We start from the raw sequence: 55,977 nt of genomic DNA on the forward strand, positions 1-55,977 counted from the left end.
AAGTCCTTCTCCACCGTCTCCTGCTTGGTGCCGACGACGAACTCCGTGGCCGCGCCGCCAATCTGCAGGCTGCGCAGTCCGCCCGTCGCCTCGTTCATCGCGAGCGCGACGTTGACCACGTAGCCCCCGCCAATCGTCATCGCGCGCGCGGCGCCCACGTTCATCGTGGAGGCCAGGCTCGTGTCGACGCGCTCGGTGCCCGCGACGGTGATGGTCTGGTTGCCCTCCACCGCCTCGCTGTGGCTGCCCTGGGTGGCGGACGTGCGGTTCTGCTGGACGAGCAGCGTCTGGTTGCCCTCGACGATGCCCACGTCGTCCTTGGTGACGGAGAGGAACTGGTTGCCGTCGATGGTGCGCTTGCGGTCCTTCTTCACGAGCAGGGCCTCGTAGGCGCGCACCTCCTGCTCCTTGTCGTTCTCCGTGACGAGCTTCTGGTCCTTCTGCGCGTGGTGGAAGACCTCCTCGGAGCCCTTGGCGTCCTCGAAGCGCAGCTCGTTGAAGCCCTGGCTGCCCTTGCTGGACGCGCTCTTGTTGGTGCTCTTGGTCTTCTCGTCCGGGAGCGCGTAGGGCGTGGGGTTGTTGCCGTTGTAGACGGCGCCCGCGACGAGGGGGCGATCCGGATCTCCCTCCAGGAAGCGCACCACCACCTCCTGCCCGATGCGCGGCGTGAAGCTCGCGCCCCAGGCGGGACCGCCCCAGGCCTGGCTGGTGCGCATCCAGCACGAGGCCCGGTCATCGCCCTGGGCCTCGCGGTCCCAGTGGAACTGGACCTTGATGCGGCCGTGCGTGTCCGTGTGGATCTCCTCGCCGCCGGGGCCCACCACCGTGGCCGTCTGGAGGCCAGGGATGCGCGCCAGCGGCGTGAGGCGCCGCGGCCGGAAGGGGACGTTCTCCGGGAGGAGCTGGAGCTGGTTGCGGTAGATGCCACCGAGCGCCTCGGCGCTGCCCGACCGCTCCTGCTGCTCGCCGTGGTGCAGCACCTGCGTGACGAGGTAGCGGCCCGCGTGCGTGCCGCCGCTCTCGTCCACCTCCAGCAGGTGGCCCGCGGTGGCGCGCGGACACACGCCCTCGGCGTCGAGCGTCAGCGCCGACTGCGCGGCCTCCTGCGCGCGCACCCGCGCCGTGGCCTTGCCGGTGCCGGGCGCGACGTAGCCGCCGGGATAGTCATACAGCTCCAGGGCCGGGACGCCCTCGGCCTGGGTGGCCTTGCCGGACACGTCCAGCGCGGGCTTCTCGAAGTCGAAGTCCTTGAGGTGCACCGCGCCGGGGCGCAGGCGGTGGATGCGAGAGAGCTGGACGAGGTGCTCGCCGGACTCCACGCGCCGGTCGTTGGGGCGCACCGGGAGGGTGGCGCCCGCCGCGGGCTCGGGATGCGCGCTGGGCGTGTCGCCGAGCACGAGCGTGTGTCCATCCGCGGTGTGCTCGAAGAAGTAGAAGATGCCCTCCCACTCCATCAGCCGGCTGATGAAGGCGAAGTCGGATTCGCGATACTGCGTGCAGTACTCGCGCGCCGCGTAGCTGCCCTGGAGCGCGACGCGCGTCTCCACCTTGGCGGCGTCCAGCACGGCCTTGAGGATGTCCGGCACGGACTTGTTCTGGAAGATGCGGCTGCGGCTCACCTGCGTCAGTCGCCAGAGCGTGGGCACCACGCGCGCGCGATAGCGCCACCGCCCTCCGCGCTGGCCCAGCGCCTCCACCGAGGACACCATCCCGTGCACGTGGCGCGGAGTTCCGTGAGGCTGCTCCACCGTCAGCAGGGCCGCCGCGCCCGGCATGGCGGACGCGTCCAGCGGGCCCTCGGCCCACGGCGCGAAGTCGACCGTGAAGTCGTAGAGCCGGCTCAGGCCCTCCTGGCCCGCCAGTCGATGGACCACCAGCTTTTCGGCTTCATGAGGCCCCACCCGCAGCGAGAACGCGGGTGAATTCTGCGTGGCGGCCATGAGGCTCCCCCTGTCGTGACACCTGCGACCGGCCACGCATGCTACCAGGAGTGAAACCTTCCAATACACAGCCACCGGCGCTTTTCCCGTGCGCACCAGGGGCCCGCAAATGAAAAGCCCCCCGGCCGAATGGGCCGGAGGGCGGGGGACAACCCGGGAGGGGGGCCGGGGATCAGGCGCTGGGCGCCGTCTCCGCGGGCTTGGCCTCGGTCTCCGGGGGCGCGTCGGTGGGGGCGGAGGCCTGGGCGGCCTGGGCCTCGGACTCGGCGCGCACGCGGGAGGTCTCCTCGGTGCGCTGGTCGCTGGCGGCCATCTCCTCGGGCGTCAGCTCCGTGCGCTCGGCGAGCATGCCCGTCTTCTTCTCCAGGTCACGGATGGCCCGGCGAATCAGGTCACGCTCCAGCAGCGTCCGGTTCAGGCGCTTCTCCAGCGCCTTGTACTTGTCCTTCATCAGGTCCAGCTCGCCCTTGGTGGCGGCGTAGATGCGCTGCTGGGTGTCCGCGCGACCCTTGACGCGGCGCACTTCCTTCTCCAACTCCACGGCCCGGCTGCGGTCCTTGTTGGCCGCGGTCTCCAGGCGCTCCATCTTCTCGCGGTCCGCGTCGTTCAGCTCGCGGAAGCGGCGCACGGGCTCGGCGGCGGGCGCCGGGGTCGGCTGCGGCGCGGCGGCGGGGGCCTCGGTGGCCTCCGGAGCGGGCGCGGCGGCGACGGGCTGCGCCGGGGCGGGCGTGGCGGCGGGCTGCGCCGGGGCATTGTCACGGCGACGGCCACCGCGGGACTCCGTCTCGGAGCGCAGGCGGGCGTTCTCGGACAGGGCGTGGGCCAGCTCCTCGCGGGTGCGCTCGAGCTGCTGGCTCGCGCTGCGCTCGACCTCGGCGCGGGCCTTCACCAGGTCCTCGCTGCCCTTCTCACCCTCGCGCTGCTCGAAGAGCTTGCGCTTGCTCTGCTTGAGCTGCTCCTTGACCTCCTGGAGCTGGGCCCGCTGTTCGTCCAGTTCCTTCTGCTTGCGCTGGAGCTCCGACTCCGCCTTGGCGCGCGCCTTGGATTCAGTCTCCAGCTCGCCACGGACAGTGGGGGACGACACGGACGCCGGGCCTGTGCCCGCCGAGCCGCGATCGCCGAAGAGCAGGATGCCGAGCGTCACGGCAAACCCGATCGATACGAGGATGAGTGCAACCAGCACGAGAATAACCTCCGGAATGCAAAAAGCGGGGCAGCCTAACGCCCGAACGCGGCCCGTCAAGGGGCCGATGCCGGACGCCCGCCCTGGGGGCTCTCTATGCCTTGGAGGAGGGGGGCCTGCACACCCGAAACTGGCCTCTGCTGTCCTGGCGGCGGGCGACCGGGCCCGTGCTCGCCCGCCTCGGTCCCCGGGAGGGCCTGGGGCGCGCATGTTGGACGGGGGACGGTGGGCGAGGCCCGCGTGCGTGTCGCGGTGCGGCAGGTGTCAGTGCCTCGCGAGGGCCTTTCCTTCGTGAGCGAGGAGCCGCGACACTGGCGGGCCCCACCGTGCATGCCACCCAAGGAGGGCCTGCGGCCATGGCGCACCTGGACCTGATTCCGAAGCGGGACGTGTCGAGCTTCCGCAAGCTGGCGATCGGCACCTGGAAGACGGCGTATGACCCGACCGTCTACGGCACGCTCACCGTGCGCATGGACAAGGCCATGGCCTACATCGAGGCCTTCCGCCAGCGCACGGGCATCCGGCTGACGGTGACGCACCTGGTGACGAAGGCGATGGCCGAGGCGCTGCACCGCTGCCCGGACGCCAACGCCATCCTGCGCTTCAACCGCATCTACCTGCGCAAGCAGGTGACGCTCTCCACGCTGGTGGTGCAGACGGACGACGGCGACGGGAAGGTGGACCTCACCTCGGCGCGCATCGAGGACGCGGACAAGAAGAGCCTGCGGGAGATCGCCGCGGACCTGGAGGAGGCCGTGCGCCGGGTGCGCGAGCGGCGCGACGCGGCGCTGGAGCGGGGCAAGAGCACGGTGCAGCGCATCCCGTACCTGTTCCTCAACGCCTTCACGTGGCTCTTGTCCTTCTTCATGTACACGCTGAACCTGGACCTGCGCCGGTTGGGGATGCCCAAGGACGCGTTCGGCTCGGCCATCATCACCAACGTGGGCTCGCTGGGCTTGGACACCGCCTACGTGCCGCTCGCGCCGTACACGCGCGTGCCCATCTTCATCGCGCCGGGCGCGGTGAAGGAGGTGCCGGTGGTGGAGGACGGCCGCGTGGTGCCGGGCAAGGTGATGAACATCAACGCCACGTTCGACCACCGCTTCATCGACGGGTTCCACGCGGGCGTGCTCGCCAACACGATGCGCGAGATGCTGGAGAACCCGTTCGAGCGCTTCGATGCGCTTCCCGAGCCGAGCCGCGAGCCCGTCGCTCCCGGGCTCGCGGGCTGAAGGCCCGTCAGTACGCGTACTCCCAACCGCCGCGCTCGCGCGTCCCGCCTCGGCGCGCGCCCATCTCCCGCAGGCGCCGCACGCGCTCGGGGATGGGCGGGTGCGTGGAGAACAGCGACATCACCCCGCCGTGGTGCAGCGGGTTGACGATGAAGAGGTGGGACGTGGCGGGCGCGCGGTCGTAGGGCATGGCCTCGGCGCCGCGCTCCAGCTTGAGCAGCGCGCTGGCCAGCGCGTCGGGGTCTCCCGTCAGCTCCGCGCCCGTGGCGTCCGCGCCGTACTCGCGCGAGCGACTCACCGCGAGCTGCAGCAGCGTGGCCGCCAGGGGCGCCACGAGGAGCAGGCCCAGGTTGGACAGCGTGCTCGCGAGCCCGCCTTCCCGCTCATCGCCGCGGCTGAGCATGCTGCCGCCGAACCAGAACAGCATCTGCGCCGCGTAGCTGATGATGCCCGCGAGCGTCGCCGCCACCGTGCCGATGAGCGTGTCGCGGTTGCGCACGTGGCCCAGCTCGTGCGCGAGCACGCCCTCCAGCTCGCGCTGGTCCAGGATGTCGAGGATGCCCGCCGTCACCGCCACCGCCGCGTGGCTCGGGTTGCGTCCGGTGGCGAACGCGTTGGGCTGCGCGGTGGGCAACAGATAGACCTTGGGCTTGGGCATGCCCGCGCGCGCCGCCAGCCGCTCCACCAGCTGGTGCAGCCAGGGCGCCTGCTCATAGGGAATGGGCTGCGCGCCGTGGATGGCCAGGGCGATGCGGTCGCTGAACCAGTACGAGCCGAAGTTCATCACCACCGCGAACAGGCCCGCCATCATCAGGCCCTGCGCGCCGCCCAGCCGCTGACCGATGAGCAGCACGAGCGCCGTGAGGCCGGCCAGCAACACCGTCGTCTTGAGCGCGTTGCCCACGCGGTGCCAGCCGCCTCCCTTCAGCGGCGGACCGTCCACGCGCCGAGCCGCCTGCTCCGTGCTCCCGTTCGCCATGGCTCTCTCCGTGCCTTTCGCCTCCCGAGGGAGGGCTTTCGGAGAACGTAAACAGGGGCAGGGGAGCGTCAATGCGAGCGGGTGCGCGCGGCCCTGGGTCTCCCGCGGCTCACGGGCGGGTCATCAGAGGTAGAAACGGTCGACGACGCCCGCGGTGCGCTGGAGGATGGCGCTCCAGCCCAGCCAGACATCCACGCCCGAGGCCTGGGCCTGCGGCTCGGAGCCCAGCGCGCCGAGCGAGCCCGTGCACCCCGCGACGGTGCCCAGCCCGGACTCGCGCACGTGCTCCAGCAGCGCGCGCACCGTGGGCATCTGACGCGCCTCGAAGCGGTCGGAGATGTCCTCTCGGCCGGCGAAGTCCGGCTCGTCCAGGCGATCCTGGAGGAAGCGCTCCAGGGCCCACCAGAACAGGTACACCTCCACGCGGCGGCCCATGGCCACCGCCGCGGCGGCGATGGACAGGCCCTGGTGGACGCGGTCGTAGTCCCCGCTATGCAGGAAGACGATGACCTTGGGTGTGGGCACGCTCACGGGGTCCGCTCATACCGTTCGCGGGCGTGCTCCGTCCATTCATGGCCACCGGCCGACCACCCGGGCCCTTTGGCTTGCACCCCGCCCCCCCCGCTTGCTAGGAAACCCACGCCCATTCGGGCACTTACGCGACACTTCCAGGCCCCAACCGGGCGGCGGGCTCAAGCGAGATGGGCGAGGACACGACGGCCAGGCGCAAGGATTCCCACCTCGACCTTTGCGCTACCGGTGAAGTCGAGCCCCGCGAGAACCGCACCCTTTTGGAGGATGTCCGGCTCGTTCACTGCGCCATGCCGGAGCTGGCGGTGGACGAGGTGGACCTGTCGGCGAGCTTCCTGGGCAAGCGCCTGCGCTACCCGCTGCTCGTGACGGGCATGACGGGCGGCACCGAGCGCGCGGGCGCCGTGAACCGGGACCTGGCGCTCCTGGCCGAGCGCAACGGGCTGGCGTTCGGCGTGGGCAGCCAGCGGGCCATGGCGGAGGACACGGCGCGCGCGGCCTCGTATCAAGTGCGCGACGTGGCGCCCACCGTGGCGCTGGTGGGCAACATCGGGCTGTACCAGGCGGTGGGGCTGGGCGTGGACGGCGTGCGTCGGCTGGCGGACGCCATTGGCGCGGACGGCATGGCGCTGCACCTCAACGCGGGCCAGGAACTCACCCAGCCCGAGGGGGATCGCGACTTTCGCGGCGGCTACCCGGTGGTCGAGGGGCTGGTGCGCGCGTTCGGCAATCGGCTGCTCGTGAAGGAGACCGGGTGCGGCATCGGCCCGGAGGTCGCGCGGCGGCTCGCGGAGCTGGGCGTGCGGAACATCGACGTGTCGGGACTGGGTGGCACGTCGTGGGTGCGGGTGGAGCAGCTTCGCGCGCGGGGCGTGCAGGCCCAGGTGGGCGCCGAGTTCAGCGGCTGGGGCATCCCCACCGCGGCGGCGATCGCCACCGTGCGCCGCGCCGTGGGCCCGGACGTCTGCCTGGTGGGAAGCGGCGGGCTGCGCACCGGGCTGGATGTGGCCAAGGCCATCGCGCTGGGCGCGGACCTGGGTGGGCTGGCGCTGCCGCTGTTCCGGGCGCAACAGGCGGGTGGACTCGAGGGCGCCGAGGAGGCGCTCCAGGTCATCCTCGCCGGGCTCCGGCAGGCGCTCGTCCTGACGGGCAGCAGAAGCTGCGCTGAACTGCGGCAGCGACCCCGGGTGATTTTCGGAGAGTTGAAGGATTGGATGGCGGCGCTGTAGAGGGGTGCCGTGACGCAGTGGGAAGGAAGACAATGTCTGACACCGTGACGTCCCGGCTCTCCGGGTTCCACAAGCTGCCGCTGGAGGAGCGCCATGCGCAGCTCGCCCGGATGTTCCGGCTCACGCCCGAGGACTTGGCGCAGTTGCGAGGTGTCGAGGGGCTCGACCTGGGGCTGGCCAACCAGATGATCGAGAACGCGGTGGGGACCTTCTCCCTGCCGTTGGGCCTGGGCCTGAACCTCTCCGTCAACGGGCGCGACTACCTGGTGCCCATGGCGGTGGAGGAGCCGTCCGTCGTCGCCGCCGTGTCGTTCGCCGCGAAGATCGTCCGCGAGTCCGGTGGCTTCACCGGCGAGGCCGACGACTCGATGATGATCGGCCAGGTGCAGCTGACGCGGTACGGGGATCCGAACGAGGCGACCGAGAAGATCCTCGCCGTCAAGGAGCAGATCCTCGCGCTGGCCAACAGCTTCCACCCGAGCATGGTGGCGCGCGGCGGTGGAGCCCGGGATGTGGAGGTCCGCCTGCTGCCGGCGCCCGAGGGCCCGCGCGGCGAGCCGCTGCTCATCGTCCACCTGATCATCGACACGCAGGAGGCGATGGGGGCCAACCTCATCAACACGATGGCCGAGGGCGTGGCACCGCTCATCGAGCAGGTGACGGGCGGCAAGGTGTACCTGCGCATCCTGTCCAACCTGGCGGACCGCCGACTGGCGCGCGCCACGTGCCGCATCCCCGTGCCCATGCTGGCGGACTTCGAGATGCCGGGCGAACTCATCGCCGAGGGCATCGCGCAGGCCAGCCGCTTCGCGCAGGCGGATCCGTACCGCGCGGCCACGCACAACAAGGGCGTGATGAACGGCATCGACTCGGTGGCCATCGCCACGGGGCAGGACTGGCGCGCCATCGAGGCCGGGGCGCATGCCTTCGCGTGCCGGGATGGTCAGTACCGTCCACTGTCCTCCTGGTACCTGGAGGAGGGGCACCTGGTGGGCCGCATCGAGCTGCCCATGGCGCTGGGCACGGTGGGCGGGCCCATCAAGGTCCACCCGGGCGTGCAGGTGGCGCTGAAGCTCTTGCGCGCCAACAGCGTGCGCGAGCTGTCCATGGTGTTCGCCGCGGTGGGGCTGGCGCAGAACTTCGCGGCGCTCCGGGCCCTGGGCTCGGTGGGCATCCAGAAGGGCCACATGGCCCTGCACGCGCGCTGCGTGGCGGTGACGGCGGGCGCGCGCGGGGACTGGGTGGAGAAGATTGCCAACCTGCTGGTGAAGGCCGGGCACGTGAAGGTGGAGAAGGCGCGGGAGATCCTCGCGAGCCTTCCCGCCGACGAGGCGCGGGCCGCCACCGGAACCACTGGCTGACCTGGGCGCGCCCATGGCTCCTGCACCGACTCCCTTCGTCACCTTCGGCGCTGGCAAGGTCATCCTGCTGGGCGAGCACAGCGTGGTGTACGGCCACGCGGCCCTGGCGGGACCGCTCTCTCAAGGGGTGACGGCGCGCGGCGTGCCCGCGCGCAAGTGTCAGCTCTCGCTCCCGGCGGAGCTGTCCCGGCCGCAGCGCAAGCTGCTCACCCAGGCCTTCGCCCGCGCGGCGAAGCTGGTGGGTGAGCCGCCCGTGAAGGTGACGCTGGAGCCCAAGCTGCCCTTGTCCATGGGGCTGGGCAGCTCGGCGGCGCTGGCGGTGGCCACGTCGCGGCTGCTGCTCCAGGCGGCGGCCCTTCCCGCGAAGCCCAAGGACGTGGCGCGCGTGGCGTGGGAGATGGAGCAGGAGTTCCACGGCACGCCCTCGGGCGTGGACCACACCACCAGCGCGGAGGAGCAGCTCATCCTCTATCGCCGCGTGCTGGACGCGAGCCCCGCGACGGGCCGCGCTCGCGTGGTGAAGAGCCCTCGGGCGCTGAAGGTGCTGGTGGCGCTCGCCGGCGAGCGCAGCCCCACGAAGGTGACGGTGGGGGCGCTGCGCGAGCGGCAGAAGCGTTGGCCGGAGCGCTACAAGCGGCTCTTCACGGAGATTGGCCGACTGGCCGCCGAGGCCGCGCGCTCGGTGGAGGCCGGTGACCTGGAGGCGCTGGGGGACGCGATGAACGTCAACCACGGTCTCCTGGCGGCCCTGGGGCTGTCCTCCCCCTCATTGGAGGACATGGTGTACCGCCTGCGCGCGCTGGGAGCGCTGGGCGCCAAGCTCACCGGGGCCGGCGGCGACGGGGGCGCTGTCATCGGCCTCTTCCTCGAACCTGAACCCGTGGTGGAGACACTCACCCGCGCGGGCGTGCGCTGCTTTGCCAGCCAGCTCGCGGGGCCGCGGGCGTTGTGAGAGTCCTTGCATGAAAGCGACTGCGCTGGCGCATCCGAACATCGCCCTCGTGAAGTACTGGGGGAAGCGCGATGACGCCCTCATCCTTCCGCACCAGTCCAGCCTGTCCCTGACGCTCGCGCCCATGTCGGTGACGACGACGGTGGAGTTCGGCGTGGCGGCGGAGCAGGTGGAGATCAACGGCCACGTGTCCAAGGGCAGCGAGCGCGATCGCGTGCTGCGCCTGTTGGACGCGCTGCGCGCCGAGGGACGCCAGGAGCTGGGCCCGGCCCGCGTGGTGTCTCGGGGCGACTTCCCCATGGCGGCGGGCCTTGCCAGCAGCGCGGCGGGGTTCGCGGCGCTCGCGGTGGCGGCGCGCGCGGCGGCGGAGCTGCCCGCGGATCCGAAGTCCGCCAGCGTGCTGTCGCGGCTGGGCAGCGGCTCGGCGTGCCGCAGCGTGCAGGGCGGCTTCTGCGAGTGGCAGCGGGGCGAGCGCGCGGATGGCGCGGACAGCTACGCGGTGCAGCGCTTCGACGCGGGCCACTGGCCGGAGCTGCGCATGGTGGTGGCCATCCTCGACCGCGGCGAGAAAGAGGTGAAGTCGCGGGACGGGATGAAGCACACGGTGGACACCAGCCCGTACTACCCCGCGTGGGTGAAGGACGCGGAGGCCGAGGTGCCGCGCGCGCGAGACATCATCGCGCGTCGCGACCTGGAGGCGCTGGGTGACCTCTGTGAGCGCAACGCGTGGCGCATGCACGCGACGTCCTTCGCGGCGGATCCACCGCTCAGCTACATGAGCGCGGCGACGCTCGGGCTGATCCAACACCTGCGCGAGCACCGCAAGAAGGGCATCCCGGTGTGGTTCACGCTGGACGCGGGGCCCAACCCGGTGCTGCTCACGGACGCGGCGCACGAGGTGGCGGCCGAGGCCCTGGCTCGCGCGTGCGGTGCGCTGGACGTGGTGCGGTGCGTGCCGGGCGGCGACGCGGTGCTGCGCACGGAGCACCTCTTCTGATGGACCGGGCCCTCTCCGCGCCCGGCAAGCTGTTCGTCTCGGGCGAGTACGCGGTGCTGTGGGGCGGCGTGGCGCGAGTGGCCGCCGTGGCGCCGCGCACGCACGCGTACGTGCGCCGCCGAGCCGATGCGCGGGTCCACGTGTGCCTGGAAGAGGGCACGCTCGCTGGGAGCACCACGCCCCTGGGCGTTCGCTGGGAGCGTGAGGTGCCCGCGGGCTTCTCCTTCGTGGCGCGCACCCTGGACGAGGCGCTGCGAGCGCACGGCCGCGCCAGCGTGGGGTTCGACCTCGCGATCGCGCCCGGAGCGCTCGGACCCAATGGCCACAAGCTGGGCATGGGCGGCAGCGCGTGCGCGACGGTGCTGGCGGCAGAGGCCTCGCGCTTCGTGCTGGAGGCGCGCTTCGATGCGCTGAAGCTCGCGCTGGTGGCGCACGCGCTGGGGCAGGGCGGCAAGGGCAGCGGCGGCGACGTGGCGGCGAGCTACTCCGGTGGCCTGTTGCGCTACCGCCGCTATGACGTGGCGCCGCTCGCGGAGGCGAGCAACACGGGCCGCTTCCTCGCCGCGCTCGCGGAGTCCGCGCCGGTGGATGCGTGGCGGCTGCCCGCGCCGCGCGTCGCCATGGCCTACGCCTTCACGGGCGAGAGCGCCTCCACCAAGGTCCTCATCTCGCAAGTGGAGGCCCGGCTGAGCGAGGCGGGCCGGAGCGACTTCGTGGCGCGCTCGGACGCGCTGGGCCTGGAAGTGGAAGCTGGACTGAGCGGCGGAGACTTCCGCGCCTTCACCGAGGCGGTGAAGGCTCAGCACGCGCTGCTGCTGGAGCTGGGCCCGCTGGAGACCGAGGGCATGCGCCGCGTGCTCGCGCTGGCTGGCGCCTATGGCTGCGCGGGCAAGATGTCCGGCGCGGGCGGGGGAGATGGCTGCATCCTCTTCGCGCCGGATGTCGCGGCCCGGGATGCGCTGCGCGAGGGCCTGGAGTCGCGCGGCTTCCTCACCCTGCCGCTGGACGTGGAGCCCGGCGTGCGTGGCGAGGCCGTGACGGATGCCCGGCTGCGCGGCTGGCTGGACGCGCGCGCCTGAGCGCTCAGAACATGTGCCCGAAGGTGATGTAGAAGCGCTGGCGTCCCGTCTCGGTGGAGCGCGCGTAGTCCAGGCGGACCACCGCCGCGCGCCGGGACAGGCGCACGCCGCCGCCGATGCCCGGGTGCCACTCGTGCCACGGGCCATTGGGCACGCCGGGGTGCCACACGCGGCCCAGGTCCAGGAACAGCACCACGCCCAGCTTCATGGGCTGCCCGAGGATGGACAGCTGCGTGGCCTGGTAGCGCAGCTCCGAGTTGCTGAAGGCCTTCACGTTGCCGGCGAAGCGGTTGCGCTCGATGCCGCGCACGCTGTTCATCCCGCCGATGCCCTCGGACACGTTCACGCCGCCCGTCATCGTCCACTCGAAGAAGGGCACCTCGCCGAACAGCATGTCCAGGGTGAGCCGCTGCGCGAACAAGAGCCTCGGTGACAGCTTCAGGTAGCGGCGCTCGCTGAGGGTGATGCCCGCATACTGGTAGCGGCTGAAGGTGGCGAGTCCCGACACGCGCAGCGACAGCTCCTCCACGCCGCCCGTCGTTGGATCCGACTCGTCGTCGCGCGTGTCCCAGAGCGCGCCGGCCAGGAGCTGTCCGTTGGGGCCGCCCTCGATGCCGATGGGCTTCTCCTGCGCCAGCACCGAGACGGCATACGGAGACACCTGCGTGTAGCGCCACCCGTAGCCCACGTAGGACTGGAGCGGGTGATTGGGGCCGAAGGGCCGTCCGCGCAGGCGCACCCAGAAGCCCGGGGAGCCCTTGTCGTAGTTGTAGCGCTCGTCATCCATGTCGCCCCGGAAGTCCGGGGCGGAGCGGTTGCCCGCGCCGAAGAAGGGACTGCGGTTCTCCCGTCGGTACTCCAGCCGCGCTTCCAACCGCAGCGGGCCAATGAGCTGCGGACCGTCGTAGCGCAGGTAGTGGTTCTGCGCGCCGTTGCTGGTGAAGAACACCTGGGCGCCGATGGCGTGCGCGTAGGGCGTCTTGCCGGGCGCGTACAGGTACATGCCGCCCACGCCGCCGTAGCCGAGGCCCTGGTCCGAGTTGAAGCTCACCAGTGGCAGCGCGATGGCGTCCATCGCGGGCGTCTTCTTCGCAGGCGTCAGCCCAGGCGCGGGCCGTCCCGCGGTGGCCGCGCCCAACGTGACGAGCAGGAGAACTGCGGGAACGAGCATCGAGACCCCGGTGAGCCCCACGAGGGGGCGGATCATTCCAGCCCGGGACGGAAGCTCTGCCCGCTCGCCCTCCAAGAGAGCTGCGCGGCCCCAGAAGTTCCCGTCCCCCCGGATGCCCATTTTCGCTGCCGGGGGAGGGGAGGCGTCAACCTCGTGCGCACCGCAAGCAACGTGAACAGCCCGCAAACTCAGGAATGGGCCCAGTCCTTGGTGTCCAGAATCGGGGCGAAGATTCCGCCGGTGGCGGCGCCGCGGTCCAGGAACGTGCTGCTGGTGCACTTGGACGGCGTACCCAAGGCCCTCCTGGACGAGGCGATTGTCGCCGGGAGGATGCCGTTCGTCGGGCGACTGGTTCGCTCGGGGGCATTTCACCTGGACGACGCTTTCTGGGGCGCTCCCACCTCCACGCCATTCTTCCAGGCGGGGCTGCTCTATGGCCTCCAGCACCCCAACCTGCCGGGCTACAGCTGGTTCGATCGTGAGCTGGGCCGCAAGGTTCAGATGAACACGCCCTCGGACGCGCTGGCGGTGGACGTGCGCCTGCGCGGCCTGGGGCGCACGAGCCTCCTCGACGGGGGCGGCCACACCTACTTCTCCCTCTTCCAGGCGGGCGCCGCCAACCGCCTCTGCATGAGCACGCTGGGCAGCTACAAGCTGATGGCGCGCTCGTTCTCGGCGGAGATGGAGGGGCTTCTGCCGGCGCGCACGCGCAGCGCCTGGGACTTCCTGCGCTCGTTCGGCATGGAGTCCTGGCTGGCCGCGCGCGAGGTGCTCACCTGGTCCGCCGCGCTGCGGGACTGGCGACACGAGGCGTCCTTCCTCCTGAGTCGCATCCTCTTGCAGCGGCTCGGGTGGAGCTTCGCGTTCACCAAGTCCCTGGTGGACCTGGTGCGCGGCGTGCCGTTCATCTACCTCGTGTACGGCAACTACGACGAGGTGGCCCATCGCCGCGGGCCGCGCTCGGCGCTGGCGCTGGAGGAGCTGTACCGGGTGGACCACGCGCTGGCGCGGCTGTACGCGGTGGCTCGCGCCGCGCCCACGCCCTACGACGTGGTGCTCGTCTCGGACCACGGGCACGTGGAGAGCCTGCCGCTGGAGCAGCGACAGGGGCGCCGCCTGGAGTCCGTGCTGCTGGAGGGGCCGCCCGAGACGCTCTCGGCGGACGTGGTGCGTGGGCTCCTGGATGGGCGCGCGCCCTTGCCCCCGGTGCTCCCGGCGCGAGAGCCCTTCACGCCCGTGGTCATCGAGGCGGGCAACTTCGCCCACGTCTACCTCTCGGGCGAGCCCGAGCCGCTGGAGGCGCGCGAGCTGCTCGCCCGGTACGGTGACGTGCTCGCGAGGGCCACGCGCAACCGGGACATCGGCATGGTGGCGGTGCGGCGCGGCACCCAGGCGGTGGTGATTGTGGGCGATGGCGTCTATGGCCCCGACGAGTTGGACCGCGCGCCGCTGGACAGCGAGTTCAGTCGCCGGGCCGTGGCGGACTTCCTGCTGGGGCTGCCGCGCATGGCCACGGCGGGGGACCTGGTGCTGTTCGGTCAGCCCGTGGGGCGGGGCGCCACGGTGGGCTTCGCCTGGGAGTTCGGCTCGCACGGAGGACTGACGCGCACGGAGGCCAACAGCCTGGTGTGCTGGCCCGCGGAGGCGCGGCTCGACCTGGGCGGGTTGGGGCACTGCTCCCGCCTTCATGAGCGGCTGGCCGAGGCCTACCTGGATCCGGCCCCGAGGCGCGTGGTGCTGTGACCGTGGTGGCCTCGCGCCCTGAGGGAGGCCGCGCGCTCGTCAAGGCCCTGGCCGCGGTGCTGGGCGCGGCGTTCTCCGTCGCGCTCATCTCCACCGCCTTCTTCCGGTGGAACCTGCGCGGCGGTCCGCTGCTCACCCCGCGCTTCCCGCTGGGCGACTTCGTGCGGAGCCTCCCCCATCACCTCGTGTGGTGGGTGCCCTTCCTGCTCTTGCAGGCGGCGCTCATCCCCCTGCGCGCGGTGCAGTGGCAGGCCACGCTGCGCCGGCGCATCCCGTTCCGCGAGCGCTACCACCTGGTGGCCATTGGCGCCTTCGTCCACAACGCGCTGCCGGGGAAGCTGGGGGAGGTGACGCGCGCCTTCCTCCTGTCCCGCACGGAGCGGGTGCCCTTCGTGCGCTGCCTGGGCACGGTGGTGGTCTGCAAGCTGCTGGAGTTCGCCTGCCTCATGCTGCTGGTGGCGCTCTCGTTCCTGGGGCCCTTCGCGCCGACCCTGGCGCGCTTCCGCACCGAGCTGCGCGTGGCGCTGTCGCTGTGCATCGGGCTCGTGGCGCTGGTGGTGCTGCTCGCCCACTGGGCCGCGCCGCTGGGGAACTGGCTGCACCGCCGTCACAGCCTGCCGCGCGTGGACAGCTTCCTGACCCACGTGGGCGAGGGCCTCGGCACCGCGCGCTCGTTCCGAGGGCTGGCCAAGGTGTTCCTCTTCTCCATTCCCCCGGTGCTCGCCTCGGCGACGGCCTACAGCCTCGCGCTCCATGGCATCGGCGTGCGCGGCGGGCTGTTCGCCGGAGCCGTGGTGCTGGGCGCCATCTCGCTGGGACAGGCCGTGCCCGGAGTTCCCGCGGGCCTGGGCATCTACTACTTCGTCACGAGCTGGGCGGCGCGCGAGCTGGGGGCCTCGCCCGAGTCCGCGGCGGCGTTCTCCGCGCTCACGCACCTGGGCACCGTGTTCAGCCAGGTGGCCGTGGGCACCGTCTCCGTCGTCGTGCGGAAGCTGCGCATCCAGGATCTGCGCAAGGGCGGGAAGCTGGCCAGCGAGGCCGCGCATCACGTGGCCCACGAGGCGGTGGAGCCGGCGTCACCCTGAGCCCAGAAAAACAAAAAGCCCCCGGTCTTTCGACCGGGGGCTTCTTCATGCCCAGGAGAGGACTCGAACCTCCATGCCCTTGCAGGCGCTAGACCCTGAATCTAGTGTGTCTACCAATTCCACCACCTGGGCGGGTGGGGCGCTGCGATGGGCAGGACATATAGGGAACCTGCCCCGCTCCGTCAAGCACTACGTTGCGCCGTCACTTCTTCAGCGGCCAACGCCCTTCGGCCTCGAGCCGATGACGAATGGCGGGGTTCTCATCCATGAAGGCGGACAGGGACTCCTCGGTGATCTCCACCAGCAGGTCCTCGTTGCCGATCTCCGACTGGCAGCTCAACCGGGAGTACGGGCGGACGTCGAACCCCATGTCCAGCCGGTCGGCTTCCTGATCCGTCTGCTCGCTCAGGGAGTCGAGCCCCTTGCGGATCCACACGTGGCAGGTTGAGCACGCGCAGACCCCGCCGCAGCTGTGGCCCACCTGGGCCTCGCCCTTCTCGGCGGCGTCCAGCAGCGTGGTGCCGGGGGGGACGTCCACGCTCAGCTCGGCCAGCGGACTCTTGAAGGTCACCTTGGGCACGGTCAGTACTCCTCCACCGAGTGGCCAGCCACCACCTGCGTGATGGCGCGGTTCATCACCCGCTCGATGAACGGGCGGGAGGCCTCGTCGAGCACATGGATGGCGTCCTTGATGGCCAGGTACTCCGAGCCTCCCGCCGACTGGCGCAGCTTCTCCAGCGCCGCGTCGATGGTGGCGCGCTCGGCCGCGTCCAGCAGGGTGGGGTTCTCGCGAAGCTGGCGCTCGGCCTCGGCCAGGACGCGCTCGGCGTCCACGCGCTGCTCGCGCAACTGGCGGGCCTGGATGTCGTCCTCGGCCGAGTCGATGGAGTCGAGCAGCATCTGCTCGATCTCCTCCTCGGAGAGGCCGTGGCTGGGCTGCACGGTGATGGACTGGGCCGTGCCGGTGCTCTGCTCCTTGGCGGTGACGGACAGGATGCCGTTGACGTCCACGGAGAAGCGCACTTCCACCCGGGCCAGACCCGCGGCCTGCGGCGGGATGCCGGACAGCGTGAAGCGCGCGAGGCTGCGGTTGTCCTCCACCAGCTCGCGCTCGCCCTGGAGCACGTGCACGTCCAGGCCGGTCTGCCCGTCCTTGAACGTGGTGAACACCTGCGCCGCCGCGGTGGGGATGGTGGTGTTGCGGGGGATGAGCTTCTCCACCAGCCCGCCCATCGTCTCCAGCCCCAGCGACAGGGGGATGACGTCGAGCAGCAAGAGCTCGTCCTGGCGGTCGACGTTGGTGAGCAGGTCCGCCTGCACCGCGGCGCCCAGCGCGACCACCTGATCCGGATCGATGTCGCCCAGCGGCTCGCGGCCGAACAGCTCCGCCACGAAGCGGCGCACGGCCGGCACGCGAGTGGATCCACCCACCAGGATGACGCCGTCCAGCTCTCCGGCCGCCACGCCCGCGTCCTTCATCGCGCGCCGGCACACCACGCCCGTCTTCTGCACGAGCGGGAGGATCCACTGCTCGAAGTCCGCGCGCTTCACCGCGTGCTCACGGCCGCCCACGGTGAGCGTCACCTCGGCCGCGTCGGTGAGGGCCTCCTTCGCCTTGCGCGCGGCGGCGAGCGCCTCGGCCACCAGGCTCGCGTCGGGCGCGGTGGCGCCCAGGGCCTCCAGCATGCGCGCCGCGATGGCGCGGTCGAAGTCATCGCCCCCCAGCGCCGAGTCGCCGCCGGTGGACTTCACCTCGAAGATGCCGTCCACCAGCTTGAGGATGGAGATGTCGAAGGTGCCGCCGCCCAGGTCGTAGACGGCGAAGGTGCCCTGGCTGCCCCGGTCCAACCCGTAGGCGAGCGCGGCGGCGGTGGGCTCGTTGATGAGCCGCAGCACCTCCAGGCCCGCGAGCCGGCCCGCGTCCTTGGTGGCCTGGCGCTGGGCGTCGTCGAAGTACGCGGGCACGGTGATGACGGCCTGCTCCACCTTGCCGGAGAAGTGGGCCTCGGCCCGGCGCTTGAGGGCGCGCAGGATTTCGCCTGACACCTCGATGGGCGTCACGGGCTGGCCGCCGGCCACCTCGAAGCGCACCACCTTGCCGCCGGGGACGAAGCGGGCGTGGCCCAGCTTGCGCGTCTCGGCGTCATCCGGGCTGCGGCCCATGAAGCGCTTCACGGAGACGATGGTGTCCGTGGGGGCCTGCGCCGCGAGCTCCCGCGCGCGAGCGCCCACCACCACGCCGCCATCCTTCGCGTAGCTCACCACCGAGGGGAGCAGCAGCGACGCGTTCTCGTCCACCGGCACGCACTGAGGCTTGCCATGGACGACGGACGCCACCAGCGAGTTGGTGGTGCCCAGGTCGATGCCCACCGCGTACCCCTTGGGCTTGAGCGGGTCGTGGATCTGCAGGTAGCCGTTCTTGCTCACGCGAGCACCTCCTCCTCGAACGCGTCGACCTGCTCGAGGAAGCGCGTGAAGTAGCGCAAGCGCCCCAGGGCATGCGACGCCTTTCTCACCTGAGCGGCGTCTCCGCTCCCTTCCAGGGCACGCAGGGCCTCGGCCGCCTCCGTGAGCGCTGCCTTCCGGCGCGCCTCCACGTCGGCGGCCATGCCGCGCGCCTGCGCCACGTTCCGAGCCGCCATGGCGTCGTCCAGGGCCTCGCGCAGGGTCATGACCTCTTCCAGGAACTCCAGGGGCATGTCCTTCTGGGCGCCGGCGTCCTCCCGGTCCAGGTCCACCCCGTGCAGCTTCAGCAGGTAGAAGGCGCGGCGCACCGGGTCCTTCAGCGTCTTGAAGGCCTCGTTGAGGGCGGTGGTGCGCTCGGCCGCCTCCAGGCGCTCGCGAGCGCTGGCGTTCGTCTGGCGGTCCGGGTGGAGCTGGAGCGACAGCTCCCGGTACTGCTTCTCCAGCGCCGGCACGTCCACGTCATAGGCGCGGGGCAGCCCGAACACGTCGAAGTGGGTCCTCACGATGGAAGTCGTCCTCGTCGGGGGAAACAAAAATGGGCCCGGCATCGGGGGCCGGGCCCAGCCGCCTTCTCCCCCAAAGGGGAGGGGCGTGGCGGTGAAGGGGCGCGTCAGACGGAGAAGCTCTCTCCGCAGCCGCACGCGGCCTTCACGTTGGGGTTGTTCAGCTTGAAGCCGGACGCCATCAGCGTCTGCTCGAACACCAGCTCGGTGCCGATGAGGTACAGGTAGCTCTTCGGATCCACGAAGACGCGCACGCCGTCCCGCTCGAAGACCTTGTCGCGCTCCTTGGCCTTCTCCGCCCACTCCATGGCGTAGGCCAGGCCCGAGCAGCCGCCGCCTCGCACGGCCAGCCGCAGGCCCGCTTCAGGCGTCTGGCGTTGCTCCAGCAGCTCCTTCAAGCGCTGCACGGCGCTGTCCGCCAGGGTGATGCCGCGCGGCGCCTTCACCGGCGGGGCCGGGGTGGGCGTCTGCTGAGGGCTGATTGCCTGCTCGCTCATGGTGTCCTCGCTTCCGGCGCTCGCGCCTTAGGGCTGCTGGCGCGTGGCGCGCTTCTTCTTGAAGTCCTCGATGGCTGCCTTGATGGCGTCCTCGGCCAGCACGGAGCAGTGGATCTTCACGGGCGGCAGCGCCAGCTCGCGGGCCACGTCCTTGTTGGAGATGGTCATCGCCTGGTCCACCGTCTTGCCCTTCACCCACTCAGTGACGAGCGAGCTGGACGCGATGGCCGACCCGCAGCCGAACGTCTTGAACCGGGCGTCCTCGATGACGCCCTCGTCGGTGATCTTCAGCTGCAGCCGCATCACGTCGCCGCAGGCCGGCGCGCCCACCAGGCCCGTGCCCACGTTCGGATCGTTCTTGTCGAGCGTGCCGACGTTGCGCGGGTTCTCGTAGTGCTCGATGACCTTGTCGCTGTAAGCCATTGCTGCTCCTTCAACTGCCGCTGGGACGGATGCGGACCGGGAGAAAACGACTCGCGGCCTGGGGGGCGGGGGCTCCCATATCCGCCCGGGCCGCCGTTGAGAAGGGGGGCGCTAGTGCGCCGTCCACTCGATGCTCTTGAGGTCGATGCCTTCCTTCGCCATCTCGTAAAGGGGGCTCATCTCGCGCAGCTTGCGCACCTTGTCCACCATGAGTCGGATGACGTAGTCGACCTCCTCCTCGGTGTTGAAGCGGCCGAGCCCGAACCGGATGGAGCTGTGGGCCATGTCCTCTTCCACGCCCACCGCGCGCAGCACGTAGGACGGCTCCAGCGACGCGGACGTGCACGCCGAGCCAGACGACACCGCCACATCCTTGATGGCCATCATCAGCGCCTCGCCCTCCACGTAGGAGAACGAGATGTTGAGGTTGCCCGGCAGGCGGTGCTCCAGCGAACCGTTCACCACCGTCATGTCCAACTGCTCCATGATGCCGGTGCGCAGGCGCTCGCGCAGGCGCGTGAGGCGCTGGGCCTCGGACACAAGCTCCGTGCGAGCCAGCTCCGCCGCCGCGCCGAAGCCCACGATGGCCGCCACGTTGAGCGTGCCGCTGCGCATGCCGCGCTCATGTCCGCCGCCGTCCACCAGCGGCGCCAGGCGCACGCGGGGCTTGCGGCGCACGTACAGCGCGCCCACGCCCTTGGGGCCGTACATCTTGTGCGAGGTGATGGAGGCGAGGTCCACGCGCATGGCCTCCACGTCGAAGGGCACCTTGCCAATGCCCTGCACCGCGTCGCAGTGGAAGAGCACGCCCTTCTCGCGGCACAGCTTGCCAATCTCGGCGATGGGCTGCAGGACGCCAATCTCGTTGTTGGCGAGCATGATGGAGACGAGCACCGTGCGCGGGGTCATCGCCGCGGCCAGCTTCTCCAGGCTCACGCGTCCGTCGGCCTCCACGTCCAGGTACGTCACGCGCGCGCCACCCGTGGGCAGCTCCGCCCACTTGCGGTAGGTGGGGTCGTTCTCGATGTCGTGGCGCGACGCCAGCTCGGCCAGCTCCTCGGGCTGCACGTCGCGGTCGGCCAGCTGCGACAGCCGCAGGAGCTTCAGCTCGTCCAGCCGCTCCTGACGCACGCGCTCCAGGCGCTTGCAGGTGTCCAGGACGGCCTTGTGCTCGGTCTTCAGGGTGATGATGTGGTCGCCCTTGGACTTGTAGAACTCGATGACGCCCTTGATGGCCAGGTTGTCCGACTCGGTGGCGCCCGAGGTGAAGACAATCTCCTTGTCCGAGGCGCCGATGAGCTCCGCCACCTGCTTGCGGGCCTTCTCCACCGCCGCCTCCGCCTTCCAGCCAAAGGCGTGGTTGCGGCTGGCCGCGTTGCCGAAGTCCTCGCGCAGGTACGGCATCATGGTTTCCAGCACCCGCGGATCCAGCGGCGTGGTGGCGTGGTTGTCCATGTAGATGGGCAGCTTCAGCATGGGTTCCTCGAGAAGAGACGTGGGAGGGGAACACCCTCCGCTCCCCGGCGACGCGGTGAATCCGCGCGCAGCGGCAGGGCCTACAACGGACCACATGAATGTGGACCGGACTGGTCAAATATAAAAGGGGGTGCCCTCGGGTCAAGCGAACATGAGGACGGCTTCACAGCGCGCGGCACGGTTGCTCGGTGCGCGCCGCCGCGCCGGGGTGGGGCGCCCGGGTGCGCCATCTTGGACCAGCGACGCGCCGGAATGGAGCGCTTGGGGGGATGCGACAGGTGGGGCTCCCGAGGGGCGGGCCCCTGGCCGGGCGCCTGCATTGGGCCGTGCGTGGAGGGAGCACGCATGAGCGCCAACGTGAAGCAGCAGTCGAGGAGCACGGGTTCCGACGGCGATGGGATGGGGCGGCCCCAGCTGGCCCGGGTGGAGGGAGGGGGACTCTCCGAGCGGCCCCGCTACACGGACGGGTGGCGCGCCGGGAAGCCCGCGGAGGATCCGGACAAGGTGAAGCGCTGGGGGCTCGTGACGGCGCGGCCCAGCGAGTTCCTCATCCACATGCGCCGCGGCCGGGTGCGCGAGGTGAGTGGCCAGGGCGCCAGCTGCTTCAAGTGGCCGGGGGACTCGGTGGCCATCGTGCCCACCAGCATCCAGCGGCTCCAGTTCACCGCGGATCAGGTGACGAGCGAGAAGGTGGGCGTGCAGGTGACGGGCCTGGCGGTGTACCGCATCGCGGATCCGCTGGTGGCCTTCCGGATGCTCAACTTCTCCTACCCGGAGCGCGCGCAGGAGAAGCTCGCGGAGCTGCTGCGCGAGATGTTCGTGGGCGCCGCGCGACGGCTGGTGGCGAACCTCACGGTGGAGGAGTGCCTGTCGCGGCGAAAGGAGGGCATCGCCGCGGAGCTGGTGCGCGAGATTGCTCCGGTGCTGTCGGGGCACGGCCGGGTGGAGGACCGGACGGACACCGGCTGGGGCGTGCTGCTGGACACCATCGAGATCCAGGACGTGCGCGTCCTGTCCTCCACCGTCTTCGAGAACATGCAGGCGCGCTACCGCCGCGAGCAGGAGCGACAGGCGCGCGAGGCGGAGCTGGCCAAAGAGCGCTTCGTCCGGCGCGAGGAGACCGAGGCCGAGCGCCAGTGGAACCTCCAGCGGCTCGCGGCGCAGGACGAGGTGCGCCAGCGCAAGCAGGCCACGGAGGAGCAGGCCAAGCTGGAGCAACTCGCGGTGGAGGCGCGCGTCGCGGAGGCGAAGCTGGCGCAGGACCGCAAGGCGCAGCAGGAGCAGACAGAGGTCGAGCGCGAGCTGGCCATCGCGAAGCTCGCCGCGCAGGACGAGGTGCGTCAGCGCAAGCAGGCCGCCGACGAGAAGGCGAAGCTGGAGCTGCTCGCCGCCGAGGCGCGCATGGTCGAGGCCAAGGTCGCCAGCGAGCGGCACCTCGCGGTGGGCCGCGCGCAGGTGGAGATGGAGAAGCTGGAGCGCGAGCAGGAGACGGAGGCCGCGCGGGCGCGCATGGCGGTGGAGCGCGTGGAGCGCGAGAAGGCCGCGGAAGGGGCGCGCGCCAAGCTGGAGCTGGAGAAGCTGCGGCTCGCCAAGGAGGCCGAGGGAGGCAAGGCCGAGATCGAGCTGGAGAAGCTGCGGCTCGCGAAGGAGGCCGAGGGCGCCAAGTCGCAGATTGAGCTGGAGAAGCTGCGGCTCGCGCAGGAGACCGAGGCGGCCAAGGCTCAGATGGAGCTGGAGCGCCTGCAGCGCGAGCAGGAGGCCCAGAACGCCCTGGCGCTCATGGCGCTCGAGCGCATGCGCCGCGAGCAGGAGCAGATGGCCGCTCGCCACGAGGGCCTTTTGGCCGAGTCGCTCCAGGAAGCGGAGCGCCTCAAGGCGCAGCTCCAGGTGATGCAGGCGAAGCAGGCCATCGCCGAGGCGGAGACGGCCATCACCGAGTTGGAGGTGCGCAAGACGCGCGCGCAGCACGAGCTGGAGCTGTCGCGCGCCCGGGCGCTGCGCGACATCGAGAACACGGTGAGCCCCGAGGTCATCCAGATGACGTTGGCGCGGCAGCTCCCGCAGGTGGCCGCGGCCTTCCAGCAGAAGATGGGCGAAGTGCACGTGACGGCCGTGGATGGCGCCAACCCGTTTGGGTACATCGCCGCCGCCGTGGAGGGCGTCATGGGGCTGGCACGCTCGGCGGGGCTGAAGGTGCCTGCCCCCTCGGCTGCTTCACCGGCGCAGTAGCCGGGACGAGGGGCCCCGCGTATAGATACGGGCCGCGAGCGAGCCTCGGGAGCCAGGGACGCATGGATACAAAGAAGCTGGGACTGGTGGCCTTTCTGGCCGGTGTGGCGGTGATGGTGGTTCCGTGGCTCTTGCCCACGGGACCGAGCACGGGCCTGGACGCGGCGAAGTTCCTCGAGTCCGGCAGCTTCGCGGTGGGCGCCGCGGTGGTGTTCGCCGGCGGCCTGCTCACCGCGATGACGCCCTGTGTCTATCCGCTCATCCCCATCACCGTGTCGGTGTTCGGCGCGCGCAAGACGGAGGGGCGCGGTCGCGCGCTCGTCCTCACGTCGGCGTACATCGTGGGCATGGGCGTGGTGTTCAGCGCGCTGGGCATCCTGGCGGCGAAGACGGGCCAGGCCTTCGGCGCGATGCTGGGCAGCCCCTGGGTGGTGATGGGGCTGGCGGCGTTCCTGCTTTTGCTCGCGACCTCCATGTTCGGCGCGTTCGAACTGGCGCTGCCGTCGTCGCTCCAGACGAAGCTCAACTCAGTGGGTGGCGCGGGCGTGGCGGGCGCGTTCCTCATGGGCAGCGTGTCGGGCTTCCTGGCCGCGCCGTGCACGGGGCCGGTGCTCACGGGCCTGCTGGCCTTCGTGGCGAAGTCCGCCAATACGACACTGGGCGCGGCGCTCCTCTTCGTCTACGCGCTGGGCATCGGCGTGCCGTTCTTCCTCATCGGCGTCTTCACGGTGCGCCTGCCGCGCAGCGGCGTGTGGATGGAGTGGGTGAAGAGCGTGCTGGGCATCGTGCTCGTGGCGCTGGCCTTCTCCTACGTGAAGGACGCGATGCCCTGGGCGCGCGACGCCGTGAAGGCGCTGGGCTCGCAGGTGGGCCGGATGCCGGGGACGCTGATTGCCGCGGTGCTCGCCTCCGTGGGCGTGCTCTTGGGCGCGGTGCACCGCTCGTTCAAGGAGGGCTCGCGCGAGTTCGCCTGGAAGGCGGCGGGCGTGCTGCTGGTGGTGGGCGCGCTGGTGCTTCGGGGCGGCGCGCTGGATGCGAGCCCGTCCGGGGCGCTGTGGGTCCGCATGGGCTGGACCGAGGCGCCGCGCGCGCCGATGTTCGCCTGGCACCACGTCATGCCGGAGAAGAAGGCCACGTTCTCCGTTCAGGACTTCGAGCAGGTGCTCGCGAAGGCGAAGGCGGATGGGCGCCCGGTGCTCATCGACTTCTTCGCTGACTGGTGCGCGGCCTGTAAGGAACTGGATCGCGAGACCTACCCCTCCACCCAGGTCATCACCGAGGCCGAGTCGGGGCGCTTCCTCACCATCAAGATCGACGCGACCCAGAGCGAGGACTCGCTCGACGCGCTGATGGAGCGGCTGGGCGTGGAGGGGCTGCCCACCGTGGCGTTCGTGTCGGCGGATGGCACGGTGCTGGAGAAGCCCCGCGTCACCGGCTTCCTGGAGCCTACGCCGTTCGCGGCGGAGATGAAGAAGGTGCTGCGCTAGGCGCGCGGCTCAGTCCCAGTTCCCACCCAGCCGTCCGCGGCTGGTGAGGACCCGGTCGATCATCAGCTCGTGCAGGTCATAGAGCGGCCGAGCCACCTCTTCGCCTTCGAGGTGGCCGATGGCGCCGGCCATGGCCTCCAGCGTGGACATCCCGTCGGGATGCGGCGGACGGCGCAGGCGGCGCGAGTCCGGAAGCGGCGGAGGCAGCCGGAGTCCGGGCAGCCGGCGCAGCACGGGCAGGCGCTGGGCCATGCGCCGCGCCTGGCCCCAACTCCCATCCAACACGACGAGGCGCTTGGGCAGGGGCGCGCCGGGCTCGGGCGGCTGTGCGTCTGGAAAGAGCAGCCACGTGTCGGGCGCCTCCAGCTCCGAGGCATCGAAGGGCTTCCCCGGCGCGCCGTACGGCAGGATGCGGCAGCGGGGCAGGGCGAGCGCCGCCATGCGCGCGGTGTTGCTGGACTTCTCCGCCTCCTTGTTGTGGCGGACGATGAGCAGCTCCGTGCGCGTGACGACGCAGGGCAGCTCCGCGCACAGGCACAAGGCAGTGGGCAGGTAGCAACGCGGGCAGCGCCCGGCGAGGTCCTCCGGGGTCCGCGACCTCATTTCGCCTGACGGTACCGCTCGATGAGGGCGCGGGCCTCGCGCAGCTTCTCCTCGACGAAGCGATCATCCTCGTCCGGTTCGTATTCGGCGTCCGGCGCGTCCAGATGGAAGAGGGCGGACAAGCTACCCGGGGCGACCTCCAGCCACTCGGCGGTGCGCGACAGGGCGGCCTGCCGACGTCCGGCGAAGGTCTCCGGGCCCTCCTCGGGGCCGCAGCGGCAGATGCGCGCCGAGTCCCCGGACACGTCCACGTAGAGGCCCAGCACTTCCGCGTCGACCTCGGCCGCCAGCGCGCACGTGGCCTCGCTGACATACGCGGCCAGGGCCTGCGCCGCCGAGCGCTCCGTCAACGAGCGCACCAGGTACACCTGCCACCCCGCCTCCGTCAGCGCGCCTGCTTCCGTCAGCGGCGCCAGCTCCGCGGGCGGTGCCTGGATGCGAGACAGCAGCCGGCGCACGGGCACCTCCAGCCGCTCCAGCCGGGCGCTCGACGCGGGGCAGAAGAAGACCACGCGGTACTCACGGCTGTTGGCGGCGGTTTCCATGGGCATACGGCGGTGCGGGGAGGATAGGGCAAAGGGGCGAGTTTTCCAGGGGATTACGGTGCGGGGGCCGGGGCCGGCGACGTCGAGGGCTCGCGCGACCCGGCGGCAACCCACACGCCCGCGGCCAGCACGAGGACTCCGCCCACCACGCCCACCGGCGTCAGGGCCTCTTGGAAGCACGCCCAGCCGAGCAGGGCCGCGGTGAGGGGTTCCAGGTACGTCAGCGCTCCGGCCGCGGCGGTGGGCACGCGGCGCAGTCCCGCGTTGAACAGGATGCTGCCACCCAGGCCGCACACCAGGCCTCCGGCCAGCACGCGCGCGACGTTCACATCCAGCGCCGGAGGCAGGGCGCCGCGCCCGAAGACGCAGAGCAGCGCCACCATGGACAGTGGCGCGTGCAGCGAGGTGATGGCCAGGGGAGACCACGCGCGCGTGGCCTCCTTGCTGCCCAGGATGATGACTCCGTAGAAGAGCGCGCTGCCCGCGCCCAGGGCCGCCGTCATCGCGGAGAAGCCGCCCCCGGGACGCACCATGAGCATCCCAAGTCCCAGCAGCGTCACGGGCCCCGCCACCAGCGCGCGGACCGAGCGGGGCTCGCGCAGCACCCACGGGGCCGCGAGCGCCACGAGCAGCGGCGCCAGATAGTGCGACAGCACCGCCACCGCCACGGGCCCGCGCTGGACCGCGGCGAAGAAGAGGGCCGTGTTGCCCGCGTCCGCCAGTCCCACCGCCGCGAGCGCCAGCGTGGCGCGTCGGTCTCGCAGGGGCTCGCGCCGCAGGAGGAAGGGGGCCGGCAGCGACATGGCCAGCAGCGCGAGGAGCGCGATCTGCTCTCCGGTGAGGCCCGTGGAACGGAGGAACAGCGACCAGCACCCCCAGAGGATGGCGCCGGACGCGACCATGGCGAAGGACCGCACTGCGAGGACTCCCTGCGTGGAAGGGGCGCGCCCCTCGCGGCCCCGGACCTGGGCGCGCAGCCTGGACCAGCGCGCGTCCGTTGTGAAGGGTACGTCGCGAGGGGCCGCACGGCCGTCAACCTCGGTGACGGCCACCGTCAACCCGTGTGTCGGTCCGGGGGCTCCTGCGAGCGCAAGTGCGCGGAACGTCGCGGGGCGGACGCGTGGCACGGGCGCTGCTTTGTCGCCGCGCGTGACACCCACCCGAGGACCTTCGATGAACCTCCTTTCCCAGCTGAACGCGTCGCTGTCTGAGATTGGCGTGGCGCTGCGCCGCCCCGAGGCCTTCACCCTGCGCTGGAGGGATCGCGCCCGCGCCGCCGCCGAGGCTCCACCGGTGCTCGTCTTCCCCGTGCTGGTGGCGACCGCCATCGTGGGCGTGGCGCTCTACGGGATGGTGATGCGGCTGCACGAGGGATGGGGCGGCATGTTGTTGGGCGCGGTGAAGGCGCCCGTGGCCGCGGGGCTCGCGTGGACGGTGGCGCTGCCGGCGCTCTACATCCTCAACTCGGCGCTCGGCTCGCGACTGGATGCTTCCACCACGTTGCTCGCGGCGCTGGCGACGGTGAGCTTCGGCTCGTTGGCGCTGCTGGCCAGCGTGCCCATCACCTGGTTCTTCGGGCTGGCGCTGCCGTTTCCCTGGGCGCGCGTGGGCGCCAACCTTGTCGTCTTCGCGGGCGTCGGCCTGTGCATGGTGGACGTCTTCCTTCGGACCATGAAGGCGCTCGAGCCCGAGCGGGGCGCCCTCTTCGCCGCCATCTGGGTGGGCCTTGTCGGCGTCATCGGCGCGGAGCTGATGGCCCTCTTCTCTCTCTTCCACTTCGACGCCTGAGCCGCCGTCCTTCGGAGCCATGTCATGGACACCTTGAACGCCGTCGCGTCGTCCTCGCCGCTTCCCCGCCTCACCCCTGCGCAGTCCTCCGAGGTTCGCGAGCTGGAGTCGGGCCTCCCCATCCCGAGCATCCTGGACCTGGTGCTGCGCCGTGAGCAGCGCTTCCATCAGGTGCTGCGCGAGGAGTCGGCGCTGCCGGAGCTGCTGCCTCGCATGCTGGGCCTGTCGGTGCTGGGGCTCGCCACGCACGGCGCGGTGCTGGGGCTGGGCGCGCGCTTCCTTCCGTCCGAGTACGTCCCCACGTGGTTCCAGGCGGGCGTGCCGCTCGCGTGGCTGCCGCTGGCCTTCACGGGGGCCTTCCTGGGCGCCCTCTGCGTGTGTCTGCCGTCGTTCTACTTCTACACGCAGCTGTCGGGGCTGGACGCGTCCTTCCGCCTGGTGACGGCGCAGGCGCTGCGCGGACAGACCACCGCGTCGGTGCTCCTGTTGGGCGCGCTGCCGTTCTATGCCGCGTGGGTGCTGGGCTCGGTGCTGGGGCTGCCGATCGCGCCCGATTGGGTGATGGGGATGGGCGTGGTGCTGCCGTTCTTCGTGGGCCTGTGGGGCGTGGCCGCCGTCTATCGCGGCTTCGTCCATCTCGCCGGGCACCTGCCGATGACCCATCAGCGGCGCGCGGGCTTCTTGCGGCGGCTCGTCCTGGCCTGGGGCGCGGTCTACACGGCGGTGGCGCCGGTGGCGCTCTGGCGGCTGGGCGAGGCGTTCGGGAAGTGGTCGTGAAGGGAGGCCGTCATGGGCATCGTCGAGACAGGGGTCATCTACTTCCTCCTGGGAGGCGTGGTCGCGGTGGCGCTCGTGCTGCGCGAGGAGGGCCGAGGCGCGAGCCGACGCGTCGTCACCTTCGTCACGGGCCTGTTATTCTGGCCGGTGTTCGCGCCCTTCCTGCTGGCGTCTCAACGCCCGGCTGTTTCTCGGGGGCTTGCTGACGGGCGCGTCGCGAGCACGGCGAAGGCGCGGCTGTTGAGCGCGCTGCAACGGGTGGAGGGGCTCGCGGCGGACGTGCTCCGGCCGGAGATGGCGCGGCTGCGAGCCCTGGTGGAGGCGGTGGGGCGCATGGAGGCGCGCGCGGCGGAGATGGCCGCGCTCCTGGCCACGCCCGAGTTCGACAAGAGCGCCGCCACGGCTCAACTGGAGGCGCTGGGGCGGCGCGGCCTAACCGCCGAGGACCCTCGGGTGCAGAGCGTGCAGGCGAGGCTGCGCGACATGGAGCGGCTGCGGGCCATGCATGAGCGCTCCAGCGCGGACCTGGAGCGCGTGGTGCTCCAGCTGGAGGAGATGGGGGCGCGATTGCAGTTGCTGCGCTTCGCGGGCAGGCCGGACGCGGAGCTGGTGGGGCTGCTGCAGTCCGTGGCCGGCTCGGTGGAGGAAGTCACCGAGGGGCTCCTGGAGGCGGGATGAGCCGCGCGGCTCGGGAGTCTGACAGACTGCCGCGCATGGGGCCTCTCTTCGCCTACAGCCTCGTGCCGGTGCTCTCCGTGGCGCTGCTCCTCGGGTCCACCGCCGTGCTCCGAGGACGCAACGCGCGCGGCCTGGCCTTCTTCTGTCTGGCCACCGCGCTGTGGAGTGCTGCCCTGTTGTTGCTCTGCATCCCCCGCATGGTGTGGCTGGGGGAGCGCTTCGTCGCCGTCGGGGCCTTCATCGCGGCGGGCTATCTGCACGCCGCCTACGACGTCACCCGCCAGCGCTCGTATCGGCTGCTCACGCTGGCCTACGCGGTGGCGGCCGTCATCACCGCGCTGGGCGCCTCCATGCCCGATGCCCTCTACGGGCCGCTGGCCATGCGGCGCGGGCCGCTGTTCTGGCCGAGCATGGGGCTGGCCGTCGCCGCCGCGACCGTCCCCTTGGTGCACCTGGGGCGCGCCTATCGCGCCGAGTCGCCCGAGCGCCGCAAGCTGCTCTTCAGCCTCGGCATCGCGGGCGTGCTCGCGTACGCGGGAGGCATCGGGACCGCGCTGCTCCTGTCGGCGGGCCGCGCGGTGCCGCTGGGCATGTACCTGGTGCTCGCCTCGCTGCTGGTGCTGGCGCGAGTGATTGGCGCGCACCAACCCGCGTCGGATCGGCGGCTCCTGGAGCGCAGCCTCGTGTACTCGGCGATCGCCGCCTTGCTGTCCGCCGGCTTCCTCTTCGGCGTGCTGACGTTGCTGGCGGGCTCGGGTGAGCCGTTCCTGGCCGAGTTCCGGCTGGGCGCCTTCTTCCTCCTGGTCCTCGCGGCGCTGGCCTTCGAGCCCGTGCGCCAGGGCTTCCAGGAGTGGCTGGGGCGACGGATCCTCAAGGGCCGAGCTGGCGCCACCGAGCTGGTCGAAGCCCTGGCCGTGCAGGAGGCCCGGGCCGACCAGTCGGCGCGGCTGGCCGAGCTGGGCCAGTTCACTTCGGCCGTGGCGCATGAAGTGCGCAATCCCCTGGGCGTGCTGGCCGCGCACCTGAAGCTCCTGGAGCGCCAGGGCCTGGACCCGGAGTCGCTCGGCGCGATGCGTGAGCAGATCTCCCGCGCCAGCCACTTCGTGGATGAGTTGTTGCGCTATGGCCGCCCGCGCCCGCTGGAGCCGCGTCGCGTGGATGTCGCCGCCACCGTCGCCCTGGCGTACTCCACCGCGCGACAGGGATTGGGGCCCCTGGCGCCCGAGGTCGAGTTCACGCCTCCCTCCAGCGAGGGGTTGGAGCTGGAGGCGGACCAGGCGCAGCTCCACCAGGTGTTTGTCATTCTTCTGGAGAATGCCTTGCTCGCACTGGGCGAGGTCGCAGCTCCGAGGCTGCGGGTGCGATGTGAGCCCAGGGATGAGCACCTCCATGTCTGGGTGGAGGACAACGGCCCTGGTATCCCACCCGAGCTGTTGCCGCGTCTGTTCCAACCCTTCGTCACGGGGCGCAAGCGGGAGGGGCCGCGCCCTGGGACAGGCCTGGGACTGGCCATCGCGCGAGGCATCGTCGAGCGGCACGGCGGCAGCGTGCGCGCGGGCCAGGCCGAAGCCTGGGGCGGCGCCTGCTTCTGGGTGATCCTCCCGCTCACCCCGCCGCTCCCATTGTCCGCCGCGGCGTCGTGAACTGAACCTGACCTGCAAGGATGTCTGTGTTTTCATGGTTGAGGATGAAGCCAGGGCACAGTCTTCCAGTCTGTGTGTCACGCGTCAGGACAATCCCTGACGTCAGGGGTTCGGTAATGAAAGGATTTCAGCCGATGGCGTTCTGAGGGGAGAGGGAGGGCCTCCCGATGTCAGAAACCTCCGAAAAGGCCTCCGAGGAGTTCGCGGCATTCGCCATCCGTTACCAACCTGTTCTGTTGCCTATCGCACGAACCATCAGCGGAGGCCGCGCGAGTGATTGCGATGACCTGGTCCAGGACGTCCTCTTGCGCGTGCTCTTGCGCTGGGACCGCCTGAAGACCTGGCCCGAGCCGGCGCGGCGCGCGTGGATGGTGCGCGTGCTGCGCAACTGCTTCCTCGACCGCTGCCGGCGCCAGGGCGCGGAGACCGAGCGCATCATCGACCTGACCAACGTGCACCAGCTCTTCGTGGATCCGGAAGCCGGAGACTTCGAGCTGTGGGAGTTCATCACCGAGGACGAGCTGCGCGAGGCCGTCTCGGAGCTTCAGGACAACCAGCGCAAGGCGTTCGAGCTGCGCTGCCAGGGCCTGCGCCACGCGGAGATTGGCCGCCGGCTGGGCGCGCCCGTGGGGACGGTGGGCACGTGGTTGTTCCATGCGCGACAGGGCCTGCGCGAGAAGCTGCACGAGCGAGCCGAGGCGCGTCGCCAGCAGAGGAAGCAATGAGCCCCGCGTGCGCGCGCCTCCGCTCCTTCCTCGACGGACTCCTGGATGCGCGGGCGCAGCGCCACTTCCGGAGACACCTCGGGAACTGCGAGGCGTGTGGCCAGCGGTTCCTGGAGATGCTCCAACTGGAGGTGCTGGCGCGACTGGCCCTGGACGACGTCGAGGCCCGCGAGCGCGCGGTGGCGGAGCGGCGGGTCCGTGAGGACACGCCTCGCCCAGGAAGCGCGGGGCCAGAGGATTCGAGGAAGGACCTCGACGCGGTGGCGCGCTGGGATGGCCCCGACGAAGCGCCCGAGCACCCATCGCGGGGCACGCGGCGAGGTGGGGCACGGTGTGCTTCCGAGACACATGGTCGGGGTAGCGCTTCGTCGGGCGCGGCGCGACGCGAGCCGGGCGCATTGCTGGAGTGGGTCCGAACCGCCGTCCGGGTGGAGTAACCGGACGCGCGGCGAGCAGGCGAGTCCAGGCCGCGCGCACGAAGCCGCGTGACGGACGCCGTAAGGCGCCGTCATGCCTGTGATTCCCAAGCATGTCCTCCGGTGGCCCAAGGATTTAGGGGCCGCGCGTTAGGAGGGGGCTGAGGGAGGGCGCGGGCTCGAATGCGGGTGCATCTCAATGCGACGGCGGCGGAGGCCCATGTGGCCTACAGTGCCGGCGTGACCCACGACGGTGGCTTCGAGCAGTTCGCGCGCGAACTCCGGCCTGTCCTGCTGTCCCTGGCGAAGCGCTTGTGCGGCCAGGGCGGTATCGACCCGGAGGACCTGGTCCAGGAGACGTTGGAGCGCGCCTTGCGGCACTTCGGCACGCTCAAGGTTCTACCCGAGCCGGTGTGTCGCGCGTGGTTGTGCCGCGCGCTCAACAACCGGTTCCTCGACCTCTGTCGCCGTCGGCGCACGGAGGTGATGGAGGAGCCGAAGCTGCGGCTGCTGCGCACCGACACGGTGAGCCCGGACGACGTCTCGGGCGAAGTGTGGGAGCACATCAGCGAGAACGACTTTCGTGCGGCCATCTCCCGGTTGCCGAACCCTCGCGTTCGCGAGGCCTATGAGCTGCACGTCGCCGGAAAGCGCTATCGCGCCATCGCGCAGCAGATGGGGGTGCCAGAGGGCACCGTGGGGAGCTGGCTCTTCCAGGCCCGCAAGGAACTGCGGGACCTGTTGTTGCCACTGACCGGCGGCGATGGAGGCGGGGGACCGAGATGAGTGCCCAGTGTCAACGGCTGTACCTCTTCGTGGATGGGGAGCTGGGGTCGGTGGACGAGGAGAACTTCCGTCACCACCTCGCGCAGTGTGATGAGTGCGCCTCCGGCCTCCATGACGCCATGCAGTTGGAGGTGCTCGGCATGCACGCGCTGCGGGATGTCCCCGTCGAGCGTGAGCAGCCCACCGAGCCGCAACCCGCTGAGCCGCAACCCGCCGTCGTCGTCCCCTTGGTGCGGCCCGAGCGCTCTCCGAAGTGGTCGCCCGCGGCGGGCTGGCGGCTCGGTGCCGGGCTCGCGCTGGCGGCGGGGCTCGCGGCCGTCGTCGTGATGACGCGCGGGCCGCGCGACCTCCCGGCGGAGGTGTGGTTGGCGGATGCGTCCACGCGCACGTTGGAAGCGCGCGTGGCGTACGGCGCGGCGGATCATCACCATCCCTATGTGCCCATGCGCGGAGAGGTGGGCCCGGAGGCGGCGCGCGCGCCGCTGCCCCTGCGCAAGCTGGCGGACCTCCAGGACCGAGGGGACCTGCACGGCATCGCGGCGGCGTACCTGGTGCGCAAGGACCTGCGGCAGGCGGCGGACTTCCTCCAGCGCTCGCCGCCGTCACTGGACCGCGACTGCGACCGCGCCGTGATTGCGATGGAGCAGGGCGAGTTCGACGAGGCGCTGGCGCTGCTGGACGGGGTGCTGCGGCAGCGGCCCGAGCATCCCCAGAGCCTGTGGAACCGAGCCCTGGTGCTGCGCGAGCTGGGGCTGACGCTCCAGGCCGCCGAGGCCTTCGACGCGGTGGCGAAGCAAGGCGAGCCGGGCTGGGCGGAGGAGGCCGCGGTGCGAGCCCGCGCCCTGCGACAAGGCACGATGCGGCGCGCGCGCGCCTTCGAAGAAGCCTACGCGTCGACACGTGGACTGATGACGGACGCGGGAGTTCCCCTCCCTTTTGAGGAAGCCCGGCGCCAGCCGGGCATCGCTCGACTGAACTTCTACGACGCCGTGCGCGCCGCGCCCACCCGGGACGCGGCGCTTCGTTTATTGCCCCTGGCGGAGGCATTGGACGGCGTGCAGGGCGGAGCGGTGCTGCGCGAGTACGTGCAGCGCGTGGCGGCCCGAGACTTCCAGAAGCGCGGTCCCCTCGCGCGCGAGTACGCCCAGCTGGTGCTCGGCGCGCACCCCGCGAAGGACGTCCTCGTGGAGACCCTCCGGCGCTCCGGAGAGGACGACTTATACCTGGGCGCGCTCGTCTACGCGGGGCGCGTGGGGACGCACCTGGAGGACTTCACGCGCATTGCCCAGGCCTCGCGCGACCCGTGGCTCCAGCTCCTCTCCGAGCGAGAGCTGGCAGGACAGGAGAGCCAGGCCTCGCAGTGGTGGAAGGCCGAGTCGCGCCTCTTGGCCGCGCTGAAGGAGTGCCGAGGCGCGGGGCTGGCCTATCGCTGCCTCACGTTGAAGAAGCGGCTGGTGGACTTGTACGTGGCGCTGCATCGCCCCGCGGACGCGTATGAGCACGCCTCGAGCGGATGGCGCTGGGCGAAGGACCTGGGGGAGTGGAACCTGGAGCAGCAGTTCCTCGAGGAGCTCTCCATCATCGCGCGCTATCGCCACAGCACCGCCAGCGCGCGCGCCTTCTTGCAGGAGTCGTTGGCGCGGATGCCCGACGATTGCGAGCAGCGCTCCTTCGTGCACCGCAACCTCGCGCAGTTGGCCTGGTTGGATCTCCGTCCGGACGAGGCGCGCCGCGAGCTGGAGCAGGCCGCCAGCTGTGGACAGGCGCTGGGCGTACCGGGCGCGCTGGTGCTGGCGGATCTCGCTCGGCTGGGCCGAGGGCCCGACGACGCGCGGTGGTTGGAGCGGACACTCGCGCTAGTGCGCGAGGGGCGGCCCTCTCCCGGCGAGCAGTCACTCCTGAGCCTCATCGAGGGACAGTTCGAGCTGGAGCGTGAGCCGCCGCTGGGGCGAAGGCTGCTGCACAGCGCCATCTCGCAGGCGGAGCTGCTTCCTGAAGACACGGACGCGCGCAAGGCGCGGCGGGGGGCCTATGGCGCGCTGGTGGCGGATGCCGGGAAGGCGAGCGCGCACGGTGAGGTGCTGGCGTTGATGGGCGCGGCGCTCCGCGTGGAGGTGCCCGAGCGCTGCGTGCTGGCCGTCATGGTTCAGTCCGAGCGAACGGTGGTCGCCGCGCGCGGCGCGAACGGCCAGTGGCTGGGCCACACCGATGCGGGGCGCACGGTGCCGCTCGGTCAGGACGCCTCGGGGCTCGTGCCCGCGTCGATTCAGGATGCGCTGCGCGGCTGCCCTTGGGTGGAGGTGTTGGCGCTGCCGCCGGTGCAGGGACTCGCGGGATTGCTGCCCGTGGATGTCGCGTGGGGCTATCGGGTGAGTGGTACGGGGCCGCGCGCGTCCGCGCCTTCCGGGGCGCATCTGGTGGTGACGGGCGTGGAGGCGCCTTCGTCGCTGGGGCTGCCGAAGCTCTCGCCGCTGGAGTCACCCGGGGGCGAGGATCCGCGTCGCATCGAGCTGCGCGGCGCGCAGGCCACGCCCTCGCGCGTGCTGGCCGAGATGCAGTCCGCGGAAGAGGTGGAGATCCACGCGCATGGCCTCTTCAGCCCGGAGCTTTCGGATGCCTCGCTCGTGGTGCTCTCACCGGAGGACGATGGGCGCTATGCGCTCACGGCCGCGGATGTCCGAGCCCGAAAGCTGACCGGCTCGCCGCTGGTGTTGCTCGCCGCGTGTGGCGCGGCGCGCGCGTGGCCGTTTCCGCACGAGTCCTTCAGCCTCCCCGTGGCGTTCATGGACGCGGGCGCGCGCGCGGTGCTGGCCTCGACGGAGCCCGTGCCGGACTCGGCGGGACGCTTCTTCGAGTCCGTGCGCGAGCGCATCCGCCTGGGCGCGCATCCCGCCATCGTGTTGCGTGACGAGCGGCAGCGCTGGCTGGCGGCGGATCCGACCGCGACCTGGGTCTCGCACGTCCTACTGTTCGAATAACGCCAAGAAATCGAACCCACGGCGTTCTTTTCGCCAGAAGGCCACGGATGGAGCCCGGCATGGAGTCGGCTCGCGGCGGCCTTCCCGGGGGGAATCACATGGCGATCGATTCGAAGGGTTCGGGGAGCGGCGGGCAGAACATGGTGGATCCGAAGGATGTCCCTCCCGAGAAGAATCCGGGACTTGTGGCGACGTCGCCCACGTCGAGCGGCAAGGTGCGGTCGCACGGCGCCTCCACGCCCACGTCCGGCGCGTAGTCGCCGCGCAGCGCGCGACCTCCGTCCCTCTGTGCTGCTTCCAGAGGGGCGGGGCCGTTCCCCACCGACGTGAAGCCCGGACGTGCACCGAGCACGTCACCGCGCGCTCCGTCGTGACAGCCGCTTGCGAGACCCCGGTGAGACACGCGCTGGGTTCGTGAACGCTCGAGACATCCCGGTGTCGACACGCTGAGCCATCGGCCGGTGACGGAGACACTTTCCCCGGGGCGAATGTGCGGCGTCCGGTCCGCGCCCAGGCGCCTCGCGCGGTGTCTCGGCCAAGGGCGACAACCGCTGCGACAAGGCGCGCGCTCCTCTGCGTGTCGTCAGTGTGTTCTTGATTTTCTGTTTTGATTTGGATGTGTCGGATTGGTGGCTTTGCTTGGAGTCACGAGCGATGCGAGCCACGAGCCGTGCGCGGATCCGCGTGAATGTTTATCGCCGGGGACCCAAGGAAATATCCGATGCGCGTTTAATTCAGAGAAGGGCGGGGCGGCGTCGGTTGGGGGGCTTGCCACCAGATCCAGCAGTGGGGGGATGTGATGTACAGCCATGACGCGTTGGGCCACGGTGTTGTTGGGATGTGGGCACCGGGTTCTCAGGATGCGCGCGGGCGGGACGGTGAGCAGGGGTGGGATGCCCGGGGGGGCGGGGGGCAGGCGATGAGGTGCCAGCTTTGGGATGAGCCTTCCATCGGGGGGATGGAAGTCGAGGTGGAGGAGGTCGAGGTGCTTTCCCCAGAGGACGACCTGGAGTGCCGGATCGCCAGTTACTGAAGCACTTGGCGCGTGAGGTCGCTTCCTCCGCTCCAGCGGGTGCGCCATCGGGGGATGGCCGCTGTCGCCGTCGTCGGGCCGCGCGGAACTTCGCGTGGGAGGCGTCGGGCTCGGAGGGAGGGGGACCGAGCCCAAGGGGCGGGCTGGAGTCAGAGGGCCGTAGGGGAACAGGGCAGATTGCGCCCCAGGTCCTCCGCTCCTGGAGTCACCAAGGACTCTGGGAGCGGGGGAACTCGGTTTGTTTGCAGCTAGGGTGAGGCTCCATCCCGACAAGGAGTCCCCCGATGCACCGTTGGAAGGTCGCGGCCCTGCCGCTGGTGTTGTGGGGCGCCGCGTGCGCCACCGCGCCAGTCCGGTCCGTGGAGCCGGCCCCCGAGACACCCGTGTTGGCGTCCTGGTCCGAGCAGCTCGCCCTGCGTGAGTCGTGGCTGGAGAAGCGGCACGCGCTCCTGCTGAAGATGATGCGCCGCCACGGCGTGGGCATGTGGATCATCGTCAACGAGGAGTTCCACGAGGATCCGCTCACGGCCCACATCGCGCCGCCGCTGCCCTTCGCTGGCAACCGAGACATCTTCGTCTTCGTGGACGCGGGCGACGCGGGCCTCAAGCGCGTGGCGTTGTCGGGCTATGGAGAGGAGGCGCTCGCGCGCTTCTTCGAGCTGCCTCCTGAGAACACCACGCCGCAGGCCCAGCTCCAGGCGCTGGACGCGCGCTATCACCCGCGCGCCATTGCCCTGGGCACGGGCGGCAAGCGCGGCGTCACCCGCAGCCTCACGCGCGACAGCTATCAGTTCCTGGTGGATGCGCTGGGCCCGCAAGCCGAAAGCCGCTTCGTGAGCGCCGAGCCGCTCATCGAGGAGTACCTGGACACGCGCCTGCCCGAGGAGTGGGAGACGTACCGGGGCATGGTGGCGCTCACCGAGTCGCTCACGCGCCGCGCGCTCTCCAACGAGGTGGTGGTGCCGGGCAAGACGACGGTGGGCGAGGTGCGCCGCTGGCTCTATGACGCCCTCTGGGCCGCGAACGTGCGCACCTGGTTCCAGCCCGACGTGCGCGTTCAGCGCCGAGGGCAGGAGAAGAGCACGGCGCGAGGCTTCCTGGCCGTGGCTCGCGAGGACGTCGTCATCCAGCGCGGCGACCTTGTGCACGTGGACTTCGGCATCACCCACATGGGCCTGAACACCGACTGGCAGAAGATGGCCTACGTGCTGCGCGAGGGCGAGACGGACGTCCCGGCGGGACTGAAGAAGGCCTTGGCGAACACGCACGCGCTCCAGGACGCGCTCATGCTCAAGGAGTCGCGGCCGGAGCGCTCGGCCGCGGACGTGTACACGGCGACCATGGAGGACATGCGCCAGCAGGGCATCACGGCGATGGTGTACAGCCATCCGCTCGGCAACCAGGGCCATGCCTTGGGGGCGGCCATCGACTTCCGCTCCGCTGCTCGGAAGGAGTCACCCAAGGTGCTGCGCAAGGGCTCGTACATCGCGGTCGAGCTGAACACCGCCACGGCGGTGCCCGAGTGGGATGGGCAGACGGTGTATGTGATGGAAGAGGATCCGGCCTACCTCACGGACGAGGGCTTCAAGTTCTTCGTGCCCCGGCAGGATGCCTTCTATCTGATCCGCTAGAAGCCCACGCCCGCGCTCAGGTCGAGCGCCCACCCGCGACCTCCCGGTGCGCGCTTCCCCTCGGGGCCATCGAGGTTGAAGCGCGCGCCGGCGCGGACAAAGCCGCCGCCCAGGCCGAGTCTCAAGAAGGGCTCGATGGAGAGCTGGCCGTCACGGTCGCGCCGGCCCAGGTCGCCGAGCGCCTCGCGCGGTGAGGAGACCCACCAGGCGCGCACTCCTGGCTCGATGAAGAACAGGCCCAAGGCGGCCTCTGCTCCGGTTTGAAGCACGAAGCGCGAGCCGCCCGCGTCGCGCGACACGGGCAGCAGGATGCCCAGCGCGGCGTCCGCCTCCAGTCGCAGTCCGGGCAGGTCCAACCCCACCGCCACGGGCACCACCACCGAGGTGGTGTCGAGCGCCCAGAGCCATGGATCCGTCCTGCCTCGGACCGCGGCCGCGGTGGTGTAGTTCGCGTCCTCGGAGACGGCCGGCGCCTGGCGATCCTCGCGGCCCCGGTCATGGAACGCGAGGGGCAGTGCCACCGCGATGCCCACGCGCAAGAACGCGAGGTCGGCGGCCGTGAAGGTGGTGTTCAGTCCAGCGAGGAGGTTGGAGGGCCCCATCGACTTCCAGCGCCGCTCCCCGACGGGTGCCATCGAGGTGTAGGGCAGGCCCCAGTCGAGCCGGAGCTGGCTCTGCTCCCCCACGCGAAACCCCGCGCTCAGCGTGGGCGAGACGTGGCGGGTCGAGACGTCGCGTTGCCGGGACGAGGAAGAGAACAGGACGCTGGTCGCGATGAAGTTGTCGGGCTCTCGCGCCTGCGCGGAACCCTCGGGGAGGGCGAGCGCCACGAGGGCGGCGAGTCCGGCCAGGTGGCGAGGCGAGAGGTGGAGAGGAAGGCGCATGACGGGTCCCACCGGCAGCCCGTCCGGCTCACGGGGCCACCGCGTGGAACACCGCGCCCGCGCGCGGATGTCACCGGAGCACGGCGAGAAATCGCAGCTCCCCGCGCCCCGGTGTCGTCACCGAGCCTTGCTCAGAAATCGTGCTCAGTTGAGGCAGGTCTTCGCGCAGTACGGCGCGGAGCCCACCCCGGTGTTCGGGTCGAACTCGCCGGGGCAGCACTTGAACCCCGAGGAGCACGCCGAGCCGCCAGCGTCGCAGCGGGACAGACAGGAATGGAACACGCACGTCGTGCCAGGGCTCGTGCAGTACAGCCCCGTGGCGATGTCGCAGTACTGCACGCCCTGCTCCGTCTGGCCCACCTGGGGGGCTTCATCCGACGGCGTCACGGGGCCACCACAGCCCGTCAGGGCGGCGGCCAGGATGAGGGCGAGGACTCCAAGACGACGTGCGCTGTGCGTGTGCATGCTGCCTCCAGGGGAAGTGTTGCGCTCGGGAGGCTAGCGGGAAATCCGGATAATCAATACTTCACCCATCATCGGGAGCGTTCTCCTCACGGCCACTGGCGTCCTGCCAGGTGAGGCCGAAGCGCGCGAGGTACTTCCGGAGTCGGTCCGCGTCGTTGACGCTCTTCTTCTGGGCCCGTGAGCGCGCGAAGAGGGAGCGCCCCGCATCGGAGAGCGACCGAGCCGCGCGGCACACGCCGAGCACGTCCTCGAGCTGCACGCGATCGAACCGGTCGAGTTCCGCCGCGAGCGATGCGCCCAGCACCTCGGTCACCCGGTCCGAGCCCGCGGCGACGGTGCCGCTGGGCTGCCACTTCGCGCGCAGGCGCTCCAGCTCCTCATCGACCACGTCCCGCGTGATGCGGCCGCCCGAGGCGAGCGTGGCCATGCGCAGCACCGCGGCGTTGAGGTCGCGGAAGTTGCCGGACCAGCGGCCCTCGGAAGAGGTGGCGAAGCGGAGGAAGTGCGCCTGCGCTTCCTTGTTCATCGTCACGCGGGAGCCGAGTGCCTGGGAGGCTTGCTCCAGCTCGAACTGGAGGTTGGGCGGGATGTCCTCCGGGCGCTCACGCAGCGCGGGCAGGCGGAACGTCCACAGGTTGATGCGGGCCAGCAGGTCCTCGCGGAAGCGCCCGCGCTCCACCTCCGCCAGGAGGTCGCGGTTGGTGCCGGCGATGAGCTGGAAGTCGCTCTCGGCCTCCTTGTCCGCGCCCACCGGGAGGAAGCGCTTGTCCTCCAGCGCGCGCAGGAGCATGGCCTGCTCGTCCGCGCCCAGCTCGCCAATCTCATCCAGGAAGAGCACGCCGCCGTGCGCCTGCTTCAAGAGCCCCGGCCTGTCCGCGAGCGCGCCCGTGAAGGCGCCCTTCACGTGGCCGAACAGCGCGGACATGGCGGCGTCGCCGCGCAGCGTGGCGCAGTTGAGGTCCACGAACGGTCCGCTCACCTGTCGCCGCGTCTTCTTCAGCGTGAAGATGCGGCGGGCGAGCTGCGACTTGCCCGCGCCGGTGGGGCCGGTGAGCAGCATGGGCGCGCGCGACTGGAGCGCCACCTGCTCGATGCGCTCGATGAGCCGATTGAAGGCGGTGTTGCGCGTGTCGATGCCGGCCTTGAGGAAGGCGAGTCCCTCGCGCTGCTCCTCGCGGAAGCGCGCGGCCAGGGCGTCATAGCGAGACAGGTCCAGGTCGATGAGCGTGTGCGTGCCCGGTCCACTGCGGTCCCTCCCCGTGCCGGGCGTCATCTGGATGAGCTTGCCGGGGATGTGGCGGCTCTCCACCAGCAGGAACATGCAGATCTGCATGATGTGCGTGCCGGTGGTGATGTGGACGAGGTAGTCCTCTTCCTCGGGCTGGAAGGAATAGGTGCGCACGTAGTCGAGCAGCGCGCAGTAGGTCTCCTCCAGGTTCCACGGGTCGCGGATGTCGAGCGGCGTGGCGCGCACCTCGGTCTCCGGCGACACCTGGGCGATGTCCGCCTGGACCGTGGCGCAGACAAGCCCGGCGCTCGGCGGATGCAGCAGCTCCAGCCGGTGCACCACCAGGTCCTCCTGCTGGCACATCGCCACCGTGGGCCGCCACTTGGTCCAGCGGTGCGGCCCCTGTCCCGTGTCCAGGGTCGTCCCGAGCATTCCCAGCACGACCGTCCTGCGCGCCCGCGTCTTCTGAGCCATGAGGATAGGACTTTATCCCAATGGATAGGATTGCGGCGCCTCATTCCAGCGCCTCCCTCGGGAGCGCGGTTGGCACGCCGGCTGCTCTAGGCCTCCCCCGTGACTGGGACGCAGCGCCCGGCGGACGACGAAAGGTGAAGGACATGAGCCGCGAGAACATGGGTTACGAGGTGCTGTCGGACGAGGCGGGTCGCCCCATCAAGGCGTGGACGGTGGGGGTGCCGTTCGAGGATGAGGCGAAGCAGCAGCTGCGCAACCTCCGAGGCCTGCCGTTCATCCACAAGTGGGTCGCGGCCATGCCGGACGTGCACCGCGGTTATGGCGCCACGGTGGGGAGCGTGGTGCCGACGGTGGGCGCGGTGATCCCGGCGGCGGTGGGTGTGGACATCGGATGCGGGATGATCGCCGTGCGCACCACGCTGCGCGCGGATCAGCTCCCGGACTCGCTGAAGGCGGTGCGCTCGGCCATCGAGCGGACGGTGCCGCACGGCCGTACCGATAACGGTGGCCCCAATGACCGAGGGGCGTGGCGTGTGGCCCCCAAGGGTCACCAGGAGGCGTGGGCGAAGCTGGTGACGGGATACGACGCCATCGTCGCCAAGCATCCGCGCATCGGCCGAGGCCCGGAGCTGGGGCACCTGGGAACGCTGGGAACCGGGAACCATTTCATCGAGCTGTGTGTCGATGAGTCCGACGGCGTGTGGCTGATGCTGCACTCGGGGTCCCGCGGGGTGGGGAACCGCATCGGGAGCTACTTCATCGAGCGAGCGAAGGAGGACATGCGTCGCTGGTTCGTGAACCTCCCGGACGCGGACCTCGCGTACCTGCCCGAGGGAACGACGCTCTTTGACGACTACGTGTTCGCGGTGGGATGGGCGCAGGACTTCGCGGCGATGAACCGCGAGCTCATGCTGCGCTCCGCGGTGGAGGCGCTGCAGCGTTGCAACGAGCTGCCGCCGTTCGAGCTGTCCGAGTCGGCGGTGAACTGTCACCACAACTACATCTCGCGTGAGCACCACTTCGGGAAGAACTGCTTCGTGACGCGAAAGGGCGCGGTGCGGGCGCGCGCCGGGGACCTGGGAATCATCCCCGGGAGCATGGGAGCGCGTTCGTACATCGTCCGCGGGAAGGGAAACGCGGACGCCTTCGAGTCGTGCAGCCACGGCGCGGGCCGGGCGATGTCGCGTGAGGCGGCGAAGAAGCGCTTCACGCTGGATGACCACGCGAAGGCCACGGCGGGAGTGGAGTGCCGCAAGGACGTGGATGTGATTGACGAGACGCCCGGCGCCTACAAGTCCATCGATGCGGTGATGGCGGCGCAGGCGGACCTGGTGGAAGTGGTCCACACCCTCAAGCAGGTCGTGTGCGTGAAGGGGTAGTCCCACCCTTTGCTCACCTGCCCAACGCGGAGGGTTCCATGCCGGGATGACAATGCCGAGGCGCCCGCTCCCTCCGAGACCGCAAGGTCGCCAGGTTGGGGGAGCGGGCGCCGCTATTTCAGGAGAGGACTTGCACCCGCGTGAAGGGCGGCGGAGGAATACAGGACATGCTGACGATTGATGGATCCAAGGGAGAGGGGGGCGGGCAGGTGCTGCGCACGTCGCTGGCGCTGTCGCTGGTGACGCGGACGCCGTTCCGCATGGTGAACATCCGCGCCGGGCGCGAGAAGCCCGGCCTCCTGCGCCAGCACTTGACCGCCGTGAAGGCCGCGGAGGCGGTGGGCGCGGCGGAGGTCTCCGGCGCGGAGCTGGGCTCGCCGGAGCTGACGTTCGAGCCGCGCGCGCTCGCGGCGGGCAACTACCACTTCGCGGTGGGCTCGGCGGGCAGCGCCACGCTGGTGCTCCAGACCGTCTTGCCCGCGCTCCTCCTGGCGGAGGGCCCGTCGTCCCTGCGGCTGGAGGGTGGGACGCACAACCCGGCGGCGCCGCCGTTCGACTTCCTGTCCAAGGCCTTCCTGCCACTCGTCCAGCGGATGGGGCCGCGCGTGGAGGCGACGCTGGATCGCCCCGGCTTCTTCCCTGCCGGAGGGGGCCGCTTCCGCGTGGACGTGCACCCCGCGAAGCTCCAGCCGCTGCACCTGCTGGAGCGCGGGCGGGTGGTGCGCCGCGCGGCGGTGGCCACGGTGTCGGGCATCCCCTTCGACGTCGCGCGCCGCGAGCTGGACACGGTGGCGGACATCCTCAAGCTGCGCCCGGACGAACTGCACCCGAACGAACTCAAGCGCGGCATCGGGCCGGGCAACGTGCTGCGCGTGGAAGTGGAGAGCGAGCACGTCACCGAGGTCTTCACCGCGTTTGGCTCACGCGGCCGGGCCGCCGAGCACGTGGCCGAGGAGGTGGCGCGCGAGGCGAAGCAGTACCTCGACGCGGAGGTGCCCGTGGGCGAGCACCTGTGTGATCAACTCCTGCTCCTGCTCGCGCTCGCCCGAGGCGGCAGCTTCCGCACGCTGCCGCTGGATGGCCACGCGCGGACGCAGATCGACACGATGGCGCACTTCCTCGACGTGAAGGTGTCCACGCGCGAAGTCAGCCGGGAGGTCCACGAGGTGGAGGTGCGCGGGTAGGACTTACTCGAGCGTGAGCGACGCGCCGCCGCTCATGTTCGAGGACAGCACCTGGGGGCTCCCGGAGACGTACACCGCCACGGCGCCGGAGCCGTTGACCCCCAGCGTGCCCCAGACGTGCATGCGGACGTGGGACCTGCCGCTGGCCGTGAGCGTGGCGTCCCGCGTCGCCAGCTCCCGGGCTTGAAGCCGGGTGTCGCCCGACAGGCTTCCCTGGAACCGGGCGGCGGTGCCTTGGAGGCTCGCGTCCACATCTCCGCTCAGGTCGACGAGGAGGTTGTCCACGGCGAGGCCCTCGGCCTTCACCGCGCCGCCGCCGCTGGCCTCCAGCTCGAACGTGCGGCCGGTGACGTCTCCACGGAGTTCCACGGAGCCTGACCCCGAGCGTGAGAGCGCCTGGAGCACGGGGACGCGCACCTGCACGCGGAGCGGATGGCTGGACGTCCAGTTGCCGGGGAAGGAGACGCGCAGGGTCCGGTGGTCCTCCACCCTCGTGCGCACGCGCGCGACGAGGTTCTCGTCTCCCAGGACGCGCACCTCGACGGGCTGCTCCGGGTCCACCACGACGGTGGCCTCGATGTCGTCCTCCACGGACAGCGCCAGGAATGCGCCCGGCTGACGGGCCTCCTCGGTCCAGGTGCCGTTCCCCTGGATGGAGGGGCCGTCGCCGCAGCCCGCGAGGAGTACCCAGAGGAGGGTCATGCCCAACCGTGTCGCGTGCCGTCTGCTGTCCATGGGGTGTCCTGTGTCTTCGCGCGTGCGCGCCTGTTTCTGGGCGCTGGAACACCCAAGCTTCTGGCAAGTGTCACTGCCCTCCGGGGTGGGGTGCGGCGCCAGGATGCCCCGCGGGGCAGTGGTTGCTATGAAGCGGGGCGTGTCCGACGTCACCGATTCCGCCCCGACCGACCTCGACGCCGCGCTCGCCCGGGCCAGCGCGGAGCTTCAGTTCCCCAGCTACTACCAGGCCTGTGTGCGCCCGCTCTTGCGCAACCCCGAGGGACACTGGCCGAGATGCTGTGGTGGTGGATGTGAGCCGTGCGCCCAGACGCTCATCCAGGTGGCGCTGCGCACGTTGGAGCTGATGGGCACGCCCCGTCAGGCGCCCCTCCCGGATTGACCTTCGGCACCGAGCCCCACATGAGCCCGCCCGCGCACTCCCTGTTGCTCGTCGACGATGACTCCGCCTTCCGCAAGGTCTATGGCGGTCTGCTGCGCCAGGCTGGCTACGAGGTGGTGGAGGCCGCGGACCGCGCCTCCGCTCGGGCGGCCTTCGAGTCCCGGGCCTTCCCGTTGGTGCTCCTGGACCTGATGCTCCCGCCCGATGGCAGCGTGTCATCCGGGCTGGAGCAGCTGGGGGCACTGCTGGGCGCGCGGCCTGGCTGCAAGGTCATCGTGGTGTCGGGCGTGGGCGACACGCGGCACTCGCTGGAGGCCATCCGACTGGGGGCGTACGACTTCCTCACCAAGCCTGTGGATCCGGATGTGTTGCTCGTGGTCGTGCAGCGAGCCCTGGCGCGCGTGACGCTGGAGCGGCAGGTGGAGAGCCTGCGCTCATCGCTGGCGCACGCGGGCGCGGAGGCGGCCATGGTGGGGCAGAGCGCCCCGTTCCTCGCGGCCGTGTCGCTGGCCGAGCGCGTGGCGGTGAGCGACCTGCCGGTGCTCGTCACGGGCGAGAACGGCACGGGCAAGGAGCTGCTCGCGCGCACCGTGCATCAACGGAGCCGGCGCCGCACGGGCCCGTTCGTGCCCGTCAATTGCGGAGCGCTGGCGGAGACGCTGCTGGAGAGCGCGCTGTTCGGCCACGTGAAGGGCAGCTTCACCGGCGCCACGCGCGACCACCGGGGCCTCTTCATGGAGGCGGATGGCGGCACGCTCTTCCTCGACGAGATTGGCGACATGACGCCCGCGCTCCAGGTCAAGGTGCTGCGGGCGCTGGAGACGGGTGACTTCCTCCCGGTGGGAGCGGACGCGCCGGTGCACGTGGACGTGCGGCTCATCTCCGCCACGAACAAGGACCTGGCGCGCATGCAGCAGGACGGCACGTTCCGCGAGGACCTCTTCTGGCGCATCAAGGGCGTGGAGATCCGCCTGCCCGCGCTGCGCGAGCGCGCCCTGGACTTGCCCGTGCTGGCCAAGCACTTCCTGAACCAGTGCGCGCACCTGTGTCCGGATGGCCGGGCGAAGCTGTTGTCGGACGGAGCCTCGGAGGCGCTCAGCGCGCACGCGTGGCCTGGGAATCTGCGCGAGCTGCGCCACGAGATGCAGCGCGCCACCGTGCTCGCGGGAGAGCGCCGGGAGATCCAACCCGAGGACCTCTCCTTCACCGGCGCCGAGCGCGCTCGCCCCGCTCAGCCTGGAGGCAGCACGCTCGCGCAGAAGGTGGAGGCGCTGGAGCGGCGCGAAATCGAGGAGGCGCTCCGGCGCTTTCAGCACAACCGCACGCACACCGCCGAGGCGCTCGGGCTGTCGCGCCAGGGGCTCCTGAAGAAGCTGGAGCGGCTGGGCCTGACCTGAGCGCCGTGAGTTTCAGAACAGGCGCGTGCCCAGTCCCACGCGGGCGTTGAAGCCCAGGCGCGTGTGGCCCAGGCCGCTGCGCGCCTGGAAGGTCTCCACGCCCAACTGCCCCGCGGCGAGCAGCGACACGTTGTCGCCCAGGTACAGCTCGACGCCGCCGCCGCCCAGCGCCTGGAAGCGCCGCTTCGCCTCGTGGCCCAGCCCGAAGTCGAACGGCAGATCCACCAGCCCCAGCAGCGCCGCCGTCTCGCCCATGCGCCAGCTCGCCACCATCCCCGGCGACACCCGCATCAGCACGCCCGAGAAGTTGTCCGAGTCCAGGTACGTGGCCCCTGAGTTGAGCACCACGCCCACGCCCAGCACCGGCGCCAGTCGCAGCGCGCCGCGCTCCAGCACTTCCTTGCGCGCCGCCAGCTCCAGCGTCGCCGCGACCTTGAACCAGTCGAAGCGGGCCCGCGCCTCCATCTCCAGTCCGCCAATTCCCTGACGGAAGCCCGCGCCCACCTCGGGCGCGCCCATGTAGCCATACAACGCGGTGGCGCCCGCGGGCAGGGTGGCCGGGCCCACCACCGAGCCCAGCGGATCATCCGCGGTCCGGCTCGGCTCCGCGCCCTCGGCGGCGGACACGGTGGGCACCAGCAACACGCACAGACACAACGCGAGGCGATTCATGCGCCCACCCTACCTTGGGGGCTGCATGACCGGAACCCGACGCTTCCTCCGACTTGAGTGCTCCTTGCGTCTCTGTCAGGCTTCGCTCGAAGAATTAGGAATCCATGTCTGCCAGTTCTCACCGCGCCTCGCATCCAGACGTGCCGCTTGCTTCCTCGGCGCCGGAGTCCTCCGCGCGTGAGGCTCCGGGGTGGGTGCTGCGGGTCGGAAGCGCGAGCGCGGCGACCTCGGAGCTGGCGTTGGCCCTCGTCACGGCGGGCTTCGCGACCGTGGAGGTCGAGGGGCTGCGCGACGCGCTCGTCCTGCTGCTGGGCGAGGGGCCGCTGCCGGGCTTCGTGGTGGTGGACACGGAGCTGGTGGACGGAGACGGCTTCAGCCTGTGTGGCCAGCTCCGCGCGGAGGCTCGGACGGCGCACGTGCCGGTGCTGCTCGTGGCTCGGCGCGAGGAGGAGTTCCACCGCGACCTGGCCGGCGGAGTGGGCGCGGATGACTACCTGGCCGAGCCGTGGGTGGAAGACGTCGTGGCGCTCGCCCGGCTGCGCTCGGGGCACCGCAGCGCGGACGCGTCCTTCACCTCGGACACCTCGCTCCTGCCGCTGACGCACGTGGCGAGGGCGCTCCTGGCGGGAGTGCGCTCCGGGCGCGTGACGCTGTCGGAAGGGGAGGGCTGGTTCGCGTTCCGTCATGGCCTGCTGGTGGACGCGGCGTTCCACGGCGAGCGCGGCAGCCAGGCCTTCCGCCGGCTCCTGTGCTTCGGCGCGGGCGTGTACTCGGTGGTGTTCGGCCCGGAGCTGCACAAGGGCTCGTTCACCATGGACCGGGCCTTCTTGTGCGAGCACGTGTTGCCGGGGCTGGCGCGCTTCGATGCGCTGCGGGCTCGGGGGCTGCCACTGGCCGCGCGGCTCACGGTGGACTTCGCGCGGCTCGCGAAGCACCTGCCCACGCTGCCCGAGGACGTGGGCGAGGTGGTGCGCTTGTTCGACGGGCGGCGCACGCTGCGCGCCATGCTGCTCGACTGTCGCTTCCCCGAGGCCGTGGCGTACGAGGCGGCCACCCGCTTGTTCATGCTGGGCGTGCTGGTGCCCGCGTGCTTCGTGGAGGAGCGCGAGCGCGTGCACCAGGGCGCCGGGGCGCCTCGCCTCTTCGAGCCCGAGCCCGTGCCCGAGTCCCCCGAGCCAGCGGGTTCGTGAAGGTTTGACTCGGCGGCCCGCCTCAGGGCAGAAGGCCGGACAGGGTTGCACTCCCACCGCTGAGCACCCGCGAGAGGCGACGCTGCCATGTCCGGTCACAACCGTTGGTCGAAGATCAAGCGCCAGAAGGCCGCGATGGGCGCGACCAAGGGCAAGCTCTACTCCAAGGTCATCAAGGAGATCACCGTCTCGGCCCGCATGGGCGGAGGCGACCCCGCGGGCAATGCGCGGCTGCGCGTCGCCATCGCCGCGGCGCGCGAGGCCAACATGCCCCGCGACTCCATCGAGCGCGCCGTCAAGAAGGGCACCGGTGAGCTGGAGGGTGAGAGCTACGAAGAGGTGACGTACGAGGGCTACGGTCCCGGCGGCGTGGCCCTCATCGTCGAGTGCCTCACCGACAACCGCAACCGCACCGCCAGCGACGTGCGCTCCATCCTCGGCAAGTGGGGCGGCAACCTCGCCACCGAGGGCGCGGTGGGCTGGATGTTCCACAAGAAGGGCGTCATCACCGTGAAGCCCGGGCCCACCGAGGACGCGGTGATGGAGAAGGCGCTGGAGGCGGGCGCCGAGGACGTGCTCGGCCAGGGCTCGGATGGCTTCGAGGTCCGCACCGCGCCTTCGGACCTGCACACCGTGGCCGCCAGCCTGGAGACCGCGGGCCTGGGCCTGGGCGAGCAGAAGTGGACCTACGTGCCGCAGAACACCCTCAAGGTGGACGGCGACAACGCGCGCAAGGTCCTGCGGTTGATGGACGCGCTCGAGGACAACGACGACGTGCAGAACGTGCACGCCAACTTCGAGATCGACGAATCCCTCATGGAGTCGCTGTCCCCCTAGCGCGGGCCGCGGAAAGGACGATGCACGTGCGCGTGCTTGGCGTGGACCCTGGCAGCCGCTTCATGGGCTACGGGGTGGTGGAGGACAGGCGTGGCAAGCTGGTGCACGTGGGCCATGGCGTCATCAAGGTGCATGAGTCGGCGCCGCTGGCGGATCGCCTGCGCGACCTGCACCACGCGCTGAGCGAGGCCATCGCTCGCTACAAGCCCACGGCGGTGGCGGTGGAAGGCGTGTTCACCTTCCGCAATGCGCGCAGCGCGCTGGTGCTGGGACATGCGCGCGGCGTGGCGCTGCTCGCGGCGGCGCAGGCGGGGCTCGCGGTGCATGAGTACCCGCCGGCCCGGGTGAAGAAGTCGGTGGGCGCGGGCGGTGCGGACGGCAAGGACGCGGTGGCGCGCATGGTGCGCACGTTCCTGGACCTGGACGCCTCCACGCTGGAGCGCGCGGACGCCAGTGACGCGCTGGCCGTGGCGCTGTGTCATCTCAACCAGGGCCGTGCCGGCATTCCGTCGGCGGGCTCGTCAGCGAGTCGGGGCAAGCGCAAGGGCGCGGCGTCGTTGCTCGCGGAGCGGCTGGCGCCCGCCTACAAGCGCCCGGAGACGCGATGATTGCCCGGCTGCGTGGCACCGTGGTGGAGAAGGGACTGGAGGACGCCGTCATCGACGTGAACGGCGTCGGGTATCGGGTGAACCTCTCCACGCTCGCGCTGGGGAAGCTTCCCGCCGACGGCCAGCCCGTGGACGTGCGCATCCGCACCGTGGTGCGCGAGGACGCCTTCGAGCTGTTCGGCTTCCTCACCGTCGCCGAGGAGGAGGTGTTCCTTCTTCTCAACGGCGTGTCGCGCGTGGGCCCGCGCATGGCCCTGTCCGTCCTCTCTGGGATGGAGGTCGCGGAGCTGGTGACGGCGCTCGCACGCGGTGAAGTGGCCCGGCTGGCCAAGATTCACGGTGTTGGAAAGAAGACAGCCGAGCGGCTGGTGCTGGAACTGAAGGACAAGGTGAAGTCCATTCACCTAGAGGCCGTGGCCCGGGGCGCCGCGGCCCCCACTCCCCAGGTTGGCGGTACGAAGTCCGACCTCGTCTCCGCCCTGCTCAACCTGGGCTACAAACCACCCCAAGCGGAGAAGGCCGCCGAGTTGGCCAGTGAACGCTTGGGTCCTGACGCGACGTTCCAGGCCCTCTTTCGCGAGGCCCTCAAGGCGTTGCGCTCAGGCGGTTGAAGTTCGGGACTCCGAGCAGAACCCGCACAAACTTCCATTCCAGTTAAAGTGGAAGCGGTTGGAGGTTGGACGGCGCGGGTGTCGAGGTGGACGCACGGTCGGATTGGCACGCAGGCTCTCGGACATGCCAACGGGTCCGAAGCCTGAGGGTTGCTGATGAATTCCGCCGGGGATGTCACTTTGCAGCCCGGACGGTGGAGGGGAGGGCTTCCACCGTGGACAAGGAGTCTCGCGATGATGGCGTGGCGTGGTGTTCATGTCCTCGTTCCGTTGCTGGCGGGCTGTGGGGTGGGATGTGGCCCCATGGGTTGGGATGACGGGCTCCCAGGCGTGGGGGTGGAATCCCAGGAGCTGGACGCGGAGAGCTGCACCCGTGCGCCGCGCCGCGTGGGAGACGCGCCGCCGGATGGGCCGCCGGGAGGTGGGAAGCCGGACCTGTTGGTGTTGGGGGTCGAGCAGCTCTTCTACTCGGCGGACGACGGCGTGCATGGTCGCGAGCTGTGGGCGAGCAACGGCGAGGACGCCAGCACGCGGATGCTGCGCGATGTGCGGCCGGGGCCCGCGGGAGGCACGCCTCGGTTCCTGAAGCGGGTGGGGCGCCAGGTCTTCTTCGTCGCGGATGACGGCGTGCACGGCCCCGAGCTGTGGAAGAGCGACGGGACGCCGGGCGGCACATTGCTGGTGAAGGACGTGCGGCCGGGGCCCGCGGGCAGCGCGCCCGACTGGTTCACCGAGGTCCGAGGCAAGCTCTACTTCACCGCGGACGACGGCGTGCACGGCCGCGAGCTGTGGGTGAGTGACGGGACCTCGGCGGGGACGGTGCTCGCGCGGGAGTTCGCCCCGGGGCCCGCGGCGCTGTACCTGGACGGGCTGGCGGTGTGGAACAACCGGCTGGTGCTGGTGGCCTCCGGCGAGCACGACGTGACGATCTGGGCGCTGGAGCCCTCGGGCGCGGCGCACGCGCTGTTCCGTGCTCCGGATACGTCGCTGGTGTTCTCGCTGACGCCGGTGGGCTCGCGACTGTTCTTCCTGGTGGATCCGGGCGACGGCGTCGCGACGCTGTGGGCCTCCTGGGGGCTGCCACTGTTCGCGTTCCCCTTGCGGCGCTTCCAAGGGGACTACCCGGCCTCGCTCACGCGGATGGGGGACGCCGTCTACTTCATGGCGGGCGCCGAGGGCTTCTGGGGCGGGCCGGGCGATGGCGTCCATGGCGGCGAGCTGTGGAAGAGCGACGGCACGTGGCTGGGGACGCGGATGGTGAAGGACATCCGGCCTGGGGCGGAGTCGTCCTTGCCCTCGGGGCTCGTGGTGCTGGATGGGAAGCTGTACTTCTCCGCGGACGACGGCGTGCATGGCCGCGAGCTGTGGCGCAGTGACGGCACGGCCTCGGGCACGCGCTTGTGGGCGGACCTGGAGCCGGGCCCCGTGGGCAGCGCGCCGGAGCAGCTGACGGTGGTGGGCGACACGCTCGTGTTCTCCGCGGCCACGCCGCAGCGCGGGCGCGAGGCGTGGCTCACCGAGCACCTTCCGTCCTCGTCGCGGCGCCTGACGGACATCGCGCCGGGGCCCGCGTCGTCGAATCCGCACGGCTTCGTCGGGCTGGGAGGAAACGTCTACTTCGCGGCCACGGACGGCACGGGCGACGACGCGCTGTGGTCACTGTCCCTGCGTGCCATGCCTCGGTGCGTGGAGGCGGTGGCGGCCGAGGTGCGCTGAGCGCCTCGCGGCTCAGGCGGCGCGGCGGGCAGCAGGCGTGGGGCGGATGTCTCCCTCGTTGGGCGCGGGCAGCACGACCGAGGGAGCCAGTCCCGGCGCGAGCAGGTGGGACGTGAGGAGCGAGGACGGGTGGAAGTTGATGTACGCGCCCTCGACGGCGGAGGGCCCGGCGAACAGCTTCTCCACGACCATGGACGTGTACTGCTCCAGCGAGTCCTCGCGCGTGTTGCCGTTGAGCACCACCTCCCACCCGAGCTGCTCGGCGAAGCGGCGCACGCCGGGGATGTGCGACTGGAGCGGCGTGTAGCTCTCCGTGCACACGCCGTTCTCGCTGACGACGAACACCTCGCGCGCGTTGGCCACGGCCAGGGACATGTTCCCCTGGGTGTGGCCCGGCGTGCTGAGGATGGCGGCGCCCTGGCCAAGCCACGCGTCGCCGTCGAGCAACACCACGCGCTCCTCGGGGACCTCGGCACCGCCGGGCACGAACCACACCTGCTGCATGGGGTGCAGGTGCTTCACCAGCTCCCACTCGGCGCGCTGCACGAGCAGCTTGGCGCGCGGGAAGAAGCCGGGCTGGCCATCACCGCCCAGCCAGCCGCGCAGGTCCTGGATGTGGAGGTGGTCGAACGCGAGGTAGTCCACGTCGCCGGGCGTCAGCCCCAGGCGCTCCAGGTGGCTCTGCACGGTGCCGTGGCGCGTGGACATCACCTTGTCGGAGAGGAAGGCGCCGTAGCGCTCCCGCAGCGCGCGGTAGAAGGGCGCCGCGTAGCCGCGCTCGTAATCGGTGGGGTTGAAGAGGAGCGTGCGCAGCTGCCCCGTGCCCGCCTCGACGAACTGCACCACCTGCATGCGGTTGGTCATCATCACGTACGGCGCGGGAGACATGGCCGCGCCGCTGAAGGCGAAGAGGGTGGGGTAGGGGAACGTGATGAGGTCGCACGTGGCCACGGCCGCCACGGGGCCTTCGGCGGTGAAGGCCTCGCGGGCCTGGAGCGTGGCGCGCCGCAGCCGCTGCATGCGCAGTCCGTGGACGCGCTCGGCGCGGGCCTCGGCGAGGAAGGGGAGGGCACGGAAGGACACGGCGCTGGGGCTCATGGGTCGTCTCCCATACTCAAAGCGGGACACCGGGGGGGCCGGCGGTCTCGGGCGATGTCTGGAATATGGCAGAAGCGCAGGGGGCGGGTCTTCCGGAGGAAGCCTCCCGGCGCCCGACCTGCCAAGCCGCACCGCGCCAGATGTGCCGCGACATGCGCCCCCATCCTGTATAGGGTCGGCATGGTCATGGCGAGGAAGTCCGACACGCTCTCGGGGGCTAGCCAGCCGGAGGATGCCCGGCTCGATGCATCCCTGCGCCCACGCACCTTCGACGAGTACGTGGGGCAGGACGCCGTCGTGGAGAAGCTCAAGGTCTACGTGACGGCCGCGCGCGGCCGAGGCGATGCCCTGGACCACTGTCTGTTCTCGGGGCCACCGGGCCTGGGCAAGACGTCCCTGGCGCACATCATCGCCAACGAGCTGGGCGTGGGCGTGCACGTGACGAGCGGCCCCGCGCTGGAGCGCAAGGGCGACCTGGCGGGCCTGCTCACCAACCTCAACGAGCGCGACGTCCTCTTCATCGACGAAATCCACCGGCTCAACGCGGCGGTGGAGGAGTACCTCTATCCGGCGATGGAGGACTTCCGGCTGGACATCACCATCGACACCGGGCCCGCGGCTCGGGCGATGAAGATTGACTTGCCGCCCTTCACGCTCATCGGCGCCACCACGCGCACGGGCCTGCTCACGTCGCCCTTGCGCGACCGGTTCCAGATTCAGGAGCGGCTCGAATACTACGAGCCCAAGTACCTGGAGCTCATCCTCGACCGCTCGGCGCGCATCCTCGGGGTGCCGTTGGATCGCGCGGCGAGCCAGGAGATCGCCACCCGCTCTCGGGGCACGCCCCGCATCGCCAACCGCCTGCTGCGCCGCCTGCGAGACTTCGCCGAGGTGGAGGGCAACGGCCGCATCACCTACGCGCTCGCGCACGACTCGCTCAGCCGGTTGGGCGTGGACGCCAGCGGCCTGGACGCGATGGACCGGAAGATCCTGCTCACCATCCTGGAGAAGTTCGGGGGAGGGCCCGTGGGCGTGGAGACCATCGCGGCCAGCGTGGGCGAGCAGCGCGACACCATCGAGGACGTGTACGAGCCCTTCCTGTTGCAGGAGGGGTTCCTCCAGCGCACGCCGCGTGGCCGCACGGCCACGCACCGCGCCTACCAGTACTTCAAGAAGACGCCGCCCCCCAGCACGCCCCAGGGGAATCTCTTCTGACCGCCGCAAGGGACCCATGAGCCAAGCCACCGCCCCCGTGTCCTCGGCACCCCACGCTCCCCGGGACTTCTACGGGGACCTGATGCGCGCCACGCAGGCCGCCCGCGCCGGCTTCCTCGCCGAGCGCGAGCGCTGGCTGCGCGGTGTTCCGGTGGAGGGCCGCGAGCAGCTCCTCTTCGAGTTCGAGATGTGGCTGCGGGGCGTGGAGCGCTACCTGAACCTCCACAACGCGGTGGTGGACGTGCGCGCCCGTCCGCTCGTCACGCGCGACTTCCACGAAGAGCTCGTGGACGTCCGTGACGCCATGGAGCGCGCGGTGCGCGTCGCGCGGCACCTGCAGGACCCGGACAGTGATCCGAAGATGGTGTTCCGCAAGTACGTGGAGACCCAGCTCGCGGACGACCGGGTGCGCCGCCTGCTCATCGAGGAGGAGTTGGATCAGGTCACCCCGCCCGAGAGCCTCTTCGTCCTGCGCGAGGCCTTCGACGCGCTGAAGAACCTGTTGGACCACCTGCTGCAGTTGCCCGTCATCGGCCTGAGCCTCTTCCAGGACGTGGGCAAGCTGGCGCTGCGCGAGGTCGTCCTCAACCGCTACTTCCGGCCGTTCCGCCCGCTCGAGTTCCGCGTCGAGTACGACCGGCTGCGCTCGCTGCGACTGCTGGACTCGCTGGCCACGCTGCCCGAGGACACGCGGCCGCTCTTCACCACCGCGTTCCTGGGCCTGTTCCGCGTGCTGCACTACCTGGCGCATGTGGACGCGGAGGCGCAGCCGCCGTTCCCTCGGCGGATCCGCGTGCTGTTGGCGCTCGTGCGGGGGGAGTGCTCGGCGCTGGCCAACTACATGCACACGGAGCTGTCGCCCAAGGCCGGCCCCAAGCCGCTCCAGGCGGCCGCGCTGCGCGCCGCGCGTGACCTCGCCAAGGAGACGGACCGCATCGCGCGCGAAGTGCTCGTGGACCTGGACCGCGAGCCCGAGGCGCCGCGCCGCGCCGCCGATGCCTTCACCACCGTCCTGCGCGCGCAGGTGGTGGCGCTCGCCGAGGCCCTCTTCCCCGGCGCCGCGACGGGGGACGACGCCTTCGCGCAGCTCACCAGCGCGCAGGACGCCGCGCTGCGACTGCGCAAGGACCTGTGGGTCTACGCGCAGTTGTGCCGCGCGGCCGAGGCGCACCTGCGCGCCGACGACGTCCCGTCCGCCGAGCGCGTCCTGGAGGCGCTCCGCTCGTTCCTCGACTACTTCCACGACGGCGGCTACCAGCTGCTGCGCTACGCGGACTACGACGCGTTCGACCGCTTCACCTCGCTGCTGGTGGAGCTGCCCTGGCCACCCGAGGGCCCCGGCATCCGCAGCCGCCTCGCCGAGGACCTGCGCCGCTTCTCGCAGACCCTCGAGACGACCTTCCACGCGGTCAGCCGGCGCGCGCTGCTCCAGGGCCGAGGGTTTGATCGCCAGGAGGCGGAGGCCTTGCGCGACCGCTTCCTGCCCCCCGCGGCCCGCTAGAGCCCCCCTCACGGGTTTGCCTCGGCCCCGCCCGTTGCGATAGAGACCCGCCGCTGTTTCACCCAGGACACGCACTCTCCGCGAGGGCGTGGCATGGGGACGGGGCGAGGCGGGTCGGGTGATGAATCTCGGACACGGTTGTCACGGTGGCGCGGATGAATTCCGCATTTCTTGGCGAGGCCCTGCCGGAGAAGGGGCCGGAGGTGCCGGGCCGCGGCGCCAATTCGCTAGGAGT

General features: G+C 70.9%; 50 protein-coding genes, 1 tRNA gene and 1 pseudogene (1 of these 52 running past the window's edge). 31 read left to right on the plus strand and 21 right to left on the minus strand.

Annotated features, from left to right (window positions below):
- Window positions 1–1,940: the 5' portion of a type VI secretion system tip protein VgrG gene (gene tssI / locus JGU66_14570; GenBank protein ID MBJ6761996.1), read on the minus strand. 553 nt of this gene lie to the left of the window's left edge; only the first 1,940 of its 2,493 coding nucleotides appear in the window; it begins with the start codon at window positions 1,938–1,940; the stop codon falls past the left edge of the window.
- 172 nt (window positions 1,941–2,112) lie between these two features.
- Window positions 2,113–3,123 (minus strand): cell envelope biogenesis protein TolA, encoded by a 1,011-nt coding sequence (locus JGU66_14575; GenBank protein MBJ6761997.1) that lies wholly within the window; start codon window positions 3,121–3,123, stop codon window positions 2,113–2,115.
- 356 nt (window positions 3,124–3,479) lie between these two features.
- Between JGU66_14575 and JGU66_14580 the strand changes: the two genes are divergently transcribed.
- On the plus strand, window positions 3,480–4,355 hold the full coding sequence (locus JGU66_14580) for a 2-oxo acid dehydrogenase subunit E2 (GenBank protein MBJ6761998.1): 876 nt from the start codon (window positions 3,480–3,482) through the stop codon (window positions 4,353–4,355).
- Between the two features lie 7 nt (window positions 4,356–4,362).
- Here the strand turns inward: JGU66_14580 and JGU66_14585 are convergent, their stop codons facing one another.
- Together JGU66_14585 and JGU66_14590 are read right to left on the minus strand one after the other, a co-directional pair.
- A complete protein-coding gene (locus tag JGU66_14585) occupies window positions 4,363–5,283 on the minus strand; it encodes a zinc metalloprotease HtpX (protein ID MBJ6761999.1) in 921 nt (306 codons plus the stop codon).
- A 174-nt stretch (window positions 5,284–5,457) separates the two neighbouring features.
- Window positions 5,458–5,865 (minus strand): hypothetical protein, encoded by a 408-nt coding sequence (locus JGU66_14590; GenBank protein MBJ6762000.1) that lies wholly within the window; start codon window positions 5,863–5,865, stop codon window positions 5,458–5,460.
- Between the two features lie 170 nt (window positions 5,866–6,035).
- Here JGU66_14590 and JGU66_14595 point away from each other — a divergent pair, with 170 nt between their 5' ends.
- Genes JGU66_14595 through JGU66_14615 form a run of 5 tightly spaced genes read left to right on the plus strand, consistent with a single transcriptional unit; the run spans window position 6,036 to window position 11,483 of the window.
- Window positions 6,036–7,094, plus strand: a complete 1,059-nt coding sequence (locus JGU66_14595; protein MBJ6762001.1) for a type 2 isopentenyl-diphosphate Delta-isomerase — start codon at window positions 6,036–6,038, stop codon at window positions 7,092–7,094.
- 32 nt (window positions 7,095–7,126) lie between these two features.
- Window positions 7,127–8,455, plus strand: coding sequence for a hydroxymethylglutaryl-CoA reductase, degradative (locus tag JGU66_14600; GenBank protein ID MBJ6762002.1), 1,329 nt, complete (start codon window positions 7,127–7,129; stop codon window positions 8,453–8,455).
- Window positions 8,456–8,468: 13 nt separating this feature from the next.
- Entirely contained in the window at window positions 8,469–9,407 is a 939-nt protein-coding gene (mvk, locus tag JGU66_14605; protein MBJ6762003.1) for a mevalonate kinase, read from the plus strand.
- 10 nt (window positions 9,408–9,417) lie between these two features.
- The gene (gene mvaD / locus JGU66_14610; GenBank protein MBJ6762004.1) at window positions 9,418–10,404 is read left to right on the plus strand and encodes a diphosphomevalonate decarboxylase; all 987 of its coding nucleotides are present in this window, start codon (window positions 9,418–9,420) and stop codon (window positions 10,402–10,404) included.
- Window positions 10,404–11,483, plus strand: a complete 1,080-nt coding sequence (locus JGU66_14615) for a phosphomevalonate kinase (GenBank protein MBJ6762005.1) — start codon at window positions 10,404–10,406, stop codon at window positions 11,481–11,483. Before mvaD ends, JGU66_14615 begins: the two co-directional genes overlap by 1 nt.
- A 4-nt stretch (window positions 11,484–11,487) precedes the next feature.
- Here JGU66_14615 and JGU66_14620 read toward each other — a convergent pair whose 3' ends face one another.
- Entirely contained in the window at window positions 11,488–12,654 is a 1,167-nt protein-coding gene (locus tag JGU66_14620; GenBank protein ID MBJ6762006.1) for a BamA/TamA family outer membrane protein, read from the minus strand.
- 231 nt (window positions 12,655–12,885) lie between these two features.
- Between JGU66_14620 and JGU66_14625 the strand changes: the two genes are divergently transcribed.
- Window positions 12,886–14,397, plus strand: a complete 1,512-nt coding sequence (locus JGU66_14625) for an alkaline phosphatase family protein (GenBank protein ID MBJ6762007.1) — start codon at window positions 12,886–12,888, stop codon at window positions 14,395–14,397.
- 5 nt (window positions 14,398–14,402) lie between these two features.
- Complete coding sequence (locus tag JGU66_14630; GenBank protein ID MBJ6762008.1) at window positions 14,403–15,482, plus strand: flippase-like domain-containing protein; 1,080 nt, start codon at window positions 14,403–14,405, stop codon at window positions 15,480–15,482.
- A gap of 48 nt (window positions 15,483–15,530) precedes the next feature.
- On the opposite strand, the gene JGU66_14635 is transcribed toward JGU66_14630, so the two are convergent.
- The 7 genes from JGU66_14635 to JGU66_14665 all read right to left on the minus strand — a co-directional run bounded on the left by JGU66_14635 (window position 15,531) and on the right by JGU66_14665 (window position 20,844).
- Window positions 15,531–15,614: transfer RNA gene (locus JGU66_14635), tRNA-Leu, on the minus strand.
- 70 nt (window positions 15,615–15,684) lie between these two features.
- Window positions 15,685–16,062, minus strand: a complete 378-nt coding sequence (locus JGU66_14640; protein MBJ6762009.1) for a 2Fe-2S iron-sulfur cluster binding domain-containing protein — start codon at window positions 16,060–16,062, stop codon at window positions 15,685–15,687.
- A 2-nt stretch (window positions 16,063–16,064) separates the two neighbouring features.
- Window positions 16,065–17,909 carry a Fe-S protein assembly chaperone HscA gene (gene hscA / locus JGU66_14645; GenBank protein MBJ6762010.1) on the minus strand — a complete coding sequence of 615 codons (1,845 nt, stop codon included), beginning with the start codon at window positions 17,907–17,909 and terminating at the stop codon, window positions 16,065–16,067.
- On the minus strand, window positions 17,906–18,451 hold the full coding sequence (gene hscB, locus JGU66_14650; GenBank protein ID MBJ6762011.1) for a Fe-S protein assembly co-chaperone HscB: 546 nt from the start codon (window positions 18,449–18,451) through the stop codon (window positions 17,906–17,908). The genes hscA and hscB overlap by 4 nt, the downstream gene beginning before the upstream one ends.
- A gap of 107 nt (window positions 18,452–18,558) precedes the next feature.
- Window positions 18,559–18,948: an iron-sulfur cluster assembly accessory protein gene (locus tag JGU66_14655; protein ID MBJ6762012.1), complete on the minus strand. Its 390-nt coding sequence runs from the start codon at window positions 18,946–18,948 to the stop codon at window positions 18,559–18,561.
- Window positions 18,949–18,975: 27 nt separating this feature from the next.
- Window positions 18,976–19,371 (minus strand): Fe-S cluster assembly scaffold IscU, encoded by a 396-nt coding sequence (iscU, locus tag JGU66_14660; protein MBJ6762013.1) that lies wholly within the window; start codon window positions 19,369–19,371, stop codon window positions 18,976–18,978.
- A gap of 111 nt (window positions 19,372–19,482) precedes the next feature.
- The gene (locus tag JGU66_14665; GenBank protein ID MBJ6762014.1) at window positions 19,483–20,844 is read right to left on the minus strand and encodes an IscS subfamily cysteine desulfurase; all 1,362 of its coding nucleotides are present in this window, start codon (window positions 20,842–20,844) and stop codon (window positions 19,483–19,485) included.
- 348 nt (window positions 20,845–21,192) lie between these two features.
- Between JGU66_14665 and JGU66_14670 the strand changes: the two genes are divergently transcribed.
- Window positions 21,193–23,076, plus strand: coding sequence for an SPFH domain-containing protein (locus tag JGU66_14670; protein MBJ6762015.1), 1,884 nt, complete (start codon window positions 21,193–21,195; stop codon window positions 23,074–23,076).
- 62 nt (window positions 23,077–23,138) lie between these two features.
- A complete protein-coding gene (locus JGU66_14675; GenBank protein MBJ6762016.1) occupies window positions 23,139–24,563 on the plus strand; it encodes a thioredoxin family protein in 1,425 nt (474 codons plus the stop codon).
- Between the two features lie 9 nt (window positions 24,564–24,572).
- On the opposite strand, the gene JGU66_14680 is transcribed toward JGU66_14675, so the two are convergent.
- The 3 genes from JGU66_14680 to JGU66_14690 are packed head-to-tail and all read right to left on the minus strand — an operon-like array spanning window position 24,573 to window position 26,628.
- Window positions 24,573–25,166: a DTW domain-containing protein gene (locus JGU66_14680; protein MBJ6762017.1), complete on the minus strand. Its 594-nt coding sequence runs from the start codon at window positions 25,164–25,166 to the stop codon at window positions 24,573–24,575.
- A complete protein-coding gene (locus JGU66_14685; protein MBJ6762018.1) occupies window positions 25,163–25,711 on the minus strand; it encodes a hypothetical protein in 549 nt (182 codons plus the stop codon). Before JGU66_14685 ends, JGU66_14680 begins: the two co-directional genes overlap by 4 nt.
- Before the next feature lie 53 nt (window positions 25,712–25,764).
- On the minus strand, window positions 25,765–26,628 hold the full coding sequence (locus JGU66_14690; GenBank protein ID MBJ6762019.1) for an EamA family transporter: 864 nt from the start codon (window positions 26,626–26,628) through the stop codon (window positions 25,765–25,767).
- Between the two features lie 256 nt (window positions 26,629–26,884).
- Between JGU66_14690 and JGU66_14695 the strand changes: the two genes are divergently transcribed.
- From JGU66_14695 to JGU66_14740, 10 genes are all read left to right on the plus strand, one after another.
- Window positions 26,885–27,499 carry a hypothetical protein gene (locus tag JGU66_14695; GenBank protein MBJ6762020.1) on the plus strand — a complete coding sequence of 205 codons (615 nt, stop codon included), beginning with the start codon at window positions 26,885–26,887 and terminating at the stop codon, window positions 27,497–27,499.
- Between the two features lie 24 nt (window positions 27,500–27,523).
- On the plus strand, window positions 27,524–28,276 hold the full coding sequence (locus JGU66_14700) for a hypothetical protein (protein MBJ6762021.1): 753 nt from the start codon (window positions 27,524–27,526) through the stop codon (window positions 28,274–28,276).
- A 12-nt stretch (window positions 28,277–28,288) separates the two neighbouring features.
- Complete coding sequence (locus JGU66_14705) at window positions 28,289–28,954, plus strand: hypothetical protein (GenBank protein MBJ6762022.1); 666 nt, start codon at window positions 28,289–28,291, stop codon at window positions 28,952–28,954.
- Between the two features lie 35 nt (window positions 28,955–28,989).
- Window positions 28,990–30,597, plus strand: coding sequence for a HAMP domain-containing histidine kinase (locus JGU66_14710; protein ID MBJ6762023.1), 1,608 nt, complete (start codon window positions 28,990–28,992; stop codon window positions 30,595–30,597).
- Between the two features lie 167 nt (window positions 30,598–30,764).
- On the plus strand, window positions 30,765–31,322 hold the full coding sequence (locus JGU66_14715; GenBank protein ID MBJ6762024.1) for an RNA polymerase sigma factor: 558 nt from the start codon (window positions 30,765–30,767) through the stop codon (window positions 31,320–31,322).
- Complete coding sequence (locus tag JGU66_14720; GenBank protein ID MBJ6762025.1) at window positions 31,319–31,759, plus strand: hypothetical protein; 441 nt, start codon at window positions 31,319–31,321, stop codon at window positions 31,757–31,759. The genes JGU66_14715 and JGU66_14720 overlap by 4 nt, the downstream gene beginning before the upstream one ends.
- A 162-nt stretch (window positions 31,760–31,921) precedes the next feature.
- Entirely contained in the window at window positions 31,922–32,524 is a 603-nt protein-coding gene (locus JGU66_14725) for an RNA polymerase sigma factor (protein MBJ6762026.1), read from the plus strand.
- Window positions 32,521–35,502, plus strand: coding sequence for a CHAT domain-containing protein (locus JGU66_14730; GenBank protein MBJ6762027.1), 2,982 nt, complete (start codon window positions 32,521–32,523; stop codon window positions 35,500–35,502). Before JGU66_14725 ends, JGU66_14730 begins: the two co-directional genes overlap by 4 nt.
- Window positions 35,503–35,600: 98 nt before the next feature.
- Window positions 35,601–35,759 (plus strand): hypothetical protein, encoded by a 159-nt coding sequence (locus JGU66_14735; protein MBJ6762028.1) that lies wholly within the window; start codon window positions 35,601–35,603, stop codon window positions 35,757–35,759.
- A 1,060-nt stretch (window positions 35,760–36,819) separates the two neighbouring features.
- Window positions 36,820–38,166 (plus strand): M24 family metallopeptidase, encoded by a 1,347-nt coding sequence (locus JGU66_14740; protein ID MBJ6762029.1) that lies wholly within the window; start codon window positions 36,820–36,822, stop codon window positions 38,164–38,166.
- On the opposite strand, the gene JGU66_14745 is transcribed toward JGU66_14740, so the two are convergent.
- From JGU66_14745 to JGU66_14755, 3 genes are all read right to left on the minus strand, one after another.
- Entirely contained in the window at window positions 38,163–39,050 is an 888-nt protein-coding gene (locus tag JGU66_14745; GenBank protein ID MBJ6762030.1) for a hypothetical protein, read from the minus strand. The genes JGU66_14740 and JGU66_14745 overlap by 4 nt on opposite strands.
- A gap of 144 nt (window positions 39,051–39,194) precedes the next feature.
- Window positions 39,195–39,515 carry a hypothetical protein gene (locus tag JGU66_14750; GenBank protein ID MBJ6762031.1) on the minus strand — a complete coding sequence of 107 codons (321 nt, stop codon included), beginning with the start codon at window positions 39,513–39,515 and terminating at the stop codon, window positions 39,195–39,197.
- Window positions 39,516–39,576: 61 nt separating this feature from the next.
- Window positions 39,577–41,217: a sigma 54-interacting transcriptional regulator gene (locus tag JGU66_14755; GenBank protein ID MBJ6762032.1), complete on the minus strand. Its 1,641-nt coding sequence runs from the start codon at window positions 41,215–41,217 to the stop codon at window positions 39,577–39,579.
- A 158-nt stretch (window positions 41,218–41,375) separates the two neighbouring features.
- On the opposite strand from JGU66_14755, the gene JGU66_14760 reads away from it, so the two are divergent.
- Together JGU66_14760 and JGU66_14765 are read left to right on the plus strand one after the other, a co-directional pair.
- The gene (locus tag JGU66_14760) at window positions 41,376–42,596 is read left to right on the plus strand and encodes an RtcB family protein (protein MBJ6762033.1); all 1,221 of its coding nucleotides are present in this window, start codon (window positions 41,376–41,378) and stop codon (window positions 42,594–42,596) included.
- Window positions 42,597–42,763: 167 nt separating this feature from the next.
- A complete protein-coding gene (locus tag JGU66_14765; protein MBJ6762034.1) occupies window positions 42,764–43,780 on the plus strand; it encodes an RNA 3'-terminal phosphate cyclase in 1,017 nt (338 codons plus the stop codon).
- Window positions 43,781–43,783: 3 nt separating this feature from the next.
- Here the strand turns inward: JGU66_14765 and JGU66_14770 are convergent, their stop codons facing one another.
- A complete protein-coding gene (locus JGU66_14770; GenBank protein ID MBJ6762035.1) occupies window positions 43,784–44,515 on the minus strand; it encodes a DUF2807 domain-containing protein in 732 nt (243 codons plus the stop codon).
- 127 nt (window positions 44,516–44,642) lie between these two features.
- On the opposite strand from JGU66_14770, the gene JGU66_14775 reads away from it, so the two are divergent.
- Both JGU66_14775 and JGU66_14780 read left to right on the plus strand, forming a co-directional pair.
- Window positions 44,643–44,897 (plus strand): hypothetical protein, encoded by a 255-nt coding sequence (locus JGU66_14775; GenBank protein ID MBJ6762036.1) that lies wholly within the window; start codon window positions 44,643–44,645, stop codon window positions 44,895–44,897.
- A 20-nt stretch (window positions 44,898–44,917) separates the two neighbouring features.
- Window positions 44,918–46,294 (plus strand): sigma-54-dependent Fis family transcriptional regulator, encoded by a 1,377-nt coding sequence (locus tag JGU66_14780; protein ID MBJ6762037.1) that lies wholly within the window; start codon window positions 44,918–44,920, stop codon window positions 46,292–46,294.
- A gap of 12 nt (window positions 46,295–46,306) precedes the next feature.
- Here JGU66_14780 and JGU66_14785 read toward each other — a convergent pair whose 3' ends face one another.
- Window positions 46,307–46,966, minus strand: a complete 660-nt coding sequence (locus JGU66_14785; protein MBJ6762038.1) for a hypothetical protein — start codon at window positions 46,964–46,966, stop codon at window positions 46,307–46,309.
- 194 nt (window positions 46,967–47,160) lie between these two features.
- On the opposite strand from JGU66_14785, the pseudogene JGU66_14790 reads away from it, so the two are divergent.
- The 5 genes and pseudogenes from JGU66_14790 to JGU66_14810 all read left to right on the plus strand — a co-directional run bounded on the left by JGU66_14790 (window position 47,161) and on the right by JGU66_14810 (window position 51,928).
- Window positions 47,161–48,078 (plus strand): annotated as a pseudogene (locus JGU66_14790) (DNA-binding response regulator).
- A gap of 165 nt (window positions 48,079–48,243) precedes the next feature.
- On the plus strand, window positions 48,244–48,993 hold the full coding sequence (locus tag JGU66_14795) for a YebC/PmpR family DNA-binding transcriptional regulator (GenBank protein ID MBJ6762039.1): 750 nt from the start codon (window positions 48,244–48,246) through the stop codon (window positions 48,991–48,993).
- Window positions 48,994–49,019: 26 nt separating this feature from the next.
- Window positions 49,020–49,601, plus strand: a complete 582-nt coding sequence (ruvC, locus tag JGU66_14800) for a crossover junction endodeoxyribonuclease RuvC (GenBank protein MBJ6762040.1) — start codon at window positions 49,020–49,022, stop codon at window positions 49,599–49,601.
- Window positions 49,598–50,212: a Holliday junction branch migration protein RuvA gene (ruvA, locus tag JGU66_14805; protein ID MBJ6762041.1), complete on the plus strand. Its 615-nt coding sequence runs from the start codon at window positions 49,598–49,600 to the stop codon at window positions 50,210–50,212. Before ruvC ends, ruvA begins: the two co-directional genes overlap by 4 nt.
- 234 nt (window positions 50,213–50,446) lie before the next feature.
- Window positions 50,447–51,928, plus strand: coding sequence for a hypothetical protein (locus tag JGU66_14810; GenBank protein MBJ6762042.1), 1,482 nt, complete (start codon window positions 50,447–50,449; stop codon window positions 51,926–51,928).
- A 12-nt stretch (window positions 51,929–51,940) separates the two neighbouring features.
- On the opposite strand, the gene JGU66_14815 is transcribed toward JGU66_14810, so the two are convergent.
- Complete coding sequence (locus tag JGU66_14815) at window positions 51,941–53,026, minus strand: hypothetical protein (protein MBJ6762043.1); 1,086 nt, start codon at window positions 53,024–53,026, stop codon at window positions 51,941–51,943.
- A gap of 180 nt (window positions 53,027–53,206) precedes the next feature.
- Here JGU66_14815 and ruvB point away from each other — a divergent pair, with 180 nt between their 5' ends.
- Both ruvB and JGU66_14825 read left to right on the plus strand, forming a co-directional pair.
- The gene (gene ruvB / locus JGU66_14820; GenBank protein MBJ6762044.1) at window positions 53,207–54,241 is read left to right on the plus strand and encodes a Holliday junction branch migration DNA helicase RuvB; all 1,035 of its coding nucleotides are present in this window, start codon (window positions 53,207–53,209) and stop codon (window positions 54,239–54,241) included.
- Window positions 54,242–54,257: 16 nt separating this feature from the next.
- Complete coding sequence (locus JGU66_14825; GenBank protein ID MBJ6762045.1) at window positions 54,258–55,742, plus strand: hypothetical protein; 1,485 nt, start codon at window positions 54,258–54,260, stop codon at window positions 55,740–55,742.
- The last annotated feature ends 235 nt before the right edge of the window (window positions 55,743–55,977 follow it).

The sequence above is a fragment of the Myxococcaceae bacterium JPH2 genome (assembly GCA_016458225.1).
GTDB lineage: Bacteria > Myxococcota > Myxococcia > Myxococcales > Myxococcaceae > Citreicoccus.

Coding starts and splice junctions, on each gene's coding strand:
- JGU66_14765 (MBJ6762034.1), top strand. CDS start 42,764: ATGCTGACGATTGATGGATCCAAGGGAGAGGGGGGCGGGCAGGTGCTG.
- JGU66_14705 (MBJ6762022.1), top strand. CDS start 28,289: ATGGGCATCGTCGAGACAGGGGTCATCTACTTCCTCCTGGGAGGCGTG.
- JGU66_14700 (MBJ6762021.1), top strand. CDS start 27,524: ATGGACACCTTGAACGCCGTCGCGTCGTCCTCGCCGCTTCCCCGCCTC.
- JGU66_14685 (MBJ6762018.1), bottom strand. CDS start 25,711: ATGGAAACCGCCGCCAACAGCCGTGAGTACCGCGTGGTCTTCTTCTGC.
- JGU66_14620 (MBJ6762006.1), bottom strand. CDS start 12,654: ATGCTCGTTCCCGCAGTTCTCCTGCTCGTCACGTTGGGCGCGGCCACC.
- ruvA (MBJ6762041.1), top strand. CDS start 49,598: ATGATTGCCCGGCTGCGTGGCACCGTGGTGGAGAAGGGACTGGAGGAC.
- JGU66_14750 (MBJ6762031.1), bottom strand. CDS start 39,515: ATGCACACGCACAGCGCACGTCGTCTTGGAGTCCTCGCCCTCATCCTG.
- JGU66_14680 (MBJ6762017.1), bottom strand. CDS start 25,166: ATGAGGTCGCGGACCCCGGAGGACCTCGCCGGGCGCTGCCCGCGTTGC.
- ruvB (MBJ6762044.1), top strand. CDS start 53,207: ATGGTCATGGCGAGGAAGTCCGACACGCTCTCGGGGGCTAGCCAGCCG.
- JGU66_14600 (MBJ6762002.1), top strand. CDS start 7,127: ATGTCTGACACCGTGACGTCCCGGCTCTCCGGGTTCCACAAGCTGCCG.
- JGU66_14675 (MBJ6762016.1), top strand. CDS start 23,139: ATGGATACAAAGAAGCTGGGACTGGTGGCCTTTCTGGCCGGTGTGGCG.
- JGU66_14720 (MBJ6762025.1), top strand. CDS start 31,319: ATGAGCCCCGCGTGCGCGCGCCTCCGCTCCTTCCTCGACGGACTCCTG.
- JGU66_14655 (MBJ6762012.1), bottom strand. CDS start 18,948: ATGAGCGAGCAGGCAATCAGCCCTCAGCAGACGCCCACCCCGGCCCCG.
- JGU66_14710 (MBJ6762023.1), top strand. CDS start 28,990: ATGGGGCCTCTCTTCGCCTACAGCCTCGTGCCGGTGCTCTCCGTGGCG.
- iscU (MBJ6762013.1), bottom strand. CDS start 19,371: ATGGCTTACAGCGACAAGGTCATCGAGCACTACGAGAACCCGCGCAAC.
- JGU66_14775 (MBJ6762036.1), top strand. CDS start 44,643: ATGAAGCGGGGCGTGTCCGACGTCACCGATTCCGCCCCGACCGACCTC.
- JGU66_14580 (MBJ6761998.1), top strand. CDS start 3,480: ATGGCGCACCTGGACCTGATTCCGAAGCGGGACGTGTCGAGCTTCCGC.
- JGU66_14730 (MBJ6762027.1), top strand. CDS start 32,521: ATGAGTGCCCAGTGTCAACGGCTGTACCTCTTCGTGGATGGGGAGCTG.
- JGU66_14785 (MBJ6762038.1), bottom strand. CDS start 46,966: ATGAATCGCCTCGCGTTGTGTCTGTGCGTGTTGCTGGTGCCCACCGTG.
- JGU66_14670 (MBJ6762015.1), top strand. CDS start 21,193: ATGAGCGCCAACGTGAAGCAGCAGTCGAGGAGCACGGGTTCCGACGGC.
- JGU66_14810 (MBJ6762042.1), top strand. CDS start 50,447: ATGATGGCGTGGCGTGGTGTTCATGTCCTCGTTCCGTTGCTGGCGGGC.
- JGU66_14770 (MBJ6762035.1), bottom strand. CDS start 44,515: ATGGACAGCAGACGGCACGCGACACGGTTGGGCATGACCCTCCTCTGG.
- JGU66_14740 (MBJ6762029.1), top strand. CDS start 36,820: ATGCACCGTTGGAAGGTCGCGGCCCTGCCGCTGGTGTTGTGGGGCGCC.
- JGU66_14715 (MBJ6762024.1), top strand. CDS start 30,765: ATGTCAGAAACCTCCGAAAAGGCCTCCGAGGAGTTCGCGGCATTCGCC.
- JGU66_14795 (MBJ6762039.1), top strand. CDS start 48,244: ATGTCCGGTCACAACCGTTGGTCGAAGATCAAGCGCCAGAAGGCCGCG.
- JGU66_14735 (MBJ6762028.1), top strand. CDS start 35,601: ATGGCGATCGATTCGAAGGGTTCGGGGAGCGGCGGGCAGAACATGGTG.
- JGU66_14815 (MBJ6762043.1), bottom strand. CDS start 53,026: ATGAGCCCCAGCGCCGTGTCCTTCCGTGCCCTCCCCTTCCTCGCCGAG.
- JGU66_14615 (MBJ6762005.1), top strand. CDS start 10,404: ATGGACCGGGCCCTCTCCGCGCCCGGCAAGCTGTTCGTCTCGGGCGAG.
- mvk (MBJ6762003.1), top strand. CDS start 8,469: ATGGCTCCTGCACCGACTCCCTTCGTCACCTTCGGCGCTGGCAAGGTC.
- JGU66_14780 (MBJ6762037.1), top strand. CDS start 44,918: ATGAGCCCGCCCGCGCACTCCCTGTTGCTCGTCGACGATGACTCCGCC.
- JGU66_14725 (MBJ6762026.1), top strand. CDS start 31,922: ATGCGGGTGCATCTCAATGCGACGGCGGCGGAGGCCCATGTGGCCTAC.
- JGU66_14755 (MBJ6762032.1), bottom strand. CDS start 41,217: ATGGCTCAGAAGACGCGGGCGCGCAGGACGGTCGTGCTGGGAATGCTC.
- JGU66_14745 (MBJ6762030.1), bottom strand. CDS start 39,050: ATGCGCCTTCCTCTCCACCTCTCGCCTCGCCACCTGGCCGGACTCGCC.
- JGU66_14595 (MBJ6762001.1), top strand. CDS start 6,036: ATGGGCGAGGACACGACGGCCAGGCGCAAGGATTCCCACCTCGACCTT.
- JGU66_14760 (MBJ6762033.1), top strand. CDS start 41,376: ATGGGTTACGAGGTGCTGTCGGACGAGGCGGGTCGCCCCATCAAGGCG.
- JGU66_14825 (MBJ6762045.1), top strand. CDS start 54,258: ATGAGCCAAGCCACCGCCCCCGTGTCCTCGGCACCCCACGCTCCCCGG.
- mvaD (MBJ6762004.1), top strand. CDS start 9,418: ATGAAAGCGACTGCGCTGGCGCATCCGAACATCGCCCTCGTGAAGTAC.
- JGU66_14695 (MBJ6762020.1), top strand. CDS start 26,885: ATGAACCTCCTTTCCCAGCTGAACGCGTCGCTGTCTGAGATTGGCGTG.